General features: G+C 60.8%; 47 protein-coding genes and 10 pseudogenes (1 of these 57 running past the window's edge). 30 read left to right on the forward strand and 27 right to left on the reverse strand.

Annotated features, from left to right (window positions below):
* The coding region (locus IEY28_RS09935) for a class I fructose-bisphosphate aldolase (RefSeq protein ID WP_425433179.1) at positions 1-443 on the forward strand (443 nt) is incomplete at its 5' end.
* A 694-nt stretch (positions 444-1,137) separates the two neighbouring features.
* Here the strand turns inward: IEY28_RS09935 and IEY28_RS09940 are convergent.
* A complete protein-coding gene (locus IEY28_RS09940; RefSeq protein ID WP_188996919.1) occupies positions 1,138-1,425 on the reverse strand; it encodes an amphi-Trp domain-containing protein in 288 nt (95 codons plus the stop codon).
* Between the two features lie 194 nt (positions 1,426-1,619).
* Between IEY28_RS09940 and IEY28_RS09945 the strand changes: the two genes are divergently transcribed.
* Both IEY28_RS09945 and IEY28_RS09950 read left to right on the forward strand, forming a co-directional pair.
* On the forward strand, positions 1,620-1,802 hold the full coding sequence (locus IEY28_RS09945; RefSeq protein WP_188996920.1) for a hypothetical protein: 183 nt from the start codon (positions 1,620-1,622) through the stop codon (positions 1,800-1,802).
* Positions 1,803-2,183: 381 nt separating this feature from the next.
* The gene (locus IEY28_RS09950) at positions 2,184-2,825 is read left to right on the forward strand and encodes a cysteine hydrolase family protein (protein ID WP_188996922.1); all 642 of its coding nucleotides are present in this window, start codon (positions 2,184-2,186) and stop codon (positions 2,823-2,825) included.
* A gap of 276 nt (positions 2,826-3,101) precedes the next feature.
* Here the strand turns inward: IEY28_RS09950 and IEY28_RS09955 are convergent, their stop codons facing one another.
* Positions 3,102-4,793 carry a glycoside hydrolase family 13 protein gene (locus IEY28_RS09955; protein WP_188996924.1) on the reverse strand — a complete coding sequence of 564 codons (1,692 nt, stop codon included), beginning with the start codon at positions 4,791-4,793 and terminating at the stop codon, positions 3,102-3,104.
* Positions 4,794-4,826: 33 nt separating this feature from the next.
* Positions 4,827-6,563: a glycoside hydrolase family 13 protein gene (locus IEY28_RS09960; RefSeq protein ID WP_188996926.1), complete on the reverse strand. Its 1,737-nt coding sequence runs from the start codon at positions 6,561-6,563 to the stop codon at positions 4,827-4,829.
* Between the two features lie 318 nt (positions 6,564-6,881).
* Between IEY28_RS09960 and IEY28_RS09965 the strand changes: the two genes are divergently transcribed.
* The 11 genes and pseudogenes from IEY28_RS09965 to IEY28_RS10015 all read left to right on the forward strand — a co-directional run.
* Complete coding sequence (locus tag IEY28_RS09965; protein WP_229783101.1) at positions 6,882-8,675, forward strand: ABC transporter substrate-binding protein; 1,794 nt, start codon at positions 6,882-6,884, stop codon at positions 8,673-8,675.
* 6 nt (positions 8,676-8,681) lie between these two features.
* On the forward strand, positions 8,682-9,692 hold the full coding sequence (locus IEY28_RS09970) for an ABC transporter permease (RefSeq protein ID WP_188996930.1): 1,011 nt from the start codon (positions 8,682-8,684) through the stop codon (positions 9,690-9,692).
* Entirely contained in the window at positions 9,679-10,821 is a 1,143-nt protein-coding gene (locus IEY28_RS09975) for an ABC transporter permease (protein ID WP_229783102.1), read from the forward strand. Before IEY28_RS09970 ends, IEY28_RS09975 begins: the two co-directional genes overlap by 14 nt.
* Before the next feature lie 2 nt (positions 10,822-10,823).
* Positions 10,824-11,876: an ABC transporter ATP-binding protein gene (locus IEY28_RS09980; protein ID WP_188996934.1), complete on the forward strand. Its 1,053-nt coding sequence runs from the start codon at positions 10,824-10,826 to the stop codon at positions 11,874-11,876.
* Complete coding sequence (locus tag IEY28_RS09985; protein WP_188996936.1) at positions 11,873-13,030, forward strand: ABC transporter ATP-binding protein; 1,158 nt, start codon at positions 11,873-11,875, stop codon at positions 13,028-13,030. The genes IEY28_RS09980 and IEY28_RS09985 overlap by 4 nt, the downstream gene beginning before the upstream one ends.
* Positions 13,027-13,248 carry a hypothetical protein gene (locus tag IEY28_RS09990; RefSeq protein WP_166973195.1) on the forward strand — a complete coding sequence of 74 codons (222 nt, stop codon included), beginning with the start codon at positions 13,027-13,029 and terminating at the stop codon, positions 13,246-13,248. The genes IEY28_RS09985 and IEY28_RS09990 overlap by 4 nt, the downstream gene beginning before the upstream one ends.
* Positions 13,245-13,697, forward strand: coding sequence for a universal stress protein (locus IEY28_RS09995; protein ID WP_188996938.1), 453 nt, complete (start codon positions 13,245-13,247; stop codon positions 13,695-13,697). Before IEY28_RS09990 ends, IEY28_RS09995 begins: the two co-directional genes overlap by 4 nt.
* Before the next feature lie 137 nt (positions 13,698-13,834).
* The gene (locus tag IEY28_RS10000) at positions 13,835-14,893 is read left to right on the forward strand and encodes a TrmB family transcriptional regulator (RefSeq protein ID WP_188996940.1); all 1,059 of its coding nucleotides are present in this window, start codon (positions 13,835-13,837) and stop codon (positions 14,891-14,893) included.
* 135 nt (positions 14,894-15,028) lie between these two features.
* Complete coding sequence (locus tag IEY28_RS10005; RefSeq protein ID WP_220639427.1) at positions 15,029-15,349, forward strand: cation:proton antiporter domain-containing protein; 321 nt, start codon at positions 15,029-15,031, stop codon at positions 15,347-15,349.
* A gap of 69 nt (positions 15,350-15,418) precedes the next feature.
* Complete coding sequence (locus IEY28_RS10010) at positions 15,419-15,994, forward strand: hypothetical protein (RefSeq protein ID WP_188996942.1); 576 nt, start codon at positions 15,419-15,421, stop codon at positions 15,992-15,994.
* Positions 15,995-16,112: 118 nt separating this feature from the next.
* Positions 16,113-16,223: pseudogene (locus IEY28_RS10015) on the forward strand (IS5/IS1182 family transposase); the annotation flags it as partial.
* Positions 16,224-16,226: 3 nt separating this feature from the next.
* Here the strand turns inward: IEY28_RS10015 and IEY28_RS10020 are convergent.
* Positions 16,227-17,405 carry a glycosyltransferase family 87 protein gene (locus IEY28_RS10020; RefSeq protein WP_229783129.1) on the reverse strand — a complete coding sequence of 393 codons (1,179 nt, stop codon included), beginning with the start codon at positions 17,403-17,405 and terminating at the stop codon, positions 16,227-16,229.
* A 228-nt stretch (positions 17,406-17,633) separates the two neighbouring features.
* Here IEY28_RS10020 and IEY28_RS20940 point away from each other — a divergent pair.
* Positions 17,634-17,849 (forward strand): annotated as a pseudogene (locus IEY28_RS20940) (HalOD1 output domain-containing protein); the annotation flags it as partial.
* 144 nt (positions 17,850-17,993) lie between these two features.
* Here the strand turns inward: IEY28_RS20940 and IEY28_RS10030 are convergent.
* Both IEY28_RS10030 and IEY28_RS10035 read right to left on the reverse strand, forming a co-directional pair.
* A pseudogene (locus IEY28_RS10030) lies at positions 17,994-18,640 on the reverse strand (TrmB family transcriptional regulator).
* A 395-nt stretch (positions 18,641-19,035) separates the two neighbouring features.
* On the reverse strand, positions 19,036-20,397 hold the full coding sequence (locus IEY28_RS10035; RefSeq protein ID WP_188996947.1) for a dihydrolipoyl dehydrogenase family protein: 1,362 nt from the start codon (positions 20,395-20,397) through the stop codon (positions 19,036-19,038).
* Between the two features lie 330 nt (positions 20,398-20,727).
* On the opposite strand from IEY28_RS10035, the gene IEY28_RS10040 reads away from it, so the two are divergent.
* The 3 genes from IEY28_RS10040 to IEY28_RS10050 all read left to right on the forward strand — a co-directional run bounded on the left by IEY28_RS10040 (position 20,728) and on the right by IEY28_RS10050 (position 23,319).
* Positions 20,728-21,591, forward strand: coding sequence for an SDR family oxidoreductase (locus tag IEY28_RS10040; protein ID WP_188996949.1), 864 nt, complete (start codon positions 20,728-20,730; stop codon positions 21,589-21,591).
* Positions 21,584-22,600, forward strand: a complete 1,017-nt coding sequence (locus IEY28_RS10045; protein WP_188996952.1) for a patatin-like phospholipase family protein — start codon at positions 21,584-21,586, stop codon at positions 22,598-22,600. The genes IEY28_RS10040 and IEY28_RS10045 overlap by 8 nt, the downstream gene beginning before the upstream one ends.
* 233 nt (positions 22,601-22,833) lie before the next feature.
* On the forward strand, positions 22,834-23,319 hold the full coding sequence (locus tag IEY28_RS10050; protein WP_188996954.1) for a histidine kinase: 486 nt from the start codon (positions 22,834-22,836) through the stop codon (positions 23,317-23,319).
* A gap of 234 nt (positions 23,320-23,553) precedes the next feature.
* Here IEY28_RS10050 and IEY28_RS10055 read toward each other — a convergent pair whose 3' ends face one another.
* Positions 23,554-24,708, reverse strand: coding sequence for a tyrosine-type recombinase/integrase (locus tag IEY28_RS10055; protein WP_229783103.1), 1,155 nt, complete (start codon positions 24,706-24,708; stop codon positions 23,554-23,556).
* Positions 24,709-25,606: 898 nt separating this feature from the next.
* Between IEY28_RS10055 and IEY28_RS10060 the strand changes: the two genes are divergently transcribed.
* The 3 genes and pseudogenes from IEY28_RS10060 to IEY28_RS20945 form a co-directional block, all read left to right on the forward strand.
* Entirely contained in the window at positions 25,607-26,584 is a 978-nt protein-coding gene (locus tag IEY28_RS10060; protein WP_188996958.1) for a phosphotransferase family protein, read from the forward strand.
* A 7-nt stretch (positions 26,585-26,591) separates the two neighbouring features.
* Positions 26,592-27,203, forward strand: coding sequence for a class I SAM-dependent methyltransferase (locus IEY28_RS10065; RefSeq protein ID WP_188996960.1), 612 nt, complete (start codon positions 26,592-26,594; stop codon positions 27,201-27,203).
* A gap of 133 nt (positions 27,204-27,336) precedes the next feature.
* Positions 27,337-27,781: pseudogene (locus IEY28_RS20945) on the forward strand (transposase); the annotation flags it as partial.
* Positions 27,782-28,264: 483 nt separating this feature from the next.
* Here the strand turns inward: IEY28_RS20945 and IEY28_RS20950 are convergent.
* From IEY28_RS20950 to IEY28_RS20620, 6 genes and pseudogenes are all read right to left on the reverse strand, one after another.
* Positions 28,265-28,764: pseudogene (locus IEY28_RS20950) on the reverse strand (transposase); the annotation flags it as partial.
* Positions 28,765-28,768: 4 nt separating this feature from the next.
* Positions 28,769-29,506, reverse strand: a complete 738-nt coding sequence (locus IEY28_RS10075; RefSeq protein ID WP_229783104.1) for an MOSC domain-containing protein — start codon at positions 29,504-29,506, stop codon at positions 28,769-28,771.
* Positions 29,472-30,593: pseudogene (locus tag IEY28_RS10080) on the reverse strand (serine hydroxymethyltransferase); the annotation flags it as partial. The pseudogene IEY28_RS10080 and the gene IEY28_RS10075, both read right to left, overlap by 35 nt.
* A pseudogene (locus tag IEY28_RS10085) lies at positions 30,539-31,099 on the reverse strand (aminotransferase class III-fold pyridoxal phosphate-dependent enzyme); the annotation flags it as partial. The pseudogenes IEY28_RS10085 and IEY28_RS10080, both read right to left, overlap by 55 nt.
* Positions 31,096-31,293 carry a hypothetical protein gene (locus tag IEY28_RS10090; RefSeq protein ID WP_188996962.1) on the reverse strand — a complete coding sequence of 66 codons (198 nt, stop codon included), beginning with the start codon at positions 31,291-31,293 and terminating at the stop codon, positions 31,096-31,098. The pseudogene IEY28_RS10085 and the gene IEY28_RS10090, both read right to left, overlap by 4 nt.
* A 128-nt stretch (positions 31,294-31,421) precedes the next feature.
* A complete protein-coding gene (locus IEY28_RS20620; protein WP_166973374.1) occupies positions 31,422-31,691 on the reverse strand; it encodes a DUF7571 family protein in 270 nt (89 codons plus the stop codon).
* Between the two features lie 265 nt (positions 31,692-31,956).
* Here IEY28_RS20620 and IEY28_RS10095 point away from each other — a divergent pair, with 265 nt between their 5' ends.
* The 4 genes and pseudogenes from IEY28_RS10095 to IEY28_RS20955 all read left to right on the forward strand — a co-directional run.
* Complete coding sequence (locus IEY28_RS10095; RefSeq protein ID WP_188996964.1) at positions 31,957-32,163, forward strand: cold-shock protein; 207 nt, start codon at positions 31,957-31,959, stop codon at positions 32,161-32,163.
* A gap of 465 nt (positions 32,164-32,628) precedes the next feature.
* Positions 32,629-32,829, forward strand: coding sequence for a hypothetical protein (locus tag IEY28_RS10100; RefSeq protein ID WP_188996966.1), 201 nt, complete (start codon positions 32,629-32,631; stop codon positions 32,827-32,829).
* A 309-nt stretch (positions 32,830-33,138) separates the two neighbouring features.
* Positions 33,139-33,759 (forward strand): hypothetical protein, encoded by a 621-nt coding sequence (locus tag IEY28_RS10105; protein ID WP_188996968.1) that lies wholly within the window; start codon positions 33,139-33,141, stop codon positions 33,757-33,759.
* 188 nt (positions 33,760-33,947) lie between these two features.
* Positions 33,948-34,058 (forward strand): annotated as a pseudogene (locus tag IEY28_RS20955) (IS5/IS1182 family transposase); the annotation flags it as partial.
* Positions 34,059-34,066: 8 nt separating this feature from the next.
* On the opposite strand, the gene IEY28_RS10110 reads toward IEY28_RS20955, so the two are convergent.
* Positions 34,067-34,657 carry a hypothetical protein gene (locus tag IEY28_RS10110; RefSeq protein WP_188996970.1) on the reverse strand — a complete coding sequence of 197 codons (591 nt, stop codon included), beginning with the start codon at positions 34,655-34,657 and terminating at the stop codon, positions 34,067-34,069.
* Positions 34,654-39,717, reverse strand: coding sequence for an NEW3 domain-containing protein (locus tag IEY28_RS10115; protein ID WP_188996972.1), 5,064 nt, complete (start codon positions 39,715-39,717; stop codon positions 34,654-34,656). Before IEY28_RS10115 ends, IEY28_RS10110 begins: the two co-directional genes overlap by 4 nt.
* A 408-nt stretch (positions 39,718-40,125) precedes the next feature.
* On the opposite strand from IEY28_RS10115, the gene IEY28_RS10120 reads away from it, so the two are divergent.
* Positions 40,126-41,556 carry an APC family permease gene (locus IEY28_RS10120; protein WP_188996975.1) on the forward strand — a complete coding sequence of 477 codons (1,431 nt, stop codon included), beginning with the start codon at positions 40,126-40,128 and terminating at the stop codon, positions 41,554-41,556.
* Positions 41,557-41,558: 2 nt separating this feature from the next.
* Positions 41,559-42,293: a universal stress protein gene (locus IEY28_RS10125; protein WP_188996977.1), complete on the forward strand. Its 735-nt coding sequence runs from the start codon at positions 41,559-41,561 to the stop codon at positions 42,291-42,293.
* Here IEY28_RS10125 and IEY28_RS10130 read toward each other — a convergent pair.
* Positions 42,288-42,452, reverse strand: a pseudogene (locus IEY28_RS10130) (IS1595 family transposase); the annotation flags it as partial. The gene IEY28_RS10125 and the pseudogene IEY28_RS10130 sit on opposite strands and share 6 nt — an antisense overlap.
* Positions 42,453-42,586: 134 nt before the next feature.
* Between IEY28_RS10130 and IEY28_RS10135 the strand changes: the two are divergent.
* Positions 42,587-43,585, forward strand: a complete 999-nt coding sequence (locus IEY28_RS10135; RefSeq protein ID WP_188996979.1) for a sensor histidine kinase — start codon at positions 42,587-42,589, stop codon at positions 43,583-43,585.
* A 732-nt stretch (positions 43,586-44,317) separates the two neighbouring features.
* On the opposite strand, the gene IEY28_RS10140 is transcribed toward IEY28_RS10135, so the two are convergent.
* From IEY28_RS10140 to IEY28_RS10185, 10 genes are all read right to left on the reverse strand, one after another.
* Positions 44,318-44,956, reverse strand: a complete 639-nt coding sequence (locus tag IEY28_RS10140; protein WP_188996982.1) for an HAD family hydrolase — start codon at positions 44,954-44,956, stop codon at positions 44,318-44,320.
* 1 nt (position 44,957) lies between these two features.
* Positions 44,958-45,332, reverse strand: coding sequence for a Rid family detoxifying hydrolase (locus tag IEY28_RS10145; RefSeq protein WP_166973405.1), 375 nt, complete (start codon positions 45,330-45,332; stop codon positions 44,958-44,960).
* A 12-nt stretch (positions 45,333-45,344) separates the two neighbouring features.
* The gene (locus IEY28_RS10150) at positions 45,345-46,187 is read right to left on the reverse strand and encodes an SDR family NAD(P)-dependent oxidoreductase (protein WP_188996984.1); all 843 of its coding nucleotides are present in this window, start codon (positions 46,185-46,187) and stop codon (positions 45,345-45,347) included.
* A 49-nt stretch (positions 46,188-46,236) separates the two neighbouring features.
* Positions 46,237-47,406: a mandelate racemase/muconate lactonizing enzyme family protein gene (locus IEY28_RS10155; protein WP_188996986.1), complete on the reverse strand. Its 1,170-nt coding sequence runs from the start codon at positions 47,404-47,406 to the stop codon at positions 46,237-46,239.
* A 44-nt stretch (positions 47,407-47,450) separates the two neighbouring features.
* Positions 47,451-48,602, reverse strand: a complete 1,152-nt coding sequence (locus IEY28_RS10160) for a hypothetical protein (protein ID WP_188996988.1) — start codon at positions 48,600-48,602, stop codon at positions 47,451-47,453.
* A 39-nt stretch (positions 48,603-48,641) separates the two neighbouring features.
* Positions 48,642-49,487, reverse strand: a complete 846-nt coding sequence (locus IEY28_RS10165; protein WP_188996990.1) for a carbohydrate ABC transporter permease — start codon at positions 49,485-49,487, stop codon at positions 48,642-48,644.
* Positions 49,484-50,422, reverse strand: coding sequence for a carbohydrate ABC transporter permease (locus IEY28_RS10170; protein WP_188996993.1), 939 nt, complete (start codon positions 50,420-50,422; stop codon positions 49,484-49,486). Before IEY28_RS10170 ends, IEY28_RS10165 begins: the two co-directional genes overlap by 4 nt.
* A gap of 9 nt (positions 50,423-50,431) precedes the next feature.
* Positions 50,432-51,790, reverse strand: coding sequence for an ABC transporter substrate-binding protein (locus IEY28_RS10175; protein WP_166973417.1), 1,359 nt, complete (start codon positions 51,788-51,790; stop codon positions 50,432-50,434).
* A 61-nt stretch (positions 51,791-51,851) separates the two neighbouring features.
* On the reverse strand, positions 51,852-52,652 hold the full coding sequence (locus tag IEY28_RS10180) for a creatininase family protein (RefSeq protein ID WP_166973419.1): 801 nt from the start codon (positions 52,650-52,652) through the stop codon (positions 51,852-51,854).
* Between the two features lies 1 nt (position 52,653).
* A complete protein-coding gene (locus IEY28_RS10185; protein ID WP_188996995.1) occupies positions 52,654-53,751 on the reverse strand; it encodes an ABC transporter ATP-binding protein in 1,098 nt (365 codons plus the stop codon).
* 542 nt (positions 53,752-54,293) lie between these two features.
* Between IEY28_RS10185 and IEY28_RS10190 the strand changes: the two genes are divergently transcribed.
* Positions 54,294-55,076 (forward strand): IclR family transcriptional regulator, encoded by a 783-nt coding sequence (locus tag IEY28_RS10190; RefSeq protein WP_188996998.1) that lies wholly within the window; start codon positions 54,294-54,296, stop codon positions 55,074-55,076.
* A gap of 277 nt (positions 55,077-55,353) precedes the next feature.
* Here IEY28_RS10190 and IEY28_RS20960 read toward each other — a convergent pair.
* Positions 55,354-55,518: pseudogene (locus IEY28_RS20960) on the reverse strand (MFS transporter); the annotation flags it as partial.
* A 214-nt stretch (positions 55,519-55,732) separates the two neighbouring features.
* Between IEY28_RS20960 and IEY28_RS10195 the strand changes: the two are divergent.
* Positions 55,733-57,671, forward strand: the 5' portion of a protein-coding gene (locus IEY28_RS10195; protein WP_188997001.1) for a cation-translocating P-type ATPase. 797 nt of this gene lie beyond the right edge of the window; 1,939 of the gene's 2,736 nt are visible here — the first part of the coding sequence; its start codon is at positions 55,733-55,735; the stop codon falls past the right edge of the window.

Raw genomic sequence — 57,671 nt, forward strand, 5'->3', positions numbered from 1 at the left:
ACCCCGGCGTGAACAAGGAGCCCGAGATGTTCGAGGACTTCCGCCCGGTACAGGAGGCCGCCCGCGACCACGACCTCCCGATCGCGATGTGGTCGTACCCGCGCGGACAGGCCGTCAAGGAACACCGGAGCCGCGACATCATCGCCTACGCCGCCCGCATCGGGCTGGAACTCGGCGCCGACTTCACGAAGGTGAAATACCCCCGGGACAAGGACGCGATGGCCCACGCCGTCGACGCCGCCGCCGACAACCGCGTCCTGCTCTCCGGCGGCTCGAAGACCTCCGACCGCGACTTCCTCGAACTCGTCGCCGACTGCATGGACGTCGGCGTCTCGGGGCTGGCCGTCGGCCGCAACGTCTGGCAGCGCGAGGACCCCGACGACATCCTCGATAAGTTAGAAGGCGTCGTCTTCGAGGAAGCGGCCGTCGAAGACGTGCTGTAAGCACGAGTCGCCACCGAGCCCGAGGGCGTCGAAGTCACATCAAACCGTCCGCTATCAAACCAACGTGAGAACGTTGCTTTCACTGAATGCTGTTCTCAGGGAGAACCTCCCTCGAACGAGTCAGGAATCGGGTTTGTCGGTTGTACGGGGAAATTAAACACGATTGTGATTTTTCGTCCGACGGGAGCTCACCATCCACCGAATTGATACTTGCTAACTTAGGCAGTATATGTATATCCGACAGCTGATGGCTGGTTTCCGGAGTTGGATTTCGAGAGACCACGACAGGAAAGTCGAGTCCTCATCTTTCGACCTGTATTCCTTTCCCAAAATACAGAAATCGGGATAGCAACACGTCGTAACCAACACGAGATGGGACTGGTCCGAAGTGTTGGGGAAGAAGTCGCACGACAGTGTCTGGAGTTCTCGAACTGGCTTGACCGCGAACGTGTCTGGATCGCTAGTGGGGCCCACATAGTAGTAGGTTCTCGTCGCTCCGTCGCCGAACGCAGGTGGCGTCCATCGACACGACGAGGGACGTGCCGTGGGGGCTGCTTCGTAACTGTTCGCCGTAGCGGCCGGTAGTGACATGTCCGATTCCGTTCTGCGCCCGGTTGACGGCAGCGAACACGCAGCCACATTCGTCCATCACGCGGCCGAGGTCGCACAGTGAACTGCGGCGACGATCTAGGTGCTATTCGATTTCGAGACTATCTGAGCCGCCCGCAGCGCCCTCACTGTGTTCGTCCCACTCGAGTTCGAACTCGATGCTCAGCTCTCCGGGGCCATCGACCGGCCCTTCGCGTTCGGCTTTGACTTCGAACGTTGGCCGTGCCGGGGGCTCCATCGTGACGGACTCTGACCCTGCCTTCAGCGTGATCGAACCTCCCTGTTCGAGCTTTTCGGCGACGTTCCGGAGGTACGACGCGATTTCGTCCCGACTCTGGGAACTCTCGGATTTGAACAAGACTTCTTCAGGCATACACTCTCACCTACACTCCCTACTCGGATAAGTGGTCCTCTCAATCTTACAATGGGAATCCGTCGGCGAAGCCAGATGGGAGACTTCCGCAGGCTCCACCGGTCGACCTCGTAGATACCGAGTGTGCCGAGGATTTGCACCCGTTCCGACCCGGCAGGCAGGTCGCTCGTGGACGGTCTCCGCCGGGGACTGCGATGGCCGAGGCCGTCGACGTCGTCGCGCCCGCCGATAGCCCGCACGACGCGTGGACGCTGGAAGCCGTGGTCGACAGCGGGGGCGTGCCGCCCGCCGTCTGTCGGGAGCGGGCGCTCGCCGGGCTGACGTTGCGGCCGACGCCGCGGCAGGGCCGGTTCACGGTCGTGGTGGCGACGGGCTAACCAACACTCGCGGGGTTCGGGCCCGCATGTTGGTTAGCGGGCGGCTGTGCATCCGAACTGTCGGGGGCTTTTCTAGCGTTCGTGAGTGTCCGTCCGCCCACACAGGCAGTGTCCTCGACGCCGTCCCGACCGAGCGCATCGAACGTGCCGCGGCCGAAGTCGAACGATGGGTTGCGGTCGCCACGATCCTGCTGTATAGCGTCGGCGACGTCGCGACGACACATCTGTCACTCTCGCTCGGTGGCCCTCTCGACGTACAGGAGTCATAGAACCGTTCCTAAGAAGATCGATCTCGGGACTGTTGGGGTGAATCACCTGCTCGGTGGGTGTGTGAACTGAAACGTACCGAACGCTCAATAACAGCGGCGCTGATGTCAGCGTATGAACGAGTACATCCGTCCCCACCGAGACAGTGCGGCGTTGCTCACCATCGACACGCAAAATGACTTCACGTTGGCCGGTGCCCCTGCTGAAATCGAGGGGACTGGTGAGGCGGTACCACAGATGCAACGGCTCGTCGAACTGTTCCGTACCCGGCAGGCCCCACTCGTCCACGTCGTCCGGTTGTACGAAGCAGACGGCTCGAACGTCGATCGGTGCAGACGAGCGGATATCGAAGCCGGAGCGGCTATCGTTCGACCCGGGACTGACGGCGCGGAGCTAGTCGCCGAGTTGAAACCCTCGACAGACATGCGCCTCGACGCAGACCGGCTGTTGAACGGCGGTTTTCAGGAGATCGGACCCAACGAACACGTGATGTACAAGCCTCGCTGGAGCGCATTCCATCGAACGGATCTGACCGACTTTCTCGATACTCGCTCAGTAGACACCATCGTCGTGTGTGGCTGTAACTTCCCGAACTGCCCGCGAACGACGATCTACGAGGCGAGCGAACGTGATTACCGAATCGTCTTCGTTCCCGACGCGACATCCGGAGTGTACGAACGAGGGGTGCGGGAACTGGAGGACATCGGAGTCGCCATCAAAGAGACTGAGGACGTCGTCGATTGGATGACAGAGTAGTATGCGATACCCCGGTCCGAACGAGACGTCCCTGCCCTGTACTGAGCCGCTGCCCGTTCTTCGTCGGCGTCGACGCCATCCACTACTGGGACCGCCACGAAAGCGCCGTCGCCGTGGTGCCGCGTGTCGGTGGCTCTCTGGTCGGTGATCTTGTTCGGGGTGTCACAGCGTGAGTTGTACTGTGGAGCAGCGCCGGCAGGTTCGGCGGGCCGCCCGGGCTATTCGTGACGTGGTTCCGCTGCTGTGAACCGCCTCGGGGTCAGATCCCGAGGCGAGTCACAGTTGGTAGACGACCGCTTCGTACGGTCGGAACGCGTGACCGGTGGGATCGGATGGGGTATCGTCGTAGTTGCTGACGACAACGTTCGCGTCGGCGGTCGGGACCGACGGACAGTCGAAGGTCGAACACTCGCCCGACCAGTTGAGGACGACTAGCGTCGTCTCGTTTTCGAGCGTCCGCGTGTAGGCGTAGAACTGGTCGTGGTCGGGCAACAGCAGGTCGTAGTCGCCGTACACCAGTACGTCCTCGCTGTGGCGGAGTTCGATGAGCGTCTCGTAGTGGTGCCAGATGGAGTCAGTGTCGGCCAACGCCGATTCGACGTTGATCTCGTCGTAGTTGTCGTTGACGTCGAACCAGGGGTCGTCGGCAGTGAAACCGGCGTTCTCGGTGTCGTCCCACTGCATCGGCGTGCGGGCGTGGTCGCGGCTCTGATAGTCGACGAGGTCCCGGACCTCCTCGTAGGAGTCGACGACGCCGTCCGCGATGAGGTCCTCGACGATACCGACGGTCATCGGATCGTCGATCGCTTCGAGGCTGTCGAACTCGGTGTTCGTCATCCCGATTTCCTCGCCCTGATAGATATACGGGGTGCCTCGAAGCGTCAACAGGAAGGTTGCGATGAGCGTCGCACTCTCTGTGCGGTAGGTCTCGTCGTCGCCAAAGTGCGAGACGAGACGAGGTTGGTCGTGGTTCCCGAAGAACAGAGCGGGCCAGTCGATCTCGTCCTGTTGCTGGCTGATAACTTCCTTGAGGTCCGTGAGTTCCCACTCGCCGAACTGTGTCGGGTCCCACCGTCCGTTCGGCCCGACGCTGACACCCATGTGATCGAACTGGAAGATCATGTCGACCCCGTCTTCACCGGTGTAGTCGTCGACTTGCTCGATGTCCGCGCCGCCCATCTCACCGACGATCATGGTGTCGTAGCCCTCGAACGCCGCCGAGAGTTCGTCCAGATACTCGGGGAGGCGAGGGCCGTGGCTGAAGTGCTCTATCCCGACGATCGCCGAATCCGGGTCCCCGTCGGGGTAGGCGTCGGACTTCGAGAGATGGTCGATGGCGTCCAGACGGAAGCCGTCGATGCCCTTCTCCAGCCACCACGTGACAGCCTCCGTGACGGCGTCTCGGACCTCGGGGTTGCGCCAGTTGAGATCGGGCTGTTCGGGGTCGAAGAGATGGAGGTACCATTGCCCCCGTTCGTCATCGTAGGTCCAGGCGGGACCGCCGAAAATCGACTTCCAGTTGTTCGGGGGCTCGCTGGGGGTACCGTCCACCCAGTGATAGTAGTCGTCGTAGCCGTCCTCGCGACGACGGGACTGCTGGAACCACTCGTGTTGCTTGGAGGTGTGGTTCACAACCAGATCCATGATGAGGCGGATGTCGCGCTCGTGGAGCGCATCCAGGAGGGCCTCCCAGTCGGCCATCGTTCCGAACTCGTTCATTATGGCTCGGTAGTCGCTGATGTCGTAGCCGTTGTCGGCGTTGGGCGACTCGTACACTGGGCACAACCAGACGACGTCGACGCCGAGGTCGGCGAGATAGTCCGCTTTCTCGGTGATACCTTGCAGGTCACCGACGCCGTCGCCATCGCTGTCGTTGAAACTGCGCGGGTAGATCTGGTAGACGACCGCCTCCTTCCACCACTGTCTGTCGATGTCTGTGCGTCGTGTCTGTGAATCGTGTCGGGTCATTGTCGTAGTCGGGTGTTTCGTCTGCGTGTGGCGTTACGGGGTGAGATAGACGCGAGCTTCGTACGGGCCGAGTTCGAACGACGGCCGCGGCGTCGTCGGGACGTCGGCGTTCGCGATGGCCAGTTCGAGTCCGTCCAGCGCGACGCCCGCAGGCACTTCGAACTCGACTGGTTCCGGTTCGAAGTTGAGGACGACGAGACCGCGTTCGGTCCCGAGCGTTCGCGTGTAGGCGAAGACGTCGGGGTCCTCGGGACAGAGGAGATCGAACTCGCCGTACACGAGAACGTCGTGCTCCTCGCGGAGTTCGATGAGGTCGCGGTAGTAGTGCCAGACGGACGCTTCATCCCCGCGGGCGCGTTCGACGTTGACAGTCTCGTAGTTCGAGTTGCAGTCGATCCACGGCTCTCCGTCGGTGAAACCGGCGTTCTCGGTGTCGTCCCACTGCATCGGCGTGCGAGCGTTGTCCCGCCCCACGTACTCGATGGCGTCCCGGACGTCGTCGTAGGACGCTGCGTCCCCGTCTTCGATGGCCTCCTCGACGAAGTTCAGCGCCTCGACGTCTCGGACGTCGTCGGGGGACGCGAACGACGCGTTTGTCATCCCGAGTTCCTCGCCTTGGTAGATGAAGGGTGTACCCTGGAGTGTGTGCGTGAGCGTTCCGAGCAGTTTCGCACTCTCCGTGCGGTACTCGCCGTCGTCGCCGAAGCGAGAGACCATCCGAGGCTGATCGTGGTTGTTGAGGTAGATACTGTTCCACCCGTCGTCCGCGAGGCCGTTCTGCCACTTCGAGAGGATCTCTTTGAACTCGACGAGCGACCAGTCGCCGGCGTCCCACTTGTGCTCGTCGTGGTCGAACGTGACGTGCTCGAACTGGAACACCATCGAGAGACCGTCGCCGTCTGGACCGACGTACTGCCGGGCGTCGCCGACGCGGGCGCCGGGCGTCTCCCCGACGGTCAGGAGCGAGTCGTCCGAGAGCACCTCGTCGTTCATCTCCTGGAGGTAGTTGTGGACGTTCGGGCCGTTGACGAAGTGTTTTGCACCGGTCTGCCCCGATTCTGCGTCGCCGTCGGGCAGCCCCTCCGTCTTCGAGATCAGGTTGATGACGTCCATCCGGAACCCGTCGATGCCCTGCGAGAGCCACCAGTTCATCATCTCGTAGACGGACTCGCGGACGTCGGGATTGCGCCAGTTCAGGTCCGGTTGTTCCTCGTCGAAGAGGTGGAGGTACCACTGCCCGCGCTCCTCGTCGTACGCCCACGCGGGCCCGCCGAAGACCGACTCCCAGTTGTTGGGTGCGACCTCGTCGGCGGGGCCGTCGGCGGTGTCGTAGTCGGCCTCCTCGGCCGGCCGGCCGTCGCGCCAGATGTAGTAGTCCTCGAACGCCCCCTCGCGCCGACGGGACTGCTGGAACCACTCGTGTTCGTCTGACGTATGGTTGACGACCAGGTCCATGATGAGGCGGATGTCGCGCTCGTGGAGTGCGTCGAGGAGGTCTCGCCAATCGTCCATGTCGCCGTAGGCGTGGTGTATCGAACGGTAGTCGCTGATGTCGTAGCCGTTGTCGGTCTGTGGCGACTCGTAGACGGGACAGAGCCAGACGGCGTCGACGCCGAGGTCGTCTAGGTAGTCGACCTTCTCGGTGATACCTTGCAGGTCACCGACGCCATCGCCGTCGCTGTCGTCGAAACTCTTCGGGTAGATCTGGTAGACGACCGCCTCTTTCCACCACAACCGATCGGCTTCCTCGTGGGTTAGTGACTGGCTCATACCGCACCATGGGCGTCTACACCCTCGGATCTGGTGCGCACGCCGGGCGTGCGTACCGTGGTTGGTCGGGACTCGTGGGCCGGTGCCGGTACGTTTCGGGGCCGATCTACGGTCTGTTTCGATAGCATTGGTAGGTAGGTGTCGAGTTTTGCTGCGCTGCTTGCCGTGTGTCCCTCATCATCGTCCCCCCACTTAAAGATTAGAATCTTGAAGAACCGCTTCTACCAGAACTTTAATTGTGCCGGGGGTAACAACTGCAGACGGAATATGGTGAATAATAACGGACGTGAGTCGTTCTCACGGCGGCGGTTCGTAGAGATGATCAGTGCGGCAGGCCTCACTGCGGGGCTGGCGGGCTGTGGCGGCCGGCAGGCGACACAGAACGGGACCCCGACCGACCACAACAGCGTCGACGACTCGGCTCCCACCGTCGAGCTAGACGACGAGACGCTCGCGCTGATGCAGGAACTCGCATACGTGACGAACCAGGCGCTCCCGGTGTTGCCCCTGCAGGAGAAGCTAGCTCAGTCGTTCCAGACGACCGATGACTGGAGCGTCCCCTCGAAGGACAACTCGAAGATGCAGACCTACTGGCCGACCGACTGGCTGCCTCGGGAGGGCGAGTGGACGGCCTCCGGTGACGTCGAGCGGTTGACGCTGGCCCAGTGGGCCGTCCCGTCGGATTCACAGTACAACCCGTGGAACACCAAGAACTTCGCCGAACCGCGTAGGACGCTCTTCGACCGGTTCATGAAGTACAACCTCGACTCCCAGGAGTACACGGGCTATCTGATCTCCGACTGGGCACTCGACGGGCAGACGTTCACCCTAACCGTCCGTGAGGGGCAGACCTGGCACGACGGGTCGCCGGCCACCGCGACCGATGTGGCCAACCAGATCAAACTCGACATCTATAACGGCGGCAATCTCGGCGAATTCGTCGCACCCGAGGACAAGGGCACCGTCGCCGACCGCGTCACCGCCAGCGACGAGCGGACTGTCGAACTGTCGCTGGCCGGGCCGGTCAACGAGGACATCCTGTTAGCATATCTGCAGCCGAAGTATCTCGCGGCCCACGAGGGTACCTACGGCGAGTTCGTGACGCGGCTCGACGAGGCCGGTTCGGACGAAGAGCGCTCTGCCGTCATCGGCGAACTGGCGAGTAAGACTGTCTCGGACCCCGTCGGCTGCGGTCCGTTCGCGTTCGAGAACGCAGACAGCCAGCGGACACTGGTCTCGAAGTTCGAGGACCATCCCGATGCGGGCAACATCAACTTCCCCGAAATAGAGTACCTCTACAAGCCGTCGAACCAGAGCCGCTGGAACGGCCTCATCAACAACGAAACCGACGGGTCGGCCACGCTGTTCATGCCTCGGAACAAGCTGAACCAACTCCCCGACTCCGTCCAGACAACGCTTATTCCGCGCCACTGGGGACTCGGTCTCCTGTTCAACCACGAGCGCGAGCCGGTAAACGACGTGCGCGTCCGCAAGGCCATCGCTCACGTCATCAACCGCGAGTCGGTCGCGAAGAACTCCGGTGCCGGCACCCGCTCGAAGATCGCGGTCACGTACCCCAGCGGCCTCACCAGCGAGTTCAGCAATCAGGTCGAAGGGACGTGGCTGAAAGGCGTCACCGACAAGTTCGAGACGTACGGTCGGGCCGAGTCCCAGACCGAGAAGGCCGCGGCGCTCCTGGAAGACGCCGGCTACGAGAAGCAAAACGGCACGTGGAAGAAAGACGGCGAGCCGCTCCACATCCCGATCAAGGGCCCCTCCGGGTTCTCCGACTGGGTCGCCGGCGCCCAGACGGCCGTCTCCCAGCTCAAGGATTTCGGTATCAAGGCCGAGTCCGTGATGAAGGACAGCTCCACCTACTGGGGGAAAGACTACTCCAACGGGGACTTCGTCGTCGGTCTGCAGGGCTGGGCGTCGTACAACCAGTCGTACCCGTACTTCCACTACAAGTTCCTGTACGACAGCCACAGCGCGAAGAACTACTGGAACTCCCCCAGCGAGTTCGAATCGCCGGTGTTACACGACGACCTGCGTGACGGCGAGACCGTCGCACCAGCCGACCTCGTCGCGCAACTCTCGACGGGCGATAACTAACGACAGATGAGCTACATACTGAAACGTCTGGGCCGGTCGGCGCTCACCGTCTTCGTGGTGGTCTCGGCCAGCTTCGGTCTCGTCCGTCTGCTCCCGGGTGGGCCCCTCGACTACTTGCGGGCCCAGATGATCCAGCAAGGTGGCGGCGATCTCTCGGCGGCCGAGATCAACCGGCGCATCGCCGCACAGACCAACATCGCCGTCGACGAACCGGTGTACGTCCAGTACGTCGACTACATGACCTCCATCGTGCAGGGCGACTTCGGTCGCTCTATCTGGTACGAGGAGCCCGTCGCGAGCGTCATCGGCCCGGCCATCCCGTGGACCGTGTTCCTGACAGCGTCAGCGCTGTTCTTGACGTTCACCGTCGGGGTCTCGCTCGGTGCGTTCATGGCCTACAAGGAAGGGTCGACCTTCGACGTCACTAGCACGGGCGTCGGTCTCGTGCTCAATTCCACGCCCAGTTACGTGGTCGCGCTGCTACTCATCGCCTTTCTGGGCTATCAGTTCCAGTTGTTCCCGACCGGCGGGCGCTACGCCTCCGAGTTGACGCCGGGACTCAACGTCCCGTTCCTGGCGAGCGTGCTGTATCACGGAATGTTGCCCATCCTGTCGATGGCCGTCGTCGGCTTCGGCGGCTGGGCGCTCTCGATGCGTGGCAACAGCATCCGCGTGCTGGGTGAGGACTACCTCCGGGTGGCCCGCCTGCGCGGACTCCCCACGCGACGCATCGCCATCCGGTACGTCGCGCGCAACGCCATTCTGCCGATGTACACGGGCCTGATGATCGCCATCGGGACCGTCTTCGGCGGCGCGGTCATCATCGAGAACATCTTCGCGTATCCGGGCGTGGGGTTCTACCTCATCCAGGCCATCAACGCCCGCGACTACCCGCTGATGATGGGCGGGTTCATCCTTATCACGGTCGCGATGGTCGTCGGCATCACCATCGCGGACCTGACCTATGGATGGCTCGACCCGCGGGCCAGCGGAGGTGAGTCCCGTGAAGCGTACTGACGACACCGAGCTGTCCGACGAGCGGGACCCGCTCGTCGACGCCGTGGATGCCGACGCGGACACCGACGTCGATCCGGACGAACGGGCCATCACCGGCCGCGCCTGCGAAGAACCGGTCGCCACCGACGGCGGGACGGCCGCCTCGGAGTTCGACGCCGTCGCCGACGCATCGCTAACCGACACCGAGCGCCGGCGCCAATGGGTCGAAGAGAGCTTGCTGGCGCCGGCTCGTATCGTCTGGGACGACTGGCGTGCCCGGACCGGGCTGGTCATCGTGTCGCTGTACCTGCTGATGGGGACGGTCGGTCCGCTCGTCGTCGCCAAGCCCAGCACCAACCAGGGCCCGCTGCTGGTCGGCGCGTTCCGGTCGCTTTCGTACCCGCTCGGGACGACCTTATCGGGGACGAGCATCCTCTCACAGATCGTCCACGCGACGCCGTCGATGCTGATCATGATCGCTTCGGGCGCGGTGTTCACGGTCGTCCTCGGGACAACGCTTGGCACCCTCGCCGGCTACAAGGGCGGCCGCATCGACAGCGCTCTGATGACTGTCTCGGACGTGATGATGACGATTCCCGGACTGCCGCTGACCATCGTGCTGGCGGCCGCCCTCCAGATCGAGGGTAACCCGGCCGTCATCGGCGTGCTCATCACGGTGAACGCGTGGGCAGGGCTGGCACGGGCCATCCGCTCGCAAGTCCTGACCCTGCGGGACGCCGAGTACGTCGAGGCGTCGCGCATCATGGGGATGGACACGTCGACCATCGTGGTCGGCGACATCGTCCCAAACCTGATGCCCTACATCACGATGAACTTCGTTCAGCAGGCCCGAGCGGTCATCTTCGGTTCGGTGGGTCTGTACTTCCTGGGCGTGCTGCCGTACAATAACGTCAACTGGGGTGTGATGATGAACGCGGCCGTGAACCGTGCGGGTGCGACCTCGTCGGTGGCCGCGTTCCACTGGCTGTTGCTGCCGATGGTGACTATCATCGTCCTCGGGCTGGGACTGACGCTGCTGGCCCAGGGCGCCGACCGGATATTCAACCCGCGGGTTCGTGCCCGCCACGCCGAGACTGTTGGCGGCGGTGACGGCGAGGACGACTCGACGGCGACCACTGGAGGACTGTGACCATGCCACGAGAGAGACACGAAACCGGGCGCGACGCGTCGGACCCCATCGTGGAGGTCCGGAACGTCAGCGTCACGTACGACCTGGAGAACCGCGACGCGATGGTACTGGACGACGTGAGTATCGACCTCCGACGGGGCGAGATACTCGGTGTCGTCGGCGAGTCAGGCTCGGGCAAGTCGATGCTGGCCAACGCGATGATGGATGCCGTTGAGGAACCCGGTATCACCACCGGCGAAGTCCGGTACTACCCCGAGTCCGACGCCGCTCCGATCAACGTACTCGATCTCACCGACGAGGAACTGCGCGAGCTACGCTGGGAGGAGATTTCGATGGTGTTCCAGGGGGCGCTGTCCTCGTTCAACCCCACGATGAAGATCCGGGGGCACTTCGAGGAGACCCTGAAGGCCCACGACTACGACGTTGAAGAGGGGATGGAGCGAGCCCGCGAACTGCTGTCTGACCTGTACCTCGACCCCGATCGGGTGCTGGACTCGTATTCGCATGAACTGTCGGGCGGGATGAGCCAGCGGGCGCTCATCGCACTGAGCCTGATCCTCGAACCCGAGGTGCTGTTGATGGACGAGCCGACGGCGGCGCTGGACCTGCTGATGCAGCGCTCGATTCTCAGCCTGCTCGACGACATCAAGCAGAAGTACGACCTCTCGATACTGTTCATCACGCACGACCTCCCGTTGGTGGCGGGGCTGGCCGACCGACTGGCTATCCTCTATGCCTTCGAACTGGCGGAGGTCGGGTCGACTGAGCAGGTCGTCAGCAACTCACAGCACCCGTACACGCGGGCGCTGCTGAAGGCAGTACCCAACCTTGACGCCCCGCTCTCGACGATGCAGCCCATCGAGGGGACAGCACCGAACCCGGCCCACGCACCGAGCGGCTGTCACTACGCGCCGCGGTGTCCGCTCGCGACCGAGGAGTGCCACCAGGAGCAACCGCCGTGGTTCGACGTGGCCGACGACCAGCGGACGGCCTGTTTCCACCACGACGAGGCCGAGGAGGCCGTCGCGCTGGAACCGGGGGTGGTCGACGCATGAGCGGGCATACGAGTTCGCCAGTCGGGCGGTCCGCTACCGGGACCGACGACGTGGTGATGAGCTTAGAGAACGTCTCGGTTCACTTCGACGAGAAACAGGGGTTCGTCGACTCGCTGTTCAACGAACCCCGCCGCGTGAAGGCCGTCAGCGACGTCTCTATCGACATCCCCGAGAACGACGTGCTCGCGCTGGTCGGCGAATCGGGCTGTGGGAAGACGACACTGGGCAAGACCATCATCGGTGTCCAACGCCCCACCGAGGGGAGCGTCTCCTACCGCGGTCAGGACGTCTGGGACGCCAAGGACGGCGTCGGTGACGTGACGATTCCTCACGGCGACATCCGAAAGGCCCTGCAGATGATCCATCAAGACCCCGGGGCAGCACTGAATCCCAACCGGAAGGTGCTGACCTCGCTGGAAGCGCCGCTGGAACGCTGGGACCCGGAGATGTCCACCGAGGACCGCCGGGCGCGTATCTTCGCGCTGCTGGACCGTGTCGGCATGGAACCCCCGCAGGACTACGCGCATCGCTATCCCCACCAGTTATCGGGCGGGGAGCAACAGCGGGTCGCGCTGGTCCGGACGCTGTTGATGAACCCGGACGTTATCCTCGCGGACGAGGCGGTTTCGGCGCTGGACGTCTCGCTGCGAGTTGAGACGATGGACCTGCTCCTGGAACTGCAAACGCAGTTCAACACGTCGTTCGTGTTCATCTCGCACACGCTGTCGAACGCGCGCTACCTCGCGGAGAAGGCCGGCGGGCGAATCGGCATCATGTACCTCGGCGAGATCGTCGAGATCGGTCCGCCCGACGAAGTGCTGAACGACCCGCAACACCCCTACTCGAAGGTGCTGCGGTGGGCGACCGCCGATCTGGACCCGAACGAGCAGGAGATGGTCGATCCGCCGGTCCGCTCGATAGACATCCCGGACCCCGTCGACCCGCCGTCGGGATGTGGATTCCACACGCGCTGTCCGGAAGCCCGGGAGGCGTGCAAACGCTCGGCCCCGGACCTCGATGCTGAGAACGCCGCGCCGGGCGCCCGCTGTGTGGCCTGTCACCGCACGGACCCGACCCACGAGTACTGGAACAGTGAGCCACTGGCGGGCACCGAGGACACGACGACGCCCGACGTCGGCGGTGACGGCCGATGAGGCCCGTTTGGCAGGCGTTCTTCGGTACGAGCGTGACACTGCTTGGCGTGCTGGCGCTGGCGATGCCGTTCGTCGAGCCGGGGACCGCGACTTTCGCTGTCACACTCCTGAGCGCGGCCATGCTCGGCGTGGTCGGTCTGGGATCGGCCGCGTTCCTCCACTACGACTGGGACCCGTTCGAGGAACTGTTCGACGGAACGACGGGCGGGCACCAATGACCGCGCTGGTGGTCGTCGAGGACGTGGACCGCGACCGTTCGTTACTAGATTCCGCACGCGAATTCGCCGTCGGCGCCGAGACCGCCCTCGCGGTCGTGGCGCTCGCGACGCCCGAGGAGTACGACGAGGCCGCGTCGACGCTCGAAGCGATCGGTGACGCCGAGCACACGAGCTACGACGAGGGTGCGGTTCTCGAAGCAGTCTCGGGAGCGACGGCCGACCTCGCAGCCGAGATACTCGGCGACACCGTCGAGTACGAGGTCTCTCCGCTGGTCGAAGACGAGCGCGACCAAGCGAACGCGATACTCGGCGCCGCTGAGAGAACCGGCTGTGATCACGTCTTCGTCCCCGGATACAAACGCTCTCCGACCGGCAAAGCGATGTTCGGGGACCGGACTCAACAGGTCCTCCTGAACTTCGACGGCTATGTGACCGTCTCGATGGATTGAGAGACTCCCCGCGCTGAAGGAGGCCGAGGCGTTCGGCTCGAATCTTCCGTAACGGCGGCCGCTCGAAGACGTACCGAACCCTACGGACGACCGCCCTCAACCAACTATATCAGCGATGAGCGACTAGTCGAGGAGTGATGACGACTGACGAACCTGACGACAGCGAACTCCGTGAGGAACTCGCCCTCTTCGGTCTCTCCGATACGGAGATAGATACCTATCTCGCCCTCCTCTCTCAGGGTGAAGCCCCCACGAGCGCCGTCGCCGACGAGGCTGGCGTCACCCAGCGTGCAGTCTACAACATCGCCGAACGTCTCGAGGAGCGCGGACTCGTCCGCGTCAAGGACCACGCATCGCCGACGGTGATTCGAGCGTGCCCGCCCGCTGAGGCCATTGGGACCCTTTCGTCGCGTCTCGAATCTATCACGCCGTCCCTCGAGAAGCGCTTCGAGGAGCCGACGTCGCAGGCTCCGGAGATACAGATGGTGAAGTCTCGCGAGACGGGACTCAAACGGCTCAGAGAAGGGATTGCCCGCGCGGAGACGGAACTCTTGCTCGCTATCCCAGAAGGCGTCTATTCGGAGATCGCCGACGAACTGCGGGACGCTCGCGACCGTGGCGTGCATGTACTCCTTTTGCTCGGCGGCATCGAGAGCGGCGCCCTAGACGTCGAGCGTGTCGCACCTGTCGCCGACGCTGTCCGCTGCTGGAAGGCGTCTCTCCCGTTCGCCTACGTCGCCGACAACGACGAATTGGCGATGATCGGCGATTCCGACTTGCTCTCGGGGCCGAACACCGAGGGGGCTGCAGTGGTCGTCTCAGAGCCACACCTCACCGGCGCCGTGGCCGGCCTCTACCTCAGCGCCTACTGGTCGGCGTCGACGGAAGTCCATGTCGCCGAACCCGAGCCGTTGCCCGCGACCTTCGACTGGTTCCGCCGGGCCGTGTTCCACGCGTATCTCCACTACCAGGCCGGGGCGGAACTGTGGGCCGAGATACGGACGACCGACGGCGAGGAGATAACCGGCAGAGTCACAGAGGTCAGGCAGGCACTCGTCGAACCGTCCACAAACAACCACACGCTGGAGGTGAGTATCTATCTGGAGACGATCGACGGGACCATGAGCTTCGGCGGTCCCGGTGCGTTTATCGAGGACCACAGAGCGAACTCGGTCACGCTCCGAACGAACCCGTGACCGGCTGGCCGTCGTCGGGCTTACGATGGCCGGTGGCTCGTTCGCACTCGGACTGGAAGCCGTTCTCGGCGCGTTCCTCGCGGGCGTTCTCGTGCGAAATCGGCTCGACGGGGGACCGAACGAGTGTTTCAGACGGTGACACTCGGACTGTTCACGCTGGATACGCTACTGGTCGGAGGCGTCACACTCGCCGTTGCTGTGCTGGGAAAGGCACTTGGCGTGGTACTCGGAGCGACAGTTACGGACGTCTCCCGAGCAGAAACGGTCTGCCTCGCCATCGGCCTCAACGCCCGCGGAGCGATGGAGTTCGTCGTGGCGGCCCTTGGCTTGGTAATCGGAATCTTCACGCCGACCATCTATGCCGTCATTGTGCTCGTCGCCATCGTCACATCCGTTATGACGCCGCCACTGCTCCGGCGTGCGCTCGCGCACCTTCCGGACGACGTACCATCATAGGATCTACTGTAATAGGGATTAGAAGGAGTCTTCATACGTTCCAACGTGACGGGATGCTGACTCGCTGAGGTGTTAGGGGAGGTAGAAGAAGCTATCAAAGCCGAGATGAAGGCCATCGAGAAAGCGGACGGTTTCCACGAGACCGTTGACGGACCAGACGACGAAACGAGATACATCCTTCACGAAGACAGACTTCCGTCCGACCGATACCACGAACTCGCACGGACGATTACGGAAGCAGTACTGGACGTGAGCCCCCGGGAAGTAGCCACAGTTGGAGTCCAAGGGATCGGCGACTTTCTCCGAGATCGGGATGAAGAAGCCGTCAAGACGCTCCTGGAAAGCGGAGTCTCGTACGTCGAAAGCGAGCACAATGATGGAACGATCGAGGGCCAATGCGTTGCGACCCCGGATGTAGTCGAAGCCGTGCTATCGCTGCATATACCCGACCTGATACAAGCTTACTTCATAGATAACGAAGGTGAGGCGATTGCAGCACGCTTCGACGACACCATACAGTATTATTGGTTGCCCGAAGCCGCATATCGACAACTTGGCAAACGGTTGCAGTCCGATCTGTTCTCGGCAGTCATAACCCATGAAGAGTTGGAACAAATAATAGAAAGAGAACGCCCTGATAGGTAGATCACCTATATCTAACGAATGCCTTGTCGAGGTTGTGAGTGACAGCTAATAACGAGTTCACGGAACTGCTTCCACCAGTGTCGTGAGCGGAGAACGCGCGTACTTCAGTTACCAATGTCCGTTCATCAAACACCGAGAATTTTCGTCGCCGCATAAGGCGTGGAACGCTCGGCTGGACGCCACCCTCTACGGTCAACGTAGCCAGAACGAGACAGTTAACTCTCGCATTATGTTAATTTTCAGACTGCTGTGAATGGATTTGCCAAATGCCAGCTATGAGAACAGCGACGGTACCCCAGAGGACAGGCGTGCCTAGCGTATAGAAGGTTCGAAGGCTAGCAGCCAGCGTTTCAGTACCCACCGGTAAATTGAACATGCGAACCAGCATAATCGCATCATGTAATTTCAAGGTAAATTGCATGAAAATCACACCGCCAGTGAAAATCCTACTGGGCCATCCTGAGAGAAGATATAATAGCGGAATCAGTGGATAAAAAACGAGAACGAAATACATAGTATACGATGGAATGACTAGCAAAATTCCGCACAACGTCGAGAGGAGCGCAATCAACCGTTGAACAACACCTTCACTCTGTAGATATGCGTAGGCCACTACTGGTGCGACTATAATCAGTGAGAACACTGTCAAAGTCGTTCCGCTTGCATCGGTGAAAATCATCGAAAGCGGCCGTTGAAGTGTAACGTATAGACTTGACGGTGAAAGGCCACCTGAAACAGCGTTCGCAGTACCTCGTGGGAGAAGTTCCTCAACGAAATATCTCTGTGTGCGATTTATACCGAAGAGTACGATACCAGCCACAAGCGCCCCGATACCGGTGAGTATAGCAACTAAAATTGTATACCACTTACGCCGCCAGACTAGCCAAATGCCAATAGCAGCGGGGAACACCTTTGGAAGCGCTGCTAATCCAAGAAAAACTCCAGCACGTTGTTCTCGTCCGTATTCCATCCATATTAGTCCGATTCCCATCGCCAAAGCAATGTGGTGGTTGATGTTACCATTTACTAATGAGGGCGCTCCAATCGGACTGATTATGATGAACACACAGATCAAGGTGTAATCATATTTCGACAATTGTGCCCCGTATGATTCGGTTGCCTTCGCTATCGCGAGTCCAAGGAAGACGCTGACAAGAATTGTCCCAGCAACATGGATAGCAAAACCAATACCAGGAGAAACCAGAAGATACGGGGAGAATACGGTCAATAATATAATTGGGTATCGATATGTGAGATTTGAGACGCCGACAGGAGAACGACCATAGACCACCTTACCGGAGTGTAGGTCCGCAGCGGCGGCACGATATATCTCAAAATCGATTCCAAATCGACTAGGAGTGACTGTCAGCTGATAGATGAAATATGCAATACCGAGAGAAATCCCGAGCATGAGTACCAAGCGTGCTCGGGCGTAAGAAGCGGTGGAATCCTTTCTTTGCAAGATGAGTATAATGGATCAGCACCAAGATATATATTTTCTGTTCGATCGTTCGTAGAAAGTTGTTGGCCGTGGTGAATCGCCAGATATAGCTGGGTTTCGCGGTTCGGCGACTGCTTGATATTATGAACCGCACACAGCAGGACGACTTTACGAAATTCACCGTACCGTGATCCCCGGTCTCTTCGGCCGCTCTCGGAAGTACTCGATCCCGATGCGTTGGATACCGTGTTCGATTCGCAGCACGACGGCACCCCTCGACCAGGTGGCCGTCTCACGTTCGTCTACAGCAAGTCCTGCGTCACAGTCGAGAATGGCGAGTCCCTCACGCTACTCCCGATCGACCCTCGAATCCGCGACGAATGCGATCCCGACGTCATCGACAGCGGCGTCTGATGACAGGGCAGCTACCAGACGACCGCCCAGGACTCATACCGTCGGCGATACCTATTCGAAGTGATGGTGTCTGATTCCGGTCGGCTTGCGGCCAGAAATCCCGAGATGGTCGAATACGTCTTCACGTGATGACAGCCGATAGTATCACGAGGCGGGATCACGCTGGGTCAATAGCCCCTGTGACATGAGTCGGCGGGCGATCACGACGAGACCGTTCCCGAATCCCTCGCCGGAAATCGCCTGTTCGTCTTTCGTCTCTGGCATGATCGAACTCACGAGGATCGTCGAGCGGTCGATCAGTAACAGACGGCCGATTGCAGTCTCGTCTTCGGTGGCGTCCTCGCCGTGTAACCACTCCAAGCCCGAGATGAACGTCTTGGCATCAGGGACGGCCGTTTGAATCTGCTCTTGCAGCGGTTCCGTTACCGCACCGACGAACAACTCGACGCCGTTCCCTACCTCGTTGAGAGTGGCGACGAGGTCCTCGGTCAGCAGCGCCTCGTCGTCTTCATCGATGATTTCGACTGTGTCGAGGGCGTCGTGAAGTCGCTCAACGCGGGCCTCGTACTGGTCGCGTAAGTCTCGGTCGCTTCTTCGAGAGAAACCGCGCGGAATCGCTGTGGACTCGAATGGTGACTTTCGACCAAGCCCTGTGCTTCCAGCACCCGGATCGCGTCGTCCACTCGTGTCCGGGGAACTTCGGTCATCTCGCTGAGTTTCTTTGCTGTTCCTGTCTCTAACTGTGATAAGCCCACGAAACACCGCGCCTCGTACTCCGCGAATTTGCGCAGTCGTCGACCGAAGCTACAGCTCGCAGGACGTAGTTCTCGCTGGACACGATTTCCACCCCCTGAGACCGTTCTCTGACACGCTCGTTCCGGAAAGGAGGGGGGTTTCGTAGAGCTAATGCCAACCACAATGTCTTTTGTAGCGAGGCCAACCTCCCGAATTCGGGCGATCCGTCTGCGAACTTCGGCCGTCGGCTTTCATCGAAGACCAGCCACCGAGACTCAGCCACGACAACGAACAAGTAGAGAGTGGTCCTGCGCACTGCATTCGACAGACGACGCGGGCCTCATCGCGTCGGGACAGGTGCGGCGTACAACCGAGACTCGCGGACTTCCAGTCACGTCAGGACGCGGTTCGCGGAAGAGCAGGGTTGTAGGCACCCGATTACGCGTATCGGTCAGTTTGACACGTCGCGGAAGGCCGCCTCAACAACCTTGCTCAGCGTCGGGTGGGCGTGAATCGTTCCGGCGACGTCGTCGACGGTGACTCCCGTCCGCATGGCGAGGACGGCCTCGTGCAATAGCGTCGAGGCCTCGTACCCGATGGCGTGGGCACCCAGGATCTCGCCGTCAGGGGCGGCGAGAACCTTCACGAAGCCGTGGTCGAGCTTCTTCGCGCGGCCCATCGCCGAGTCCACGTAGTCGGCCCGCCCGACGACGTACTCAGTGTCCTCGTCTGTGAGTTCCTCCTCGGTCGCCCCGACACCGGCCATTTGTGGTTCGGTGAAGATCGTGTGGGGCATCGCTGAGAGGTCGATGGCTCGCGACTCCTCGTGGACGACGTTCGCGACCGTGTGGCGGGTCTCGTAGTCCCCGGAGTGCTTGAACAGGGCGTTGCCCGCGATGTCGCCCTGCGCCCAGACGTTCTCGGCGGTGGTCTGCAGGTACTCGTTCGTCTCGACGAAGCCTCGATCGTCGACGTCGATGCCCGCAGTCTCGAGGTTGAGCGTGTCGCTATTGGGTCGGCGTCCGAGTGCAACCAGTACCTCGCTCCCCTCGACGGTGGTCTCGTCGCTGGTCTCGGTTTCGGCGTGGACGGCATATCCCTCGCCCGTTTCCTCGACGGCCGTCACCCGGTGACCGGTGTACACGTCGTGGCGGTCGGCCGCGATGTCGGTGAACGCCTCGGCGACGTCGCCGTCCTCCCGGTGGACCAGCGAGTCCATCATCTCGACGATGGTCACGTCCGTGCCCATCGCGTCGAAAAAGTATCCCAGCTCGACAGCGATGTATCCTCCCCCGAGAATAACGAGGCTCTCGGGCGTCGCTCGGAGGTACAAGGCGTCTTGACTCGTGAGGTAGTCCACGTCTTCGAGACCGTCGATCGGTGGAACGATGGGGCGGCTCCCAGCTGCGACGACCACCTTCTCGGCCGTGACGGCCTCGCCGCCGAGACGGACGGTCCGCTCGTCAACGAACTCCGTGCGTTCTTTGAACAGCGTGAGGTTCTCCTTCTCGCGGTAGCGCGCCTCCATGTCCTCCGCGATTCCGCCGAGCAAGTCGTCCATCTCGTCCACGACTGCGGCGTGGTCGACGCCATCGAGTGTGGCGTCGACGTGGAACTGCTCGGCGTCGCGGACGTGATTGATCGCGTTGGCGGCTTGGATAAGCATCTTCGAGGGGTTGCATCCTCGATTGAGACACGTCCCACCGAGTGGACCCGGTTCGACGAGTGCCGTCTCTAGTCCGGCGTCGGCTGCCGCCGAAGCCACGTTGTTGCCCGTTCCGCCGCCGATCACGAGGACGTCGAAGTCGGCCATATCTATTTCGACGACACCGACGACAAAGAAGCTCCCCCGGCAGTTCGGTTCGATTGCACGGACTTCCGGCACTGAAACAGCGTCACATGTCCACTTTCGTCGTTGTTGGCGGGGACGCTGCTGGGATGTCTGCAGCTAGTAAAGCGAAGCGCGACGACCCCGATCTCGACGTCGTCGTCTTCGCCATCGTCGGCGTGATCGTGCTCGCGAGCGGATTCCTCCCGTAGGGGCGCATAACTTGTTAATTCGGGGGAAGACCAACTGGCGTTGCTCCTGCGTTACACGCTCGGCGCACCTCTTTACGCGCTGCCAACGTACCCCTGCATGAGTATGTCTACCAATACGTTCGCCCTCTCAGAACCGGAGGTAACCGCCGACGATCTCCTCGTGCTGGATGACCCCCACTTCGGCCCAAACACTGTCGCGGTCGTCACGGGCGCCGCCTCTGGAATCGGTCAAACGACGGCAGTTGCACTGGCGGCTAATGGACTCTCCGTCGTCGGGGCGGACATCGACGAAGACGGTCTTGGAGAAACCGTCGATCTCGCCGACGAACTCGATGCACCTGGCACGATCCATCCCGTTCTGACTGACCTCACCGACGACGAAGACGTCGAGTCCATGATCGATACTGCAGCCGACCACGGAGAGCTGCGGTACGTGGCGAACATCGCCGGGATGCAACACATCGCCTCGATCCCCGAATTCCCGATGGAGAAGTACGACCTCCTCCTGGACATCATGCTTCGGGCCCCGTTCCTGACCGCTAAGCTCTCCATGCCCCACATACGGGACACCGACGACGGGGTCGGCGCGATCGGCAACATGTCTTCGGTCCACGGCCACTACGCGACCCAGGACAAACCCGCGTATATCACTGCCAAGCACGGCCTCAACGGGCTCACGCGGTCGATCGCTGCCGAGGGCGAGGGAACGCTTCGGGGATTCTCGGTCAGCGTCGGGTACGTCCTCACGCCGCTGATGGTGAACCAGATCGAGGACACCGCCGAAGAGCGTGGCATCTCCAAGCAAGCAGTTGTCGAGGATGTGATGCTCGGACAGGCCCGCACGAAGGAGATGATGACGCCTGTCGAGGTGGCGAACCTCTTCGTGTTCGGTTTCTCGGGTCACGGCAAACACCTCAACGGTGGCGACCTGCTGTGGGACGGCGGCTACACCACGACCTATGAGTGAACACGATGAAGCGGTGGACACGGATCGGCAGGACTCTAACTCAGATACCCCGACTCGTATCGCCATCGCTTGCCAGGGCGGCGGGAGCCATACCGCATTCACGGCGGGTGTTCTCCGGACGCTTCTCGACGAGTGGGGCGACGACTACGAACTCGTCGGTATCAGCGGCACGTCCGGTGGGGCGTTCAACGCTCTCGGCACGTGGTACGGGCTCGTCACTGGCGATGCCGAACGGGCCCGTACGATCCTCGACGGGCTCTGGACGGACCTAGCGGCCGACGGAGTTCAGGACCGCTGGATGAACTCCCTGGTGACGGCGCTCTCGCGTATGGAGAGTGCCGGCTTCCCGCTCCCATCGATCAGTCCGTATCAGGTTCTTGGACCAGAGGTCGGGAAACAACGTATCAGAGAGGTGCTCGAACGATACATCGACTTCGACGCGATCCCGGGCCTCTGTGATAGACAGGTGCCGGAACTCGTCGTCGGGACCGTAGATATTAACGCCGGCGTCTTCGAGACGTTCATTAATGACGAAGTGACCGCCGACGCCATACTCGCGTCGGCGGCCGTTCCAAATCTCTTCGAAGCTGTCGAGATCCACGGGCATCTCCATTGGGACGGACTGTTTTCACAGAATCCACCGGTGAGGGACCTGATGTGGCTCCCGCCCGATCGGAAACCCGAGGAGCTGTGGATCGTACAGATCAATTCCCAGGAGTTCGAGGGTGAACCCGAGACGCTGGACGTCATCGCCGACCGGCGCAACGAACTGTCGGGAAATATCTCTCTCAACCAGGAGCTCGGGTTCATCGAACGGCTCAATGGCTGGGTCGAGGACGGAACGCTTCCTGCCGACAAGTTCCAGCAGACGAGCATCCACCGCATCCAGATGGGCAAGCGGTTCCACTGTTCGACGAAGGTCGACCGCGATCCCGCATTCCTCGACGAACTTCGAACTCTGGGCGATCAACGAGCCCGCGAATTCCTCGAATCACGAGCCGACACATGAGGGTGAGGACACGCCCCCGATCTCGGTACAAATGAAGACGTGTTGCGTACGCCCCTCAGTGGACGCTGAACTTACCGCGAGGAAGGGTCGCGTTCCGGCATCCGTGGCAGGTGGAGTAACGAGATGCATCCGGTAGTTCGATGGCGAGATCGAACCGGTAACGCGAGCCATGCCGAGACGGGTTTCCTGAACGGTCTGCACGCCTTATGCCAGTCGAACGCCTCTAGTTTGGAATGGCACAAGAAGCACAACAGGAAACGCAAGGCTTCGAACGGACCGGAGCTGTACGGGACACTCCGTCGTGGCAACACGGTGTAGAAGCGGGATTGATCGGCGGACTGGTGATGGGTGTGCTGTTTTCGCTGCTGATGCCGCCCGTTATCGAGAACGCGATTCCAGCGCTCGTCGGCCTGTCCGGTGGGGTCGCTGGCTGGGTCGTCCACATGTCGATCAGCGCTGTGTTCGGCGTCGTCTTCGTCGCGGCGTTGACACAACCCAGACTGGCAGCCGTTGCGGAGTCGCCGGGCGGCGTCGTCGGACTCGGTCTCGCGTACGGCGTGCTCCTCTGGGTCGTCGCCGCCGGCGTTGCCATGCCACTGTGGCTGTCAGCCGTCGGCTTTCCCAGTCCGCCGCCGCTTCCGAATCTCGCACTGATGGGTCTGCTCACGCACCTCGTGTTCGGGCTGGTCCTCGGCGCGAGCTACCACTACCTGCGCTGAGTCCTCGTGTCCCGCCACTCCGAAGTGGGGGCGAACACGACGTAATCCAAAAAGCACTCGTATTCAAGATGTTCGAACAGCGGAACCGTCTCGGGTTCCTTCAATATCTGCTCGGTATCGGCCGCGGTCAGGCGAGCCTGTGAACTGAAATTCGGTCGTATACGCGTGGTCCGGGTATGATTTGAGAGACTCAACCGCCAGAGGCCCCATTGTCCTTTTCGTAGTCGGACTCTGTCACTCGCCGCCAAACGCCGCCGATAGCTTCTCACGCATGAACTCCCGGCGTAGCTCGCGTCGCCGTTCCTCGGAGAGATAGTTGCCCCAGACGACGTCGGCCGATGCCGACCCTTGCTCTTCGGCGATCTCCTGTATCTGATGCTCAACGAGCTGTTCGACCGTATCGGAGTAGCGGTCGTACCAGAACCGTCGACCCATCTGGGGGACCGGTCGACTGCCGCCGATCGTCTCGGGGAGGTCGGCCCGCTTGGCGAGGTCGTGGAACCAGTCCAGTATCGTCCCGCGCGTCCGGTGGCCGCTCGCCGACCGGGACGACGGGAACAGGTAGCCGTTCCAGTCCCCGTCGGCGAACTCGGCGATGCGGTCACGAGCGACGTCAGCGCCGTAGATGAGGGCGACCGACCCAGGGCCGTTCTTCCGTTCGGTGAACTCGATGCGTGGGTGGTCGTCGTCGAGGACGAGTTGCGAAGTGTGGAGTGCCGCAACCTCGCTGGATCGGAGCCCCCACGCACAGAGTGCGACGACGAGCAGGCGCTCGCGCGTGTCCTTGGCGGCGTCGGCCAGCGCCCGGACGTGGTCAGCGTCCAGCGGTGGGTTGTCACGGGTAGAGCCTCCGTCGCGAGAGTCTGACCAGTCGTAATGCAGCCCATCAGTAGGGTTGAGAGCGAACTCGTGCCGGTCGACATACATCTCGTAGAACTTTGAAACGGTCTTGTAAATCCGCTCAAGGGAAGTCCGCGAGATTCGCTTATCGAGGGCGTCGAACGTATCCCAGCATTCTTCCACAGCAACCGATTCGTCAACGTCGGAGTTCGCATCGACGGGCGAGAGAATATCGGCACTTCCGTTTACTCCTTCGTACGCACGCACGTAGCGAGCGAGCCGATACCGGTGAGTTTGGACGGACCTCTCCGACCAGGACAGTCGAGATTGCTTTCGGTCCAAGTACCGTTCAAGCGCATCAACGGTCGGCTCGTGGCCGATATCCCAGTCGTACCCACCCTCTTCTAAGCCGAGGTCGTCAGCCCAGAACTCGCCAAACGTACGGTCGTGGTACTCGCGGAGCGCGTAGATGAGGGCACGATACCCGTTGTTCGACAGCCACTCGTGCGAGGGGCGCTCGGTTTCTGGGTCCATGCCGTCGGCCTGCATCGCCGGTGCGATCACGTCCCAGTAGGCGTCTTCGAGGCCGTCGACGCCGAGCAGTGTCCAGGAGGGCGAGTCCTCGTCCGAAATTGAATCTGTACCGCCGGATTTGGGCATGCTCAGGCGAATGGTATGCAGACAAATAGTTCTGTTGACCATGCCGACGTAGGTGAGTCTGTATGCTCAACGGTCAATAATGCCCATCACGCATAAGCCTCGATAAACCACATCACGCTATATAGAATCCCCACATCTGCCGTTCCACAGGTTCGAGTATAGGATCGTTGTGTGCCTTTATTTCATGCGATTAAATCAGGAATCTGTTGCTGAGCGGGAGATCATGGATCAACTGTAGAGAATCATGCAAATCGTATCGTTGCCAGAATTCGCATCTGCAGCTATTGAGGACCAAAAATACTTGTGGCTGTTCCGTTATATCCTTCACAGGATGCTCACTTAGCAGAAGGCCGCCCCACGTGAGGGAGAAGGGATGGTTCTCGCGTGTCGGTGGGCACCAAAGACGACGGATGTTCCTCAAAGAAAGCCAGGATGGCGACACAGCGGTGCTGCATCCATAGCTTGGCCGAAAGTCAGCGGTCGCGAGGAATTACAGACCCGAAACGTGGGTAGATACTTCTGTTCCTCGAACACTGGGCTAAAGTATCCAGACAGTTCAGAGCCACAGTACTGCCGTTCGGATTCTCTATTTGCACTGGACAGTAGCTCTCCACCTCAAATCGTCTTCTTAGAGCATCCTGAAGCTATCGACCATAGCAGATCACACAAAGTCAACAACTGATATGAACAGACGCCTACCTTCGATCGATTCAGCGGTACAGCAGACTACCCAAACTACCGGCCAGAGTACTATCAATATCCAGCGTATTCAGTACGGAGCGGACCTATGACGGACGACAACACCGTAGGTGAGGACATCGCGGCAGCCCTCACCAACGCGTTCCCTGAGCGAGAGATTGAGGAAGTACTTCCCGCAGGGCCGTCTTGGAACGACCTGAACGAGACAGTGCGTGTTGAGTTCGCCGACGGCCAATTGGTGTTTCTAAAGATCGCAGCAGATGGTGATGGGTCCCGAATCACTCGGGAATGTGCTGTTATCGACTACGTTGGGACACACTGCAACGTGGCCGTCCCATCGGTGATAACAAGCGAGACCACTGGTCACCCCCCGTACCTCGTCACAGCACCTATGCGCGAGCGGAGTCTCGCACCTCAATGGGCAGAGTTAGACAAGACTGAACGAATGACCGTCCTCCGCCAAATCGGGAGCGCCCTTGCGGACGTTAACTCCCAGGAGTTCGACCAACATAGTCATATCATGGACGGTGGTGCAGACGGTTTGATCCTCGAAACTGGATCGTGGACGACAATCCTTGTCGAGCGAATCGAGAGAATGCGGGAAATCGCGTCGTCCGATCGCTTCGAGAAGTACTATGACGAAGTAATCGAGGCTGTCGAAGCGAATCACGAGCGACTCAACCTCGCACCAGCAACACTGGTCCACGGGGACCCGGCCATGCCAAACATCTTCCGCAGCGAAACGACGCTTGGCTTCGTCGATTGGGAGATCACACATATCGGCGACCCTGCCAGAGAACTTCATAGAGCGCGGAGCCAGTTACTCGAGTCGAGAGATCTCGGAAACGACGACCAGCTGGTGACCGCACTCTACGGCGGCTACCGGCAACGTGCTGGGTCCTTACCAGACGGGCTGGACGATCGCAAGCCAATCTATGATGCAGTTCGGTTCCTCGGAACGGCTGGATTCTTCGACAAAGTTGTCGAGTTCTCCGATGACTCACCTGAAGAAGTAGCGACGTGGATCGAAGCAGAGATGAACGAACGCCTTACCGCTATTCAATAAGTAAACAATGAACAACAACGACGACGGGAAGCCAGACAAGCCATACTGTTCTCTACGGGCCGACAACGAGGAGCGGTGGTCGTTCATTCAACGGTATCTTGAAGACCACCACCGAAGCGCTCTGGACATTGGTTGTGCAGAAGGGTACTTCACACACGCCGCTACTGAGTACGGACTAGAGGTAACGGGGATCGAGATGGACGAGGATCGGTACAGCCATGCGGAGGCGGAGTTCGGAGCGAACGAAAACATTCAGCTTCAGCTACAGCGTCTTACACCAGAAAACGTTTCTGAGCTCCCATCGACTGACATCACATTTCTACTAACGATCCAACATCACTGGGTCGGGGCATATGGGGTGGAAGAAGCGACGCGCATGCTGAAGATCATCGGGCAGAAGACGAGTCTTCTCTTTTACGAACCGCCGGGGACGATGTATCTCTCAAAGGCAGAGCCGATACATCCTGATGAGAGCGTGTCGAAGTATCGGACGTATCTGCTGGACCTCTTTGCTGGAGCGGTAACGATTCGGGATGTCGAACTATTCGATCACGTGAACGAAGGAGAGTACGTGGACCGGCGTGATCCCCTCTTTGTGGTCAACACAGCAGATGTGTGACTAGGTGAAGTGCCTAAATAGGGTTGGTGAGCCTTAACCGACTCCTTCACGAGGTGTTGTTTAGGTCGATTTACAACTAGTGCGTCATTCAAACAGTAACACCGACTACCCCTCGCCAATGACGGGAGGGTAGATGGGTATTCGAGCGGGTCGCCTGACCGATGCATATATTGTCGGAATTGAACTCCGTAGCCATCTCCGCCGACAGCGCTCACTCCACGAAGCCCTCCAGTCTGTGGATGGCCCATTCGACAAACTCACCGATGGCTACCCCAACTGGCATCCAGCACCCTCGTTCCACGGAATGCTCAAACTCTTCATCTACCGTGAGGTGACAGGGCTAAGCTATCGAGCCCTCACACAACGTCCCGATCTCGCAGGGCCATTCGGCCTTGACCGCATCCCCGACAAACCAGTACTCTCACCGACGTGGCGCAAGCGATTCGACGGATTCGTTCACGGACACTGAAATTTATCGGACGACGAGACTCGCCCGCGATCACGGCTTCAACTCATTCGACTCTGGACGCGCAAAGAACGCGACGTACGAAGACACACGCTTCTTTGAGTTGCAGACATTGAAGGCAGACGTCGATGCCGAGATGGACTACGCACCGGTACTGACAGCGGGCGAGTGTGTGGAGTTGATTGCGTCGGCGTTGATCCCGCCCGACTGACCGGCTCACGTCGTGCTGAGAACGAGGCCTTCGAGTGGCAACGCTCCCTCACGCCCGTCGAACCTAGCCGAGTTCCTCACATATGTGTCAGTGATAACGGGACCTTCTTCGAAATGATGTGAATGCTGGCTAGAAATTCCCCAACCAAGCCGATAACTGAGCCAAATTAACGCATCCTCCGAGGTTGTGGACGTTCCCTAGTTCGGAGTATAGGCCAGTTCCGAGGCGAATTTCCGCCGGTTCGTGGTCTATCTCCTAACGAAGTGCTCGATTCTTCCCCATCCTGGACGAAATAACCGAGTGAGTATCGGATATTGCGCGGATTTTGGTGCTCCTTGAGAGTGTTGCCACTCCCAGTCGGCGAACCCGGTGGAGATCGGTCGCTCAGTCAGGCGGTATCAATGCCGACGCGACGATCTCGACACACTCACCCGCGGTCAGCACAGGCGCGTAGGTCATCGAGCCGTCAACGCCAGCTTTCAACAGAAAGTCGGTGAGCCACCAGATGTTGTACAGCAGCACGGCGAACACGAAGTAGAACAGCCGCACGCGGTAGTCCTTTGAGGATGTCTTCGCGAGAATCACCCTTGATCGACTTGTATTCGTTTTCGATCTGCCAGCGGCAACTATAGCGCCGACAGAAAGACTTGGCTTCCTCTGGGCCGACTCGGAGGTTCGTCGCGAAGACGGTCGTCCCCTCGCCACTCGTCGACGGCACGTACAGGAACTGCATCGAATGATCTCCCGATTCGACGTGAACGGACGCCGATTCAACCGCCACTCCTTGTCCGGCATCCATCGTCTCGATGACCTCGCGCTCAGTGCTGTTGATCCGTGTGGGGAACGAGGGAGTTCACCCCGAGATTCGAGAGCGACTGGTAGACACGCTTAGGGAAGATTCGGTCCGTACACCCGTGGGGTAGACTCAGGCTGAGTACCTGTTTCTGCTCGGTCCGCGAGCGTCGCTGTCCAGCTTTCCCCAAGTGGTTCGATATTGGCCAATTCCCTTGCCAGCTTCCGGTCCTCAGGCATTCGGTATCGAACCTTTGTCGCCCGAGAAACTGACCAGTCTGGGCGTGGTCGCTCTACGAGCTTCATCTGCTGTCCGGGCGCCACACGCCCAGTCTCAATCACTCTCAAATACCAGCCTGTGTACCCTGTTTGCTCGAATTGAATTGCGAGGTCTGGAACACGCCATCGCCGGGCCAGCTTCCAACAAGGTGACCGGGGCTGGGTTACCTGGACAGCCGCGTCACCCACCTCGAAGAGATCACCAATACACGCCTCACGCTCGGTGAGGCCCTCGATGGTGAAGTTCTCGCCAAACGCCGCTGGACCAAGTTCTAGCCCCAACTCCTCGTCCCAGTAGGAGTAGTGTTCGACTGGATAGACGCAGACGGCCTTCTCCGGACCACCGTGGTGTCGCAGATCGGCTTGCTGGTCGCCGTGGAGGTTCGTCTCGCCGAGAAACACTTCGCCCTCAACCGGCTGCTTGTAGAACGCAGTCTCCCACGGCCTGTCCATCGGGTCCTCGGCGTCGTGTGTTCCGTAGGTCTCCGGCGTTCCGACTTGGATCGAGCGGATCTCCGCTTCAGTCATCGTCACCGTTGAGGTCGTCCGAATCATCGTACACCGGAAACTGCTCACAAAGTGTCCGAACTTCCCCGGCGACTGTCTCGAACGTGGCATCAGCCTCGGGTGAGTCAAGCACCCGAACGATGGCGTCGGCAACGGTTTCGATGGCCTCCGATCCAAAACCACGGGTCGTGAGCGCAGGGGTCCCAACGCGAATACCGCTGGCGACGAACGGCGATCGCGTCTCGCCCGGCACGGTGTTCTTGTTCAGGATAATCCCTGCCTGCTCGAGGGCGTCCTGCGCATCCGCGCCGGTCACGTCGGGATGGGACTCGCGGAGGTCGACCAAGACGAGGTGCTTGTCCGTCCCGCCGGAGACCAGCGAGAGGCCGTGTTCCCGGAACCGGTCGGCCAGCACCTCGGCGTTTCGGACGACATCGGCAGCATACGCTTCGAACGCGGGCTCCAGCGCCTCACCGAAGCCGACGGCCTTCCCCGCGATGTTGTGCATCAACGGCCCGCCCTGGGCACCCGGAAACACCGCCGTGTCAATGTCGTCAGCCCACTCCTCGCGGCACATGATGATCCCACCCCGACCGGCCCGAATCGTCTTCTGGGTCGACCCCGTGACGAAGTCAGCAACTCCTACTGGCGAAGGATGTTCGCCGGCAGCGATCAACCCGGTCGTGTGTGCGACGTCGGCGAGGTGTAGCGCGTCTGTTGCGTCGGCGGCGGCTTGGATCCGTTCATAGTCGATGTGCCGTGGGTACGCCGACGAACCGGAGACGACCATATCCGGGTCGAAACGGGCGGCCTTCTCGTCCAGTTCCGCGTAGTCGATGTAGCCAGTCTCCGCGTCGACGTGGTACTGCTCGATCTCGTAGCGCTGCCCAGTGAAGTTCGCCGGGTGGCCGTGGCTGAGGTGCCCGCCGTGACTGAGTTCGAGCGAGAGAATTCGGTCGCCCGGCTCTAACGTCGCCAGGTACACTGCCTGGTTCGCCTGCGTACCCGAGTGCGGCTGGACAGTGACGTGGTCGGCACCCCAGAGTTCGTGGGCCCGGTCGATCGCTAGTTGCTCCAGCGTGTCGGCGTGCTCGCAGCCGGCGTAGTACCGCTCTCCAGGGTAGCCCTCGGCGTGCGCTCGTCGATGTCGCCCTCAACGCAGAACGACTCGTGACCGCCGTGGTAGCCGCCCTGCATCACGACAACCTTGTCTCGGTCCGTGTACCCTCGGGCGAGTCGGACCGCGGCGGCGGTGGCCTCGGTTCCGGAGTTGACGAATCGGAGCGTCTCGACGCTGTCGACGTGGGTGATCACGAACTCTGCGAGTTCGACCTCCAGCTCAGTCGGGGCACCGTACATCGGACCGTCCGAGACAGCCGCTGCGATAGCCGACTGAACCGCCTCCGGTAGCTCGTGGCCGAGTAACAGCGGCCCATACCCCATTACGTAGTCGAGATATCGGTTGCCGTCGACATCAACGAGGTGAGCGCCCTCCCCGTGGTCGACGAACGCCGGATGCGGCTGCGGGTCGGCCCGGACCGGGGAGTTCACCCCGCCGACCAACGGTTCGAGCGCCCGGCTATACAATCGAGCCGACGCCGAGGCCGAACGTTGAAACCGCTCGTTCCCGGGATCAGTCACGGTTTGTCCCCCGTTGGGGCGTCGGACTCCGTGACTTGGCGGTCGAGATTGTCGAACAGCGTTCGGAGGCGTCGCTCCAGCGGTCCGGTCTTTTCGACTGCCGCCCGCATCGTCTCGGCGTCCTGGACGTGCGGCCCGTCGGGGAGGTCGCCGCTGTTTTCGATGATCTCGTCGACAGTCGATCGTCTCTGCATACGGGCCGACCGCTCGTACGTCGGGTAGCCAGTTCGTCGCTCGACGGCGGGTCTGTACCACCCGCTCAGTAGCTTCCCTATTGAATGGCAGTACCAGCCAAAACGCTCGTTGAGCGGTGGGGTGCCGCTCAGGTAGAGGTGCGGTCGCAGTTCCAACCGGGGTCGTGACCAGTGCGGTCGATGAGGTCGGAACGACACGCGGGGCAATAGTCGGGGGTAACAGATTCGCTTCGAGGGACGTACACCGCACCGCTGCACTCCACGCATGCATCCGCAACGATCGTCGTGCAGTCCGCACAGACGTTGAACTCGTCAACTGTGAGGTCGCGCAGGGGTTCGAGTTGTTTCTGTAAGATGTACTCGTCGATGACCGTCTGACAGCTGTGGCACGATTTCATGGCGATGCATCGTGTCCCATGTGACCACATGATAAATACTTGTCCCCGGATCCTGACGGATTCACTGTGGCTGCGACCGAGAGCGGCCCACCCGTCGTTGGTGCTGGCTGCTGCCCTCTCGCGAAGTCTCTCCCGACAGAACCGCACGCTGAGCGGATGCGCGTCCGGGCAGATAGAGACCACAGTTGCATCGTACCGTACCAGGGGTCGTGGTACCACGATTCACGGAAGTGGTATACCCTAGCCGGAATCACGTGTAGTTGTAATGGCAACCGGCAAAGTTGACTTCTTCAACGACACGGGCGGATACGGGTTCATTTCGACTGATGACGACAGCGTAGACGACGACGAAGACGTGTTCTTCCACATGGAAGACGTCGGCGGCCCAGACCTCGAAGAAGGTCAGGAGGTCGAGTTCGACATCGAATCATCCGAAAAGGGACCTCGCGCGACGAATCTCGTCCGTCAATAGCGACGACTTTTCATTCGCTGCGCGACGACAACGACGCGGTACTCGGTGACTGTGGGTATCGAAAGACGCCTCGGAGGAGTACGACGGCCGGATGGTCCAGTACACGAAATCGATCCGGAAGAATCCCGTCGCATTCGAGGCGCTCGTCGACGGCCAGAGGCCGAGCGGCTGTACCACGAACACAGTACCGTCAGGCCAATTGCTGTCGCCGGAGGCCTCGAAGGACGAGTCCCCGAATCGGCCGCCCACGGAGAATCCTGAACGGCGGCGTCAGTAGTTCTCTCGCCCCAGTTGCTCGCGGACGGCCATCGACTGGCGGCGGGGACAAGCAGCGCTCGTCTTTCGACGGCTGCGGCTCGTTGCGCGCCGGTGATGCGTTCGTCGCCTCGCTCGCTGTCCGGGCCGCCTGAGATGGGACAGCAGCGCCAGGGAAAGGCTTTGAGAGGTGGGCCCCGTATGTGAAACATGGACACAGACCGGCTGAAAGCGCTCGTACCACACTACATTGCGATGTTTCTGCTCGTCTTTCTCGTCCTCGCGACCGTTCGCGCCGTCGTGGGTGATATCGGGTTCTGGGTCGAATTAGTGATCATCGCCGCCGTCGTCTTTGCGTACCGACCCATCGTACTGCAACTCGGCATCGGGCCCAGCGAATGGGAGGAGTGACACCGCTATGGACATCATCGCTCCGAGGTTTGCCCCCACAGTTGACTGAGCGCCGTCGTGTAGCTAGACTGACCCGATCCCGAAACGAACCGAGAAAGCCCGGAATGCCAGAGCCGAGGACCCGAAAAGAGAGTACAGCCACGCCCGCTGAAATCGTCGATTCGTGTACATGGGCGAGATAAACACCCGACAGTTCTAATGCCAATTTCCTATCCTTTAACTATACGCGACGACACACCCTTATCAATGAATCGCCGTCGATTCACCGTTGTGACCGCAGGGTCTATATTTTTGTCTGGCTGTGGTCGATTGAGTATCCTTGAGGACAATACCGAGGACACGCCCGCAGATAGGACAACGCCCTCGGCCGCCAACACAGAAACAGGAACGAACACAGCGACAAGGACGAATACAGCAACAAGGACGGACGACGAGGAACCGGCTTTCGGTCCTGGAACTGATACCGACAGTATCGTCTTACGTCTCTCAGACGTGCCTGACGGGTACGAATACAGTGGCGAAACGAACGTTCAGACCAGCAAGCTACGTGGTGACACGCGGGAACGGTACGCATCCCGCGACATCGTGCGCCAGCACGCTCGGAGCTTCCGGCGGGCCGACGATTCGACGAGTCCACGACTGATCTATTCTGAGGCGACCGTGTACCAACAGGCCAGCCACGCGGCGTCCCAATTACGCGATATCCGCGATACGTTCGAATCAAACTCCGGCGAGATCGAGACGGTTGAACTCGCATCAGGCGTAACTGGGATACAGGTCACACACACGAATGACCGGGGGACGAAGAACACGCTGATTTATTATCATACCTCAAACTTGGTACTGCTTGTTATCACGTCCGGGCAAGATCAGTTCTACCCCGAGCGGACACAGAAACTGCTGGTGAAGATGATTTCTGATACCGGTTGACGTTTCCCCACCCTACCGCGGGTTTTCGCACTGCTGCTCTCGCTGTGGACCGGTGTGTAGTCCTCTCACTGTGAGGGTATCGTAGAACGATTAGCCCACCAAAGAGCAGGGTGAGCGCTGAGGTGGTATGAGCCCAGCGACCCTGCAAGATGCTCCTTCGGTAGAGTCGTTTTTTACTGTCGTGGCGACGGAGACGCTCGCGTTGTTTGCGTATCCTCACGTCGTGTCTGTGCCGCATCGTCGCGATCACCAACTACGAACGCGGAGACAATCCGGGAAGTACCGTGATCACGGTGTGAGAACTCTTCTACGGCACGTCCCCAGTGTAGCTAACTTCTCGTAGTTCCGCAATCGTCTGTTCAAAATCGCGTACGGTCTCTCCCTTTTGAATTGCGGAGGAATCGATATAGTCCAGTATGTCCTCGTTAGCCTCCAGAACTGCTTGTGCCAAGTCTTCGGTCTTGACCGCGAATCCGACTGCCGAGCGGATGGGGACTGTGGGTTCTACTGCCGCTCCTATCGGAACGGTCTGAAATCCGATTCGGACTCGCGATGTATTTAGCCACGACAGGACGATATACCCCATCCCGTCATATAATTCGATTCGAGATTCGGTTGATTTCGTCGGATCTACGTCACCACGTGCGAACTCTAAGGCCTTCGCTGAAAAGTTGCGCAAGATCGGAAGCGGATACTCTCCCTTATATTCAAAATCCTGGTTATATTCGCTCTCAAGCGCGTCCTGTGACTCGAATCGGGTCAACTCGTGACCATCTATAGCTACTTTCACACCGCCGTAGATTTGTTGTACAGTTTGTGTGGCTGCAGAATTTGCGTTATCGAATGCGACGTCGATAGACAGCGTTTCGGCGAGGGGGTAGGCGCGTTCGTTACTCATGAGGCGAACTTGGGATAGGCCGTCGTGACCTGATTGTTGGAACTACTGACGATGACCCGAATCCGGCTGAATCCGTATTTTTCCGCTACCGACTTAGGCACATCCCACACAATTGCTTGTGGGTCATCCGGGTCTGGCTTTCCTTTTCGGAGTGCTTTAGTCACGTAGGTCTTCATTTGCGACTCCGTCATATCTGCTTGCTGGTCAAACCTAGTCACGCCGGGGCCAGCATTAGAATTATCTAAATGTTTTGATTGGATCTTCGCCACTCCGTATCCCTTGTTGGCAGTCTCGTCATATTCGCCCTTTGTAAGAGCGTACACGGTTCCAGTTTCCTCGTTTTTTGAAACCCGTCGCAGTTCCATGACGGGGTCATCCATCTTCTTTGTCAGCTTGATCACTTCGTCTGCTTCAACGTTGTTCGACTGACGAACGATATCAGTTAGGTGCGATGCCTCGTCGGCAGTGAATCCAGCTTTCTTGAATTTCGTCTTGGCGACCGCTTTCCGAAGCGTATTGGCCGTATCGGGGTCTTTGACTTTGTCTAGAACCCGTGAAACCCGACTGCCGGCCTTCGAAATGAGTATTTCAGCCCACTCATCGACCTTGTTGGGGACGTTCTGTACTACCGAGATAGACACCTTAGCGACGTCGGAAATATCCTCTGCGGTATCGAGTGAGAAGCTCCCTCCAGCGACAGCAACACCACCTCCCGTAGGGGACGTCATGATGCCAATGACGGTTCCTGCCGATCCAATCGTGCTTGCAGCAGCACCACCACAATCAAGGCCGTTTGTAGCTAACCCGTCGTTTGGGGCGAGGAGGCAGTCGCGTATGTCGGCCGGCGCGTCCGCGACTGGAACCATGCTGAATCCGAGCCATCCGATGTGGTACTCTAGTGTTTGTGCCCCTGAGACACCCATTTGGATACCCACTTCACCGAGAATTGACCCTTTATTCGCGTTGCTGATGAGCTGCCAGTTATCGGATGAGTCGGCACTGTCGACCGTGATTTGGACGTCGTTTTCGCCCGGGGTGACGCTGAGTTCCTGTCGGTATACCGATTCACCGTCACGAGTCACATCAACCGTATAAGACTTCCCAACTGCGAACTGATGATCGTCAAAGCTGAATCGACCGTTCTCTCCAACGAACGCGGATTGGCCGTTGATTGAAACGACCCCATCGGAGAGCGGTTCGCCCTGCTCGTTCACTACCGTCCCAGAGATACTACCGGTTCGAGTAATGTGGACCGTCGTCTCGGTGCGCTCACCGGCAGGCACGTCGATGGTCTTTGTCGTCTCGCTGCCAACAACTCCGGGGAGCCTAACCTCTGTGACGTGTTGTCCGGGTGTAAGCGCGGTAAATCGGGCCTGTCCCGCTGTGTTTGTTTTGACTGTCTCCGAATTTGACAGCAGAGACACCGACGCGTCTTCCACTGACGCCCCGGAGCTATCAACGACGGTGACAGTCAGCACCGTCTCAGTGAACGTGACGGGCTGCCGGTCGACATCGACGGCGTGGCCGCCCGTCGTCGCAAGTTCGAATCGTACGACTCTATCTGTATCTGTCCCGTATAACTGCGCGCTGAACTCGACAGTTGTTTCTGCTCCCGGCGACAGAGTCACCCTCTGTGTTTGGCTACCGTCGATCTCGATACCACTGGGTTCTGCCATCTCCAGGGCAAATGTGGCTTCGCTGGATCCCGTGTTCCGGATCGTGACGGACGGTTCGAAACGCTCCCCGGGTTGGTACGCCTCCGGAACCCCTTCTACGGTGAGTATCGTGCCCTCGGGACGAGCGAGTCTGACTTCTCGTAACTGTTGTTGGTCCCCGGTGACCGATGTTTTGAACCGCTCGTCGACGTATCCGTCACGAGAAACAGTCACCGCATGTGTGCCATCTGAGAGACCGTCGAACCGTACGGTACCGTCAGCGCCGGTTTCCTTGCTCTGGTGTTCACCAACGGAGACTGTCGCGCCTGCGATCGGTTCGTCCTTCGGGCCGCTCACCTGAATCGTGATAGCAGCCTGTGTGCCGACACTGAACGCATCACTCGTTCGCTTGTGCGCGACTCGTGTACGCAGACTGTCGGGGTCGCGCTCTTGCCAGACGGACGTGACTGTCGTATATTCGCCGCTGGCGGCTGTCTCGGGAATAGCCCAAGGCAGTGTGATTACAATTTGCTCGCCCGGACGCAAGGTTACGGACTGACCGACCTGCCCAGTGGTCGTATATTCGTCGCCGTTCGGACCGACGACACTGTGTCCAACAAAAAAGGTACGTTCGGAGTTGCCGGTGTTCTCGACGGTTGCGACTGCCTCGACTGTTTCGCCCGGTTTGAATTCACCAGTCCCAACGTCGACACCAGTGATGCGTGCGCTGACGGTCGCTGTCTCTGTCACCTCGAACGCGTCAGTTCGCTCGGCTGTATCGAGACGCATCCGTGAGGGTCCCCGATCGGGTTCCACCCAGACCGTCGCGACGCCGTCGTAGCTGCCGTTGTCGGCCTCTTCCGGGACGGTCACGGTGAGGTCGACTGTCTGACGTTCGCCGGGGCTCAGTGCCACCGACTGACCGTCACCCGCTGTGGTCTCACCACTCGAACCGCGGGCAGAGATGTTCACCCAGAATGTGTTGGTCCTGTCCCCGGTGTTCTCGATGGTAGCGGCCCCAGTGACGGTGTCGCCGGGCTGGTAGGTCCCGCTGTCGACGGCGAACGACGTGATCGTCGCACTCGACGTTCGTCGTTCGATCTGGAAGGCGTCCGGCCGAGCGGTCCTGTCGTACTTCGTGTCCTTGTTCGCTGACTTGTATACGGCTGTCCCGCCGTCGTACGTCCCTGTTGTGGCCCCATCGGGGACAGTCCAGGTCAACTCGACCGTCCGGCGCTCGTCGGGTGCCAGTTCGAGATAGTCGCCCTCACCCGTTGTCCAGCCGTCCTCTGGTCCCTGTGCGGAGAGGTCGACCCAGAACGAGTGGGTCGTGTCGCCGGTGTTCTCGACGGTAATCGTTCCGGTGACGGTTTCTCCGGGCTGGTGGGTTCCGCCGTCGACGGCGAACGACGTGATCCGCGCCGCTGTCGTTGGCCGGTCGACCCGGAAAGCGTCGAGCCGGGACTGACCGTCGTACTTCGTGTCCTTGTTCGCTGACTTGTATACGGCTGTCCCGCCGTCGTACGTCCCTGTTGTGGCCCCGTCGGGGACAGTCCAGGTCAATTCGACCGTCCGGGACTCGCCGGGCGTGAGGTCGACGTATCCGCCTTCACCCGTTGTCCAGCCGTCCGCTGGTTCCTGTGCGGAGAGGTCGACCCAGAACGAGTGGGTCGTGTCGCCCGTGTTCTCGACGGTAATCGTTCCGGTGACGGTTTCTCCGGGCTGGTGGGTTCCGCCGTCGACGGCGAACGACGTGATCCTCGCCGCTGTCGTCGGCTGATCGACTCGGAAGGCGTCCGACCGAGAGCCGTCGTACTTCGTGTCCTTGTTCGCTGACTCGTATATCGCCGTTCCGGCGTCGTACGTTCCCGATGAGGCGCCGTCGGGGGCAGTCCAGTCCAACGCGATCGTTCTGCGTTCGCCCGGGGACAAGTCGACGTATGTTCCTTCGCCCGTGGACCAACCACTGTCTGGTCCCTGTGCGGAGAAGTCGACCCAGAACGAGTGGGTCGTGTCGCCGGTGTTCTCGACGGTAATCGTTCCGGTGACGGTTTCTCCGGGCTGATAGGTACCATCGTCGACGGCGAACGACGTGATCCGCGCCGCTGTCGTCGGCTGATCGACTCGGAAGGCGTCCGACCGAGAGGCCCCGTCGTATTTCGTCTCCTTCGCGTCAGACTTGTATACGGCTGTCCCACCGTCGTACGTCCCTGCTGTTGCGTCGTCGGGGACAGTCCAGGTCAACGCGACCGTCCGGGACTCGCCGGGTGACAAATCAAGGTATCCTCTTTGGCCAGTGGACCAACCACTGTCTGGTCCCTGTGCGGAGAAGTCGACCCAGAACGAGTGGGTCGTATCGCCGGTGTTCTCGACCGTAATCGTTCCGGTGACGGTTTCTCCGGGCTGGTGGGTCCCGCCGTCGACGGCGAACGACGTGATCCGCGCCGCTGTCGTCGGCTGATCGACTCGGAAGGCGTCCGACCGAGAGGCCCCGTCGTACTTCGTGTCCTTGTTCGCTGACTTGTACACGGCTGTCCCGCCGTCGTACGACCCTGTTGGTGCCTCGTCGGGGACAGTCCAGTCCAACGCGATCGTTCTGCGTTCGCCCGGGGACAAGTCGACGTATCCGCCTTCACCCGTCGACCAGCCGCCCGCTGGCCGCTGTGCGGAGAAGTCGACCCAGAACGAGTGGGTCGTATCGCCGGTGTTCTCGACGGTAACGGTCCCAGTGACGGTGTCTCCGGGCCGGTAGGTCCCGCTGTCGACGGCGAACCCGGTGATCTGCGCCGCTGTCGTCGGCTGGTCGACTCGGAAGGCGTCCGACCGAGAGGCTCCGTCGTACTTCGTGTCCTTGTTCGCTGACTTGTACACGGCTGTCCCGCCGTCGTACGACCCTGTTGCTGCCCCGTCGGGGACAGTCCAGGTCAACTCGACCGTCCGGGACTCGCCGGGCGACAAATCAAGGTATCGGCCCGCACCGGTCGACCAGCCGCCCGCTGGCCGCTCCGCGGAGAAGTCGACCCAGAACGAGTGGGTCGTATCGCCGGTGTTCTCGACGGTAACGGTCCCAGTGACGGTGTCTCCGGGCTGATATGTTCCGCCGTCGACGGCGAACCCGGTGATCGTCGATTCGGTAGTTGGGTGCGTGACTTCGAACGCGTCCCGTTCCTCGTCACCGCCGAGCCGGTTGGTCTTGCTCTCCGATTCGTAGATCGCCGCCCCAGCGTTATAGACGCCTGGCTGTGCGCTTTCGGGGACTGTCCACGAGAGTTCGATCACACGGCGCTCACCGGGCGCCAACTCGATGTGCCGGCCCGTACCGAGCGACCAGACCCCGTCGGGGTTCTCTGCCGAGAAATCGACCCAGAACGTGTGCCGCTCATCCCCGGTGTTCTCGACGACCATGGTTCCAGAGACCGTATCGCCCGGATAGACGGTCCCGCTGTCGGCGTGGAGGTCGCTCAGCGTCGCCGAAACCCCGACGCCGCTTGCGGCGGCCGGCTGTGCGACTGACGCAACCGGCGCGAGTGCTAGTACCAGTGCTACCGTGACGACTGCGTAGTTCCCCACTCCACCCATTTGCTGAACTGATACATCGTAGAAGATACCTGATAAATAACCTTTTGATACTCGTGATGAATCTGCTACGCAGTAGATGATGACGCCGTACCAATCGCTACGCGTTTGAACCTCACGGCGATGAACTCGTCGTCGCCGGGGCCGGCGAGAACAGCAGCCGGTTCCAGGCAGGAGTCGTCTGCTCCGACCTCACTCACCGCCGATTTTATCTGGCTATTGAAATAATCACTCCGCATGACCGAACAGCCTGTCGACGTCGACCCGGGCGGGCAGAACGTCGCTGGTGAGGCGCCTGCAGCGGAGCCAGAGGCCGTCACCGCCGATACGACCGTCCACGACGACGACGTCGAACTGGAGCGAACCATCGGGCTGGTCGGTGGGCTGGCGATCGGAATCGGGACCATGATCGGAGCGGGCATCTTCGTCTTTCCGGGGTTGGCAGCGAACAATGCGGGGCTTGCTGCCACCGTCTCGTTCGCGATCGGCGGGGTCATCGCGTTGCTCGTGGCGCTGCCGACCTCTGAACTCGCCACGGCGATGCCCCGTAGCGGTGGCGGCTACTACTTCATCTCGCGAGGGATGGGGACGGCCTACGGTGCGATCGTGGGCCTCGGCCTGTGGCTGGGACTGATGTTCGCCTCCGCGTTTTACCTCGTCGGGCTCGGCCACTATGCGAGCGCCGTGTTCGCCGAACTCGGCGTCGGGCTCTCGTTTAGTCCCGTCACCGGGATCGGGTTACTGTTCGGAGTCGTCCTGACCGCGTTGAGTATTGGCGGCACAGAGAACACGGCCACTCTCCAGAACGTGGTCGTCGGAATCCTCCTCGTGGTGCTCACGGGATTTCTCTCGTACGGCGTCCTCGACGCCGTGGGCGTCTTCGGTCGTGGAAGCGTCCCGGGGGCGTTCTTCTCCAGAGGACATTTCCCGGTGCTGACAACAGCTGCGCTGGTGTTTACATCGTATCTGGGATTTGCTCAGGTCGCGACCGTTGCGGGCGAGATCAAACAACCGGGACGGAATCTTCCGCTTGCGATGGTCGGGTCGGTTCTCGTCGTTACGGTCTTCTACGTCGTGACGATCTTCGTCGCGACCAGCGCGTTCGGTGCGAACCGGCTGGGGCAGTTCGGGGAGACGGCGATGGTCGAGGTGGCCCGTGACTTCCTCGGGCTGCCGGGCGCGGTCGCGATCCTTGGCGCCGGATTGCTGGCGACGTTCTCGAGTGCGAACGCATCGATTCTCAGCGCCTCGCGAGCAGTGTACGCGCTGAGCCGTGACGCCCTGCTTCCCAGGAAGGCGAGCGAGGTAAACCTCCGATACGGCACGCCACACGTCGCGTTGCTCGCCGCCGGTGGCCCGATCCTCGTTCTCGTCGCGACCGGTCAGGTCGAACTGCTCGCGGAGGTCGCTTCGTTCCTCCACCTGATCATGTACGGGCTGATGTGTGTCGCCCTGATCGTGTTGCGGCGGCGAAACCCGGAGTGGTACTCGCCCAGCTACCGGGTACCGGGCTATCCGGTGGTCCCGGCCGTAGGTGCGCTCGCGAGCTTCGGACTGATCGCCTTCATGCAACCTGCCTCGATCGGTATCGGCGTCGGGGTGATGCTCGTCTCGTACCTCTGGTACCGTTATTACGCTGGGGACGTCACACTCAAAGGGGACATCTGACAATGACGGACCGTCCACCGATACTCGTCCCGATTCGCGTACTCGAAGGGGAGTCGGTCCCCGAGGGTGTTCCGACCCTCCTCGCGAACGCTCACGTCGTCCTCCTGGGCTATCACGTCATTCCGGAACAGACTGCACCGGGGCAGGCACAGATGCAGTTCGAGGAGCGCGCCAAGGACCGGCTCGACGAGTACGAGGCGATATTCGAGGAGGCGGGAGCGACCGTCGAGCGGCGGCTCGTCTTCACTCACGACGGTCAGAAGACGATCGACCGAACGATAACCGAGCACGACTGTCTGGCCGTGCTCGTCCCGAACGCCACGGGAGCGGTCGAAGACGTGTTCGTTGCCGTCCGTGGGACCGTAGGAGTCGATCGTCTTGCGCGCGTCGTTGCCGGTGTGTTCGGTGCGATGGACGCATCGATCACGCTGTATCACGTCGCCGAGAACGAGGAAACAGACGAGGACATCGGGACCCTTCTCGATGGACTGGTAGAACGACTGGGAGACCGCGGTATCGACACGTCGACGATCGAGACACGAGTCGAGCGGGATCGAGACCCCCTCGATGCGATCGTCGACGCATCTGCAGCGTTCGACGTCGTCGTCATGGGTGAGACGGACCCGTCCCTGGCGACGTTCGTGTTCGGTATGCCAGCGACGCAGGTCGCCAACCGGTTCCTCGGTCCCGTTCTCGTCGTCCAGCGCGAACCCGCCCCGAATCAGAGGGAAGAGTGAGAAAGTAAATCGGCGGAACGCGTAGGTCGAGAGCGACCACCGACGGAGCGGACCCTTCGAGTGGGTACCAGTCTCGTCGTTGAACGTGCGGTCGCGATTCGCAGACAGATACCGTTGCAACTCCCTGTAGCTGCCGGTTCTGACCGAGCGGTCTTCCTGAAGCGGGAACTCGCCGACAGAGGTATCGGCGGTTTCCCGCTTCATCCGCCGATTCTGGCGGGCGAAGCCGACGCCATCTAGCGGTTCACCGAATCCGCCCCAAACATAAGTGTCTGTTATTCCACAGCACATGCATGGCAGCCGTTGATTACAAGGATATCTTCCATAAGGCCAAGGTCGGTATCGCTCTCAACGACCCGGAACGGGGGGTGATCGGGAAAGTCAATGAACGGTACGCCGAACTCATGGGCTACAGCCCAGCCGAACTCGAGGAGATGGAGATCAAGAAGATCAGCGCTGATGGCCCCAAGTTCGACCAGGAGGCGGCGATGGAAAAGATTCGGCTGGCGCTCGACGGCGAGTCCCAGCAGTTCGATTGGTTGTTCGAGCGGGCGGACGGCAGCCAGTTCTGGGGCGAGGTCGTACTCGAACGAACCATGATTGGTGAGGAAGACTGCCTCCTGGCATTCGTCCGTGACATTACTGAGCGCAAGCAGTACGAGCAGGCACTCGAACAACGAAACCAACGCCTGAACGAGTTTGCTGGTGTCGTCTCTCACGATTTACGGAACCCGTTGAACGCCGCCTCGGGGCGGCTCGAGTTGGCCCGCGAGGAGTGCGATAGCGCGCATCTCGACGCGGTGGCACAGGCCCACAAGCGAATGGGTGACATCATAGAAGATGTACTCTCCCTCGCTCAGGCTGGTAAATCAGTCGTCGAGCCCGAACCTGTCGATTTGGCTATCTGCGTTCAGGAGTGTTGGCGGTCCACCGATACGGACGACGCATCGCTCAACATAGCAGACGGGACCACCGTTCAAGCGGACAAGACTCGTCTCCAACAGCTATTATGGAACCTTATTCGGAACGCGATCGACCACGGCGGCAAAGAGGTGACGATCACGGTCGGCAGCCTCGACAACGGGTTTTACGTCGAGGACGACGGCCCGGGCATTCCGGACGCTGCGCGGCAGCGAGTATTTCAGTCCGGCTACACGACCTCCTCCGACGGTACCGGGTTCGGACTCCGAATCGTCAAACAAATCGCCGACGCCCACGGGTGGGAACTCGGAATTACGACAGGCAATGACGGTGGTGCCCGGTTCGAAGTGACGGGCGTCCAGTGTAGCTGAGGTCTACAGTGTCTGTACGCACCGCAGTGCCCGCGGGCAACTGACGACGCCCACTGTTTCTCGGCGTCGACGGTGAAAGTGGCGCTCACGACTGGGACGGGTACGAACAGGCGTTGGGCGTCGTCGAGGACGAAGCTGATGGGCAGGTCGAACTCGTCGACAGCCGTTGTGGGACGGTTGGACGGATACGTCTGCTGTCGCGTGTGCTATCTCGGCTGCACCGGGACAGACGGGCACGTCTATGCAGCGTCACGCCAAAACTCGAAGTTGCCGGTATGGCGATGTACCTACCCACACCGGCTGCGTTCCACCCCCACGCGCCATCCAGCCCTTCTCCACCCCTACTACCTCTTTGTGAGGCTTCGTCCTCACGGAGCATCGCAGTCCGCTAAGCGGACAAGAAGCGCAGTAGGACGGGGATACAGCCGACGCTTCTTGCCAGTTGCTGCGTACTGAAGGGGTTGCCGTCAGTCGATGCTTGCGTTATCGCGTCTATCCAAACCGAAGGGTTCGGCAGTCTGCCCGCTGCGACGGTTTCAGACGGATCCTCGTGGGGGTGAAGTGCTCATAGACTCATCACCAGAGAACTGTGGTTGCCAGTGACTGCTCCGAACTGATCGACAATCCGCTACTCAAGAACGGCAGGTGTGTATAAACTTCCGGATGAAACACCATACTGGAGCATTTATATCCCAAAATTCGAATTTTTCGCCGTAGGTATTCAACTCTCCGTCAATCTACCGGCATAATCGACGTAACGTCTTTCAGATCGGTCGATTCTACGACCGTATCGGCGGCGTCGACAGCCGTGTCGGGAACACGGTCGTCCGGATCGAACAGGACTGCGGTATCTGCCTCGACGAACGCCTCCGTATCGGTGTGTGAATCCCCGACGTACGTGATGTCGATGTGGCTCCGTGTATCGCGTATCCGTCGCAGTATCGCACCCTTCTGGTCGGGGCCAACGCCGACGTCGATGCCCGAGAGCTTCCCGGCCTCGAACTGGAGCCAGTTTCCGCGTACGAAGTCGGGGTCGTACTGTTCGAACTGTGTAGCGAGGTTCGCGATGCCGGCGCTGAGTATCCCGAATGCGACGTTCTCGCGGTGCAGTCGAGCGAGAAGTTCCGGTGCCCCCGCTTTGGGCTTGACTGCACGAGTCGCTCGGTCGATATCCGACTCGGTGATCCCGCTCGTACGCCACTCCTCCACGGTCGCTCGACACCACTCCTCGAACGAGAGCTGATCCGCCTCGAGTCGGTCCATCAGCGCGTCGCCCGCCGGTGTCGTACCGTAGAGCGTATGCAAGAGGTCGAAGCCCCCTCGTTGTCGGGTGAGTGTCCCGTCGAGGTCGAAGACAACCAGTCGCTCCATGCTACCGCTCTGCGACGACCTCTATCTCGACGTCGATATCGACGGGGAGTTTGACGACTTCGACGGCGCTCCGAGCGGGATACGGCGCCGACATGAGTTCGCCGTAGACCTCGTTGACTTCGTCGTAGTACCGCATGTCCTTCACGAACACGGTCGCTTTCACGACGTCGTCGAGCGAGACGCCGCCGGCCTGCAGGATGGCCTCGACGTTCTCGAGCGTCCGTCGAGTCTGCTCACCGGGTGTTCCCGGAATCACCTCGCCCGTGTCGGGGTCGACCGGGCCCTGTCCGGAGACGTAGATACGGTCTCCGGTCGCGATGCCTTGTGAGTACGGTCCGATGCTGTCTGGTGCGTCGTCGGTGGTTAGTTCTTCCATGGGTCGCGTGACTCAGTTGGTCGTCGGTGGTTCGTCCGCGTCGTACACGTCGTTGATGAACGGCGTCGGCAAGCTAGTCGTCAGTCCGCCGTCGAGGACGAGATTCTCGCCGGTGACGAAACTCGACAGTTCGGAGGCGAGGAACAGGGTCGTGTCGGCGACTTCTCTCGGCGTGCCGAACCGACCGAGCGGATACTGATCGAGCCAGCGCTCTCGAGCGCTCGTCTCACCGGTCCGTTCCTCCGTGTTCTCCATCTCGGCGCGCCTGTTTGCCGTCTCGATGGTGGCCGCAGAGACGACGTTCGAGCGGATACCGTGTTGGCCGTAGTGGGCGGCGATGTTCCGCGACAGCGCCAACAGCCCACTTTTGGCTTCCGAGTATCCGGAGAGGCCGATACCGAACAGGCCGTTGACCGATCCCATGTGAATCATGGACCCGCCGCCAGCGGCGACCATCGCCGGCAGCACCTCCTTGCTCAGGAGGAACTGGCTCTTCAGGTTCAGATCGACCATCCACTCGAAGGTCGCCTCGTCACAGCGGTGTAACAGGTTCGCAGACTCGTCTGCCCCGCCGGCGTTGTTCACGAGTACGCGGACGGTGCCGAACTCTTCGACCGTCGTATCGACGAGGTCCCGTACGGCGTCTTTGTCTGTGACGTCGCATTCGACCGGGACGACGCGGCCGTCGTGTTCGGCGGTCAGTTCCGTCGCAACCGCGTCGACGTCCTCGTAGGTGCGCGAACAGACGACGACGTCGCCGCCCGCCTCGGCGAACCGGGCTGCGATTTCGCGTCCGATTCCCCGAGACGCACCGGTCACGATGGCCGGGCGGTCGGCTAACGATAGCTCTACCATAGCGATGACACCCACGAAGGCTGCCCTATTGAAACTTGTTCTCGTCCGCTCATGAGATTCGATACTCTTCGACCGCGTCCATGTCGACGTCGATGCCGAGTCCGGGGCCCTCCGGGGCCGGGAGGCGACCGTCGGTCACCTCGAAGGGGTTCTCGATGACGTCCGCCTCCCAGCCGTAGTACGTCGAATCCGGCGGCAGGGCAAAGCCCGGGATACCGGTGAACGCGTGGAGGATGGCCGCTGTCCGAATCCCCAGATCGAACGCACAGTGGTGCGTGAAGGGGACGCCGGCGTCTTCGAGGACGGCGGCTTGCTGGCGGAGGCCGCTGATACCGCCGGCCGGGGTCAGGTCGATGACGCCCACGTCCATCGCACCGGCTTCGACGAGCGACTGGATGTTGTGTGAGATGTAGGTATCCTCGTTCGGGGCGATTGGCTGTCTGAGCCGCTGTCGCAGGCGGGCTAACGACGTGTGCGAATCGACTCGAATCGGCTGTTCCATGTACTGGAGGTAGACGTTCTCGTCTTCGAGCATCGCGCCGACGCGAACCGCCTGGTCGAGCGTCCAGCCCTGATTCGGGTCGAGGCGGAACTCCAGTTGCCCGTCGACTTCGTCGTGCATCGCGACGATGCGCTCGACGTCCTGTCGCCAGTCCCGCCCGGCCTTCGTCTTGAGGACGCTGAAACCCGCTTCGAGGGCTTCCCGAGCCTTGACGCGTGACTCTTCGGGCGAGAGGATGCCGAGACAGAACGCGATCGGGACGTCGCTGGGTGCGGTACTGTCGCCGTCGACGCTCTGTCGGTGTTGCTGGGACCCCTGTGTCGGTGCCGTCCACCCGCCGAGGAGTTCGTAGACGGGGCGGTCGAGGGTTTTGCCGACGATGTCCCAGCAGGCCGTTTCGACGGCCGCGAAGAACATGTCGACGTTCGTGTACTCGACGAACACCTGTCGCCGGAGTCGTTCGATCTCGAAGGGCGACTGGCCCCGAATCATCGGGCCGACACCGTCTTCGATGATGGACTCGGTAGCCGCCGGTGAGAGGAAGACACGCATCTCTCCCCAGCCACTGATGCCTTCGTCCGTGTCTACGCGCACGAGGACTCGCTCCATCGATTCTAGCCGCCCGTGATTGGTCACGTACGGACCGATTCCGAGGTGATCGTCTAGGTCGGCCAGCGGTACGTCTACAGTCACCGCTGACACGCCGGTTATCTCCATGCAAGCCCGTCGTTCGGGAACTATAATCAAAGTACCGTTTCGGGCTACGTGTTCACCGCGTCGATGGCGGCTCCGACCCATTGCAACGACTGCTCCGGTAAGAGTCCGTAGTTGTAGAACGAGAGGCGTGGGACCCCTCTCGACTCGAGAGTCCGTACGATATCGACGACGGTTGCCTCGTCGTGAATCGCCGGGTGGCCCGGCAGGAGGCCGACGTGGAGCGGGATGTCGTCGACGAGACTCTCGACGGTGCGATAGGCTTCCAGCACCGCCTCGGTCGTCGATTCGTAGGCCGGGAGACAGTAGTAATCGACGTGCGTCGAGAGTGCCGCAAGGTCGGCACCGACCATCCACTCACGACCGGGTTCGGGTGCGCCGACGTAATAGCCGAGCGGCGTCGATCCGGCGGCGTCTGCCAACTCGGCGTACAGTGACGTCAGCGTCTGCTCGCGGACGTCGACGTACGCGGCAACGGCGCTGTGCTCCGTGAGCCACGCCTCCGGTGAGCGGTCGTATGCCACGTCGCCGGCGACGATAGCGTCGAGTGTTTCGGCGACAGTCGTGCGGGCCCGGCCGACGTCGACGCCGGCGTCCGTCGCGTTCTCGCGGCAGTGCGGACAGAAACACAGCCCGAGAAAGAACTCGCCGAGCGGCCCCAGCCGAGCGTGAATCTTCTGGTGGTGCCAGCCGAAGCCGGTCCCGTAGAAGTAATCGAAGGTCTCTAGCTCGATGCGGTCGAGTCCGTCGCGCGACGCGAGGTCCGAGACGAGTGCCGTGAGGTACCGCTGGACCTCGGGGTTCGAGGGGCACAGACCGAAGACGAGGTCGTCCCCGTGTGCCGATTCGAGCGTACATCCGGGGTTGTCCATTCCGAGGCGGGAGTTGTGACAGCCGACGGTCCAGGAGGTCACTGTCAGGTCGGTCAGGCCGTCGGCGACGTCGGCGACCCAGTCGCCGTCCATCCCCTCGTAGGGCATTGGTTCGAGCTGTCCGTAGTCCGGACCGGTCTCGAAGTACGAACTCGCACGGGCGAACAGCGTTCGCCGCTCGGGATTGTGCGGTGTGAACGCCTGCACCGTGTGGTAGTTCGTCGCGAGGTTCACCTCGTCGATGCCGATGCCCCGAAGCCGCGCTTCGACCTCGGCCGGGCCTTCGTCCAGGATATCCCATGGGTACGCCCACGTCGCGAATTCCATACCCAAGCGACCACCGGGGCGATAATAAAAGTAGAGGCGCTACTCTTTGACCGCGCCGGCGGTCATCCCGGCGACGATGTACTCTTCGAGGAAGGCAAACAGGATCAACAGCGGGATGATGCCGATGACCGACACCGTGAGCATCATCCGCCAGTCGGTCTGTAGCGCGCCGACCATCGAGAAGACACCGCGTGGGATGTTGTACTTCGCGCTGTCGGTGAGGAAGGTGAGAACGAACAGCAGTCGGTTCCACGCGTAGAGGAACGTGTAAGTGATGCTGGCCACCAGTGCCGGCTTGGTCAGCGGCAACACGATCTTCGTGAGGATCTGCAACTGGCTGGCGCCGTCGATACGCGCCGACTCCTCGAGCGCGACGGGTATCGTCTTGAAGTAGCCATACAGCATCCAGACGTTGAACGGCAGGGTGAACGCCGCCGCCGGGATGATGACGGCCAGATAGGTGTTGAACAGGCCGAACTGGGTGATGACGTCGAACAGGCCGACGATCAGCACGACCGGTGCGAACATCTGGACGACCAGCACGGAGAGGAGGAAGGTCCGCTTGCCGACGAAGTCGTTCCGGGCACAGGAGTACGCGGCCGGAATCGCCAGCAGGAGCGTGAGGACGACCGTCCCCAGCGAGATGATGAAACTGTTCCCGATCCACAGGAGCACGTCGGTCTGTGACCAGACCTCGACGTACGCCTGAAAGCTGGGGTCGGAGGGGAACAGCGTCGCCGGCGCGGAGAATATCTCCGATTCGGGCTTGAACGTGCTCGAGAACATGGTGTAGAACGGGAGCATCATGAGCCCGAGCAGCGCTAGCAGCACGCCGTAGAGGCGGACTTTGCGGAGGCCGCTCCGGTCGTGGCCCGCCATGGTCATAGCTCGTCACCTCCGCGCGTGTAGATGCGCAGGTAGATGATAGCGAAGACGAGCAGGAACAGGAACCCGATGACGCTGTAGGCGGCCCCGCGTCCGAGATTTCCGTTCTGGAGGCCGACTTGGTAGATGTGGATGACGAGCGTCGCCGTCGAACTGATGGGACCGCCACCGGTCATCGTCCAGATGACGTCGAAGCTGACGAACGTCCAGATGGTCGACAGCAGCGTGGCGATGAGTATGACGCTCTTCAGTTGCGGGAGCGTGATGTAGCGGAACTGGTGCCACTTTTCTGCGCCGTCGATGGCGGCTGCCTCGTACAGCTCCTGCGGAATCGACTGGAGCCCCGCGAGGAAGATGATCGCCATGAACGGCGTCCCGATCCAGATGTCGGCGACGACCACGCCGAGCCACGCTATCGATGGGTTCCCGAGGATACCGATGCCCTGCTCGATGACCCCGAGTTTCAGCAGGATGGCGTTGAGGTAGCCGAACTGCGGGTGCTCTATCCAGCGGAACACGACCGCCGAGATGGCGTAGGGGATGCCCCACGGGATGAGGAACGCGGTACGGAAGAACTTCCGACCGCGGATGTCCCCCTTGAGGTGGACGGCGATGAGCAGGCCCAGAACCGTCTTGCCGGCGACGCCGGCCAGAACCCAGCGCCCCGTCTGCCAGAGCAATCGGTAGAAGATGTCGCTGTCGAATATCTCGACGTAGTGCTGGAGTCCGACGAACGTTTCGATAGTGGAGTCGGCCGGCGACCGGTACAGCGAAAGCCGAAACGTCTCGATAATCGGGTACCCGACGACCGCCAACAGGAACAGGGCTGCGGGTGCGATGAGGAGATACGCGCGGCTGTTTCGCTGGACGTACGCCAACCCTCGTTCGAGACGTGAGTCCTCGGACGCCTCGGTATATTCCTCTGCCAGACTCATTCCTGTCTGTCACTCCATGGCATCTTCGAGATCACTCTGGGCGTCATTGAGCGCTTTCTGGGGCGTCTTCCGTTCTGCCAGTGCTTCCTGAATCGCCTGGACCATCCGGTCGTTGAACTCGCTGAAGTTACTGAGCTTCGGCCGAGCGCGAGCGTACTGTCCCGCCTCGACGAACGGCCCCCAGTTCTTCGAGTCGGAGAAGTACGACCGCTCGCCGACGGCTTCGACGACCGGGAGGAAGCCTTTCTGCTTCGAGTACTGGAACCGGCGTTCCTCGTCGAAGTAGAAGCGAATCAGGTCGCGTGCGAGGTCCTTGTGCTCGCTCTGACTCAGGATGGCGAGCGTATCGATGGTAAAGAGGCTGTATCGCCCCTCGGGCCCGCGGGGTACCTGCACGATGCCGTAGTCGAAGTCGACCTCGTCGTTCTCTTGTGCCGAGGTGATGTTGAGTCCGGTGTAGACGTGTCCGATGACCATTCCTAGGTCACCGTTCTCGAACAGTTGCCGAATGTCCTGCCGAGTCGACGAGAGCGGCGAGGACTGTGTGACGTCGTGTTCGAGGTGGAGGTCGGTGTACAGCGAGAGGGCGTCGACAGCCCCGCTGGAGTTTACGACCGGCATTCCTTCGTCGTCGACGAGGTCTGCGCCGTGCGACCAGTGGTAGTGATAGTACTGTGACCCGGTCTCGATGGCGTCGGCCCCCGCAAGCCCGAGGGCAGGCACGCTGGCATCGCTATCGCGGATTTGCTTTGCGGCGTCCACCATGTCCTGCCACGAATCGAGCGACGGGTTCTCGGGGTCGAGACCGGCCGTCTCGAAGACGTCCTTATTGTAGTAGAGACACTTATTCGAGGCGGCCCACGGAACGCCGTAATGCGAGCCGTTGTACATCGTCCCCTCGGCGACGCCGTCGTAGAACTGCTCGCCGAACTCGCCGTCCATCATGTCGTCGAGCGGTTCGAGCGCGTCCTTGCCCACGAGTTGAGGGATCCAACGCGCAGGCCACCGACTGACGTCGGGTGCTTGGCCGCCGTCGACGCGGTTGTTCACGGTCTGACGGGCGTTGTCCCACGTAACGCTGGTGAACTCGACGTCGACGCCGTGTTCTTCTTCGAAGGCCGCGTTGTTCTCCTCGAAGAACTGCTTGATGTTGTCGCCGACGCCCATCGTGAGAAACTGGACGCTCTGGGTACCGCCGTCGCCGCCGTCACTTCCGCTACCACTGTCGCCGTCGCCGCCATCGCTTCCGCTACCACCGTCGCCGCTACAACCGGCGATGGCGATGGCGCCGCCTGCGCCGAGTGCCTGCAGTAACTGTCGGCGGTCGATACTGTCGTCGCTAGACTCGGGGTTGTTATCGGGCTGCATCATTAGTGTCACTCAGTCCCATGTACATAATTGTTTGTGTTTGTATCGCGTGGCTCGCTGTTCAGGCATTGTTCTCGTGAATCGCGACCATGAGAGCCGCGAGTTCCTCACCGATGATCGAGCGGATTCGGTCGCCCGTCTCGGCGCTCGCCCGCTTTGGCGCGCCGATGGCACCGGACGACGAATACGCGTCGAACGAGCGATAGACGGTAACGGTGCCCCCGTCGAGCAAGTCCTGTCCGCCCCACTCGTAGTGTTCGTCCATCGGTTCGCCGTCTCGGGCGTCCGGGTCGCCCACGAGGTCCGGTCGCAGGGCAAGCATGAGGGACGTCTCGAACTCGCCGCCGTGGGCCATCCCGCCCGTCTCGGTCGTCCGGAGTTCCTCGATTCGGTCCGATGCCAATCGGAAATACGTCGTCCCGAGTACCTCCGCCTCGGTGTCGACGCCGACGGTACTCACGACGGCGTCGATGAGCGGGCCGTTCCCGCCGTGGCCGTTGACGAACAGCACCGCATCGAACCCGTTCTGGATGCCAGTGTGTGCGATATCCTCCAGCGTCGCTCGCAGGTGAGCGAACTCGAGTGACAGGGTGCCGCCGAACGACAAGTGATGTGGCGAGAAGCCACTCCAGACCGGCGGTGTCACGACGACGGGAACGTCGTCTAAGCGCTCGATAGCGGCGTCGACCATCGCTTCGACGAGAAGCGTGTCGGTGACGACCGGTAGGTGGTTGCCGTGCTGTTCGACGCTCCCGACGGGGATGACGAGGACGGAGCCACGTTGCTCGCCGACATCTCGGACCTCGCTCGCAGTCATCCCGGCCCACTCACACTCCCTCCGACCGATAGTCTCGTACAACATGTTATGCCGACTCCGTCCGCCGTAGCTGAGTCATCGCTACGCGCTCGCCGTCGGGCTCGAACAGATGCATATCGTCTGTGTGGAATCCCAGCGATATCTCGTCGCCCCGCTGCGGTCGGTATTCGCTATCGACCCGGGCCACGACCTCCGTAGAGCCGCCTGCCGTCTCCAGATAGAGGAAGTTGTCCGAACCCATCGGCTCGACGACGTCGACGACCGTATCGATGTACTCACCGGCGCCTTCGGCGACGAAGTCCTCCGGTCGCACGCCGAGGGTGTACTCCCCGGCAGGAATGTCGACGTCGAGCGTAAATCCGACATCGGGCGAATCGAATCGGGTACCGTCGTCGCTGGCCGTCACACTCACCTCGAAGAAGTTCATCGAGGGCGAGCCGATGAATCCCGCGACGAACTCGTTGTTTGGTTCGTCATAGCAGCGCTCGGGCGGGTCGACCTGCTGGAGTTCCCCCTCGTTGAGAATCACGATACGGTCGGCCATCGTCATCGCCTCCGTCTGGTCGTGGGTGACGTAGATGGTCGTGACGTCGAGTTCCTCCTGAATCCGCTGAATCTCCGTGCGCATCTGCGTCCGTAACTTCGCGTCGAGATTCGACAGGGGCTCGTCCATCAGGAACACCTCTGGATCACGGACGATAGCCCGTCCGAGCGCCACGCGCTGTTGCTGGCCGCCCGAGAGTTGTTTCGGCAGGTCCGCCATGAGATCCGAGATTTCCAAGAGCTCGGCGGCTTCTTCGACACGCTGTTCGATCTGGTCGTCGTACTCGCCGGACAGACGCAGCCCGAAGGACATGTTCTCGCGCACGGTCATGTGCGGGTAGAGCGCGTAGCTCTGGAACACCATGGCGATGTTCCGGTCCTGTGGACGGACGTCGTTGACCACTTGTCCACCGATGGCGATCTCACCGTCCGTGACTGTTTCGAGCCCAGCAATCATCCGAAGCGTGGTCGATTTGCCACACCCCGATGGGCCGACGACGACGACGAATTCCCCGTCTTCGACGGACAGGGACAGGTCCTCGACTGCAAGGACGTCATCGTCGTATACCTTGCTGACGTTTGATAGTGTAACCTCGCTCATACCGAGTGAGAGAATGGTCTCAATCATGGGTAATAAATGTTGGCAGTATCCGTCCCAGTAGACAACACAACCACGTCAAAAGCAGCGGTTTGGCCGTCACGCGGACGAAGGGAGCCAGAACCTCACGACGTTGCGGTGCTAACCGTGTCGGGGTACGTTGCTACTCGTGGGGTCTTCGAGACGGCCGGATACGGGGATGGTCGATAGAGCGCCTCTATCTGCAATAAATCCAGTCTTGCAGGTTCGTTGGTTGGGTTTTCAACCCTATTGAAACGCGCTGAGTGACGTCCGTCGAAACGTCGGCGCAATCGAGAATGCGGCATTAGAGGGGCTATATCGTCGGAATCAGAACCTTGGCCCGGGAGATCGATTCCCCATGTGAGTTGTTGTCATTCTTCGTGGACCGATATCCCAATGAAAATAACACAGGTACGTTCGTTAGTGTATGAGGGTTGGACGGATGATACCAGTTTTCAACTCTGTTGGAAAATTTTTATGCGGTGGGGGAAGCTATTTCACTCTGGACAAAATAGGAGTGAGACATGCCGACGCAAGACAAGAAAACCATCAGCGCCGTCGAGACGACGTTGGATATCTTATCCGCTCTGGGCAAACTCGAGCCAGTGAGCCTCTCTGAACTTGCTACGCAGTTAGATATCCCCACGAGTACGGTCTTTATCCATCTCAACACGCTCGTCGAGCGAGACTACGTCGTCAAGGAATCGGGGGAGTATCGGCGGTCGTTCAGGTTTCTGGAGGTCGGCGGTAGCGTTCGCCACCAGTTGGACGTCGGCCGACTGCTCCGGAACAAGGTCGAGGAACTCAGCCGTAAAACCGGCGAAATTGCTGGGGCCGGGATCGAAGAGAACGGACAGAGGGTAATCCTCTATCGGAGTTCGGGTGAGAAGGCCGCTGGCGACGAAATTCCCATTGGCAACCACACCGAGATGCATTGGACGTCACTCGGCAAAGTGATCCTTGCGAACCTACCACTGGAGCGGCGGACGGAGATCATCGAAGCACACGGGCTACCGAAAGGCACCGAGGAGACACTGACGTCACGAAGTGATCTCGAAACAGCACTCGAACGGATTCGTGACCAAGGCTATGCGATAGACGACGAGGAGCACCTCAGAGGCGTCCGCGGCATCGCAGTGCCAATATTCGACGAAGACGAGGAAGTCATGGTGTCGCTGGGTATCACTGGCCCCAGAGACCGATTTACCTCTAGGTACATGGCGAATTTGCTAGAAGTGCTTCGATATACGAAAAACGAGATCGAAGTCCGCAATCAGTACTACGAATACAGCACTATTGATGGATAGTTAGTTTCTTCTCTTCTATATCTCCGAGTATGGGTACAGAATTAGGCATACTTTAACTATATTCTCCATATCGTGAGATAGTGGCCCATTCTCGCTGGTACTTCGCTGAGTTTGGTTTCGGCGTGTCTGGGCTAAGCAGTTCCGGTCGAGCGGAGATACCGCGACCAACGAATCGGTAGCTTCGCAAACCGGCGTCTCCAAACACCCCGATAATAACTAGCGCTGATAGAGGACAAACGGGTCTAGAAAGCGTCTGAGCGGACCAAAGTGCTACTCTTCAGACACGGGTTGGTTGTTCAGTAGCCGGAGCAGGTGGCTCGTGGGTCCCGAAGTCGCGGTGGGTCTCTTCCATCCAGATGGAGACGACTGTACCGGACACGGACAGCAGAAGTGCAGTCCTGTAGAATGTGGCTTCGACGTTCACGAACGCCATCCTGCAACCGCATCGACGAGTCCCTCCAGACAGGTCAACCTGATCCATCCGAGCAAAGTGCCGACTGAAAGACGGTTGCTGTCACTGTCAGACGCCAGCGATCGATCGGCCGTGCACTGAATCCGCATCGAAAACACCGTCTAGTCGAAGCACAGACTCCTGTCTGCCGTACTGTCTGAAGCACTGACAACTAAGTCATCTCCTCCCGTACGCCCTGTATTCGATGGCAACCGCCACTTCGTCGGACACCGAAAGCTGGTATTCCCAGAGGCGCGGCCAGATATACGACACACTTGCGACTGACTCAGACGGGCTTTCGACCGAGGAAGCCACAAACCGCCTCTCTGAACACGGACCGAACCGCCTCCCGAAGGCGAAGCCGGTCACCGTCTGGCAAATCTTTCTCCGCCAGTTCAAGAACCCCCTCATCTACATCCTCGCCATTGCTGCAATCGTCTCGTTCGCCATCGGTGAGGGGACAGACGCCGGGTTCATCGCTGCGGTACTGGTGGTCAATGCGCTGGTCGGCGGGAGTCAGGAATGGCGTGCGGAACGCAGCAGCCAGGCACTACAGCAACTCATCCGAACCCGCGCGACGGTCATCCGAGACGGAGAGACGCGCGACGTCGACGGGGAGGCAGTCGTTCCGGGTGACGTCGTGCTTCTCGAATCGGGCTACCGCGTTCCTGCAGACGTTCGTCTGGTCTCGACACACGGTCTGGAGATCGACGAATCAGCACTCACTGGCGAATCAGCGCCCGTCCTGAAAGACGAAAACTGGGAAAGCGATGTCCGGACGCCGCTGGGAGACCGGCGGAACATGGCTCACGCGGGGACCGTGGTCAACCGCGGTCGGGGACGCGGGGTCGTCGTCGAGACCGGTACCGACACAGTCGTCGGCCGGCTGGCCGAGGACGTCACGTCCGTCGAGGGTGGGAAGCCACCCCTCGTGACGCGCATGGAGCGGTTCACCCGCGTCGTCGGACTCGTCGTACTCGTCGCCGCGGCGGTCACCGCGCTCCTCGGGATTTTTATCCAGCAGTACGACGCCGTCGAGATGTTCCTGTTTGCCGTCGCTCTGGCGGTGTCAGCAATTCCGGAAGGACTCCCCGTCGGAATCACCGTCGCACTGGGCGTTGCGAGCCGGCGAATGGCCAAGGTTGGCGTCATCGTCCGACGTCTGGTGGCCGTCGAGGGACTCGGGAGCTGTACGATGATCGCCTCGGACAAGACCGGGACGCTGACGGCCAACGAGCTAACCGTCAAACAGGTTCAGCTCCCCGATGGAAGCACGTTCGAGGTGACCGGCGAGGGGTACACGCCGGAAGGGAGTGTCCTCCAAGACGGACACCCCCCGGAGCCGGACAGCGCAGACGAGTTGTCTCGTCTCGGCCGAGCGTCTGTACTCTGCAACGAAGGACAGCTGTCCCGACGGGGAGAAGAGTGGACGTGGCGCGGTGATCCGACCGATATCGCCCTCCTCGCGTTCGGTCAGAAACTCGGATGGGCCCGCCAGTCGGCGCTCGGTGCGCATCCACAGACCGACGAGATTCCCTTCGAACCAGAGCAGCGGTACGCGGCGACGTTCCACCGGACAGACGACGAGACGCAGGTGTTCGTGAAAGGGGCGCCCGAGCGTGTGCTGGAGATGTGTACGGCTGCAAGCGAAGGTGAGTTCTCACAGCAGGCACTCCAGCAGCAGGCAAACGAGATGGCTCACGACGGGTATCGTGTGCTCGCTATCGCTGACGGATCGCTGGAGCCGGACACCGGGACCGGACACCCGCCACCCGTGCCGACAGAGCTGACGTTTTTGGGGTTTATCGGGTTGAGGGATCCGCTTCGATCCGGTGTCGCGGCGGCGATAGTGTCTGCACAACAGGCCGGCATCTCGGTCACGATGATTACCGGAGATCATCCGGAAACCGCACTCGCAATCGCCCGCGATATCGGGCTTGCCGAGTTCCCAGCGGAGGTTACGACCGGGGCTGAACTCGTCGATGCCTCGCGAGCACAACTCGAGGAGATTCTCGAAACGACTCGGGTGTTCGCGCGCGTCTCGCCGGAACAGAAGCTCAAAATCGTCGAAGCCGCCCGGAATATGGGACAGTATGTGGCTGTGACGGGCGACGGCGTCAACGACGCACCAGCGCTCCGGCAGG

The organism is Haloarcula pellucida (assembly GCF_014647235.1).
In the GTDB taxonomy this organism is placed as follows: Archaea; Halobacteriota; Halobacteria; order Halobacteriales; family Haloarculaceae; genus Haloarcula; species Haloarcula pellucida.

Excerpts from the sequence above, each read along its gene's own strand:
- IEY28_RS09940 (WP_188996919.1), bottom strand. The coding sequence starts at position 1,425 with ATGCCTGAAGAAGTCTTGTTCAAATCCGAGAGTTCCCAGAGTCGGGAC.
- IEY28_RS09945 (WP_188996920.1), top strand. The coding sequence starts at position 1,620 with ATGGCCGAGGCCGTCGACGTCGTCGCGCCCGCCGATAGCCCGCACGAC.
- IEY28_RS09950 (WP_188996922.1), top strand. The coding sequence starts at position 2,184 with ATGAACGAGTACATCCGTCCCCACCGAGACAGTGCGGCGTTGCTCACC.
- IEY28_RS09955 (WP_188996924.1), bottom strand. The coding sequence starts at position 4,793 with ATGACCCGACACGATTCACAGACACGACGCACAGACATCGACAGACAG.
- IEY28_RS09960 (WP_188996926.1), bottom strand. The coding sequence starts at position 6,563 with ATGAGCCAGTCACTAACCCACGAGGAAGCCGATCGGTTGTGGTGGAAA.
- IEY28_RS09965 (WP_229783101.1), top strand. The coding sequence starts at position 6,882 with ATGATCAGTGCGGCAGGCCTCACTGCGGGGCTGGCGGGCTGTGGCGGC.
- IEY28_RS09970 (WP_188996930.1), top strand. The coding sequence starts at position 8,682 with ATGAGCTACATACTGAAACGTCTGGGCCGGTCGGCGCTCACCGTCTTC.
- IEY28_RS09980 (WP_188996934.1), top strand. The coding sequence starts at position 10,824 with ATGCCACGAGAGAGACACGAAACCGGGCGCGACGCGTCGGACCCCATC.
- IEY28_RS09985 (WP_188996936.1), top strand. The coding sequence starts at position 11,873 with ATGAGCGGGCATACGAGTTCGCCAGTCGGGCGGTCCGCTACCGGGACC.
- IEY28_RS09990 (WP_166973195.1), top strand. The coding sequence starts at position 13,027 with ATGAGGCCCGTTTGGCAGGCGTTCTTCGGTACGAGCGTGACACTGCTT.
- IEY28_RS09995 (WP_188996938.1), top strand. The coding sequence starts at position 13,245 with ATGACCGCGCTGGTGGTCGTCGAGGACGTGGACCGCGACCGTTCGTTA.
- IEY28_RS10000 (WP_188996940.1), top strand. The coding sequence starts at position 13,835 with ATGACGACTGACGAACCTGACGACAGCGAACTCCGTGAGGAACTCGCC.
- IEY28_RS10020 (WP_229783129.1), bottom strand. The coding sequence starts at position 17,405 with ATGCTCGGGATTTCTCTCGGTATTGCATATTTCATCTATCAGCTGACA.
- IEY28_RS10035 (WP_188996947.1), bottom strand. The coding sequence starts at position 20,397 with ATGGCCGACTTCGACGTCCTCGTGATCGGCGGCGGAACGGGCAACAAC.
- IEY28_RS10040 (WP_188996949.1), top strand. The coding sequence starts at position 20,728 with ATGTCTACCAATACGTTCGCCCTCTCAGAACCGGAGGTAACCGCCGAC.
- IEY28_RS10045 (WP_188996952.1), top strand. The coding sequence starts at position 21,584 with ATGAGTGAACACGATGAAGCGGTGGACACGGATCGGCAGGACTCTAAC.
- IEY28_RS10050 (WP_188996954.1), top strand. The coding sequence starts at position 22,834 with ATGGCACAAGAAGCACAACAGGAAACGCAAGGCTTCGAACGGACCGGA.
- IEY28_RS10055 (WP_229783103.1), bottom strand. The coding sequence starts at position 24,708 with ATGCAGGCCGACGGCATGGACCCAGAAACCGAGCGCCCCTCGCACGAG.
- IEY28_RS10060 (WP_188996958.1), top strand. The coding sequence starts at position 25,607 with ATGACGGACGACAACACCGTAGGTGAGGACATCGCGGCAGCCCTCACC.
- IEY28_RS10065 (WP_188996960.1), top strand. The coding sequence starts at position 26,592 with ATGAACAACAACGACGACGGGAAGCCAGACAAGCCATACTGTTCTCTA.
- IEY28_RS10075 (WP_229783104.1), bottom strand. The coding sequence starts at position 29,506 with ATGATTCGGACGACCTCAACGGTGACGATGACTGAAGCGGAGATCCGC.
- IEY28_RS10090 (WP_188996962.1), bottom strand. The coding sequence starts at position 31,293 with ATGCAGAGACGATCGACTGTCGACGAGATCATCGAAAACAGCGGCGAC.
- IEY28_RS20620 (WP_166973374.1), bottom strand. The coding sequence starts at position 31,691 with ATGAAATCGTGCCACAGCTGTCAGACGGTCATCGACGAGTACATCTTA.
- IEY28_RS10095 (WP_188996964.1), top strand. The coding sequence starts at position 31,957 with ATGGCAACCGGCAAAGTTGACTTCTTCAACGACACGGGCGGATACGGG.
- IEY28_RS10100 (WP_188996966.1), top strand. The coding sequence starts at position 32,629 with ATGGACACAGACCGGCTGAAAGCGCTCGTACCACACTACATTGCGATG.
- IEY28_RS10110 (WP_188996970.1), bottom strand. The coding sequence starts at position 34,657 with ATGAGTAACGAACGCGCCTACCCCCTCGCCGAAACGCTGTCTATCGAC.
- IEY28_RS10115 (WP_188996972.1), bottom strand. The coding sequence starts at position 39,717 with ATGGTCGTCGAGAACACCGGGGATGAGCGGCACACGTTCTGGGTCGAT.
- IEY28_RS10120 (WP_188996975.1), top strand. The coding sequence starts at position 40,126 with ATGACCGAACAGCCTGTCGACGTCGACCCGGGCGGGCAGAACGTCGCT.
- IEY28_RS10125 (WP_188996977.1), top strand. The coding sequence starts at position 41,559 with ATGACGGACCGTCCACCGATACTCGTCCCGATTCGCGTACTCGAAGGG.
- IEY28_RS10135 (WP_188996979.1), top strand. The coding sequence starts at position 42,587 with ATGGCAGCCGTTGATTACAAGGATATCTTCCATAAGGCCAAGGTCGGT.
- IEY28_RS10140 (WP_188996982.1), bottom strand. The coding sequence starts at position 44,956 with ATGGAGCGACTGGTTGTCTTCGACCTCGACGGGACACTCACCCGACAA.
- IEY28_RS10145 (WP_166973405.1), bottom strand. The coding sequence starts at position 45,332 with ATGGAAGAACTAACCACCGACGACGCACCAGACAGCATCGGACCGTAC.
- IEY28_RS10150 (WP_188996984.1), bottom strand. The coding sequence starts at position 46,187 with ATGGTAGAGCTATCGTTAGCCGACCGCCCGGCCATCGTGACCGGTGCG.
- IEY28_RS10155 (WP_188996986.1), bottom strand. The coding sequence starts at position 47,406 with ATGGAGATAACCGGCGTGTCAGCGGTGACTGTAGACGTACCGCTGGCC.
- IEY28_RS10160 (WP_188996988.1), bottom strand. The coding sequence starts at position 48,602 with ATGGAATTCGCGACGTGGGCGTACCCATGGGATATCCTGGACGAAGGC.
- IEY28_RS10165 (WP_188996990.1), bottom strand. The coding sequence starts at position 49,487 with ATGACCATGGCGGGCCACGACCGGAGCGGCCTCCGCAAAGTCCGCCTC.
- IEY28_RS10170 (WP_188996993.1), bottom strand. The coding sequence starts at position 50,422 with ATGAGTCTGGCAGAGGAATATACCGAGGCGTCCGAGGACTCACGTCTC.
- IEY28_RS10175 (WP_166973417.1), bottom strand. The coding sequence starts at position 51,790 with ATGCAGCCCGATAACAACCCCGAGTCTAGCGACGACAGTATCGACCGC.
- IEY28_RS10180 (WP_166973419.1), bottom strand. The coding sequence starts at position 52,652 with ATGTTGTACGAGACTATCGGTCGGAGGGAGTGTGAGTGGGCCGGGATG.
- IEY28_RS10185 (WP_188996995.1), bottom strand. The coding sequence starts at position 53,751 with ATGAGCGAGGTTACACTATCAAACGTCAGCAAGGTATACGACGATGAC.
- IEY28_RS10190 (WP_188996998.1), top strand. The coding sequence starts at position 54,294 with ATGCCGACGCAAGACAAGAAAACCATCAGCGCCGTCGAGACGACGTTG.